Source organism: Streptomyces sp. NPDC008086 (genome assembly GCF_042957325.1).
Classification (GTDB): Bacteria; Actinomycetota; Actinomycetes; order Streptomycetales; family Streptomycetaceae; genus Streptomyces.
Genome location: NZ_JBIBIA010000009.1, coordinates 1 through 57,671, shown reverse-complemented (window position 1 = coordinate 57,671; position 57,671 = coordinate 1). Strand labels below are relative to the sequence as shown.

Genomic DNA, 57,671 nt, shown 5'->3' with positions numbered 1-57,671 from the left:
GGCCGGCGACGAGAACTACATCCTCAAGGTCCGGGTGGCCACGCCGCACGAGCTGGAGGAGCTGCTGGCCCGGCTCCGGTCGCTGGCGGGGGTGTCCACGCGGACGACGGTGGTGTTGTCGACGCCGTACGAGGCGCGGCCGCCGCGGGTTTGATCTACGGGGATTAATCGCCGTTGGGCTGTCGGTCGTTCGTCGGCCGCGGGTCGTTCGTGGTCGATCGCGCGGTTCCCCGCGCCCCTGGGGTGTCGCGGTCGCCGTCCGTGCAGTGAGTGCGGGACCTGCGTACCGAGGGGTCGGCGCGAGGCGCGAGACTGTTCCTCATGAGTGATAGCGCCGCCCAGCCGAAGACCGTCCTGCTCCGCCGAGGAGAGGTCCACGGCCCCGCCGATCCCTTCGCCACCGCCATGGTCGTGGAGCGGGGGCAGGTCGCCTGGGTCGGGTCCGAGGGGGCCGCCGACGCCTTCGCCGACGGGGTGGACGAGGTCGTCGACCTGGACGGTGCGCTGGTCACGCCCGCGTTCACCGACGCTCATGTGCACACCACCGCCACGGGCCTCGCCCTCACCGGTCTCGATCTGTCCGGTGCGCCCTCCCTGGAGGCGGCTCTCGGCCTCGTACGGGAGTTCGCCGCCGCTCGGCCCGACGACCGCGTGCTCCTCGGACACGGCTGGGACGCCGCCCGCTGGCCCGGCGGGCGCCCCCCGACGCGCGCCGAGCTCGACGAGGCCGCCGGCGGCCGTCCCCTCTACCTCTCCCGGATCGATGTCCACTCCGCGGTCGTCACCACGGCCCTGCTGGACATGACCCCGGGCGGCCCCGGCCCGGTCGACGGTCCGCTCGTCGATGACGCCCATCACGCCGTACGCGCCACCGCGCTGGCCTCCATCACGCCCGCCCAGCGCGTCGAGGCCCAGCGGGCCGCGCTCGCGCACGCCGCGTCCCTCGGCATCGGCACCGTCCATGAGTGCGGGGGGCCGGACATCTCCTCCGAGGGCGACTTCAGCGGCCTGCTCCGGCTGGCCGGCGACGAGGCCGGGCCGCGCGTCGTCGGCTACTGGGCCGAGCAGGACGTGCGCAAGGCGCGGGACCTGGGCGCGGTCGGCGCCGCCGGTGACCTCTTCGTCGACGGCGCCCTCGGCTCGCACACCGCATGCCTGGAGCAGCCGTACACCGACGCGGACCACACCGGCACCGCCTACCTGGACGCGGCCGCCGTCACCGCCCATGTCGTCGCCTGCACCGAGGCCGGCCTCCAGGCGGGCTTCCACGCGATCGGCGACGCCGCCGTGACCGCTGTCGTGGAGGGCGTGCGAGCCGCCGCCGAGAAGGTCGGCCTCGCCCGAGTCCGCGCCGCCCGGCACCGCGTCGAACACGCCGAGATGCTCACCCCCGAGACCGTCGCGGCCTTCGCCGAGCTGGGCCTGACCGCCTCCGTCCAGCCCGCCTTCGACGCGCTGTGGGGCGGCGAGGACGGCATGTACGCCCAGCGCCTGGGCGCCGAACGCGCCCGCACCCTCAACCCCTTCGCGGCCCTGCTGCGCGCCGGAGTACCCCTCGCGTTCGGCTCCGACAGCCCCGTCACACCGCTCGACCCCTGGGGCACGGTCCGCGCGGCGGCCTTCCACCACGCGCCCGAGCACCGGGTCTCCGTGCGCGCCGCGTTCACGGCGCACACGCGCGGCGGCTGGCGGGCGGTCGGGCGCGACGACGCGGGTGTCCTGGTGCCGGGCGCGCCCGCCGACTACGCCGTGTGGCGCACCGACGAACTGGTGGTCCAGGCCCCCGACGACCGGGTCGCGCGCTGGTCGACCGACCCCCGCTCCGGCACGCCCGGACTGCCCGACCTGAGCCCCGGCCGGGACCTCCCCACCTGCCTGCGCACGGTGGTGGGCGGACGAACGGTCTTCGTACGGCCGGGCGAGTGATCTACCGGGGTGGCGCGAACCGGATCATCGCGCGCCGCCCCTCGGCGCGACCTGCGCATCCTCTGCGCTGACCAGCGGATTGGGTGAATACCCGCAGGTCAAAGGGCTGTTGACAGGCGGATGCCCGGGGCCGGTAGGTTCGGCCGGGTCCACCACCGGACGCCCGACCGGGCAACCGCGGAACTTCCGGGAACCCGTCGCAACGCCGCTGGGTCAGGGACGGTGTGCCGCACCGGGGCACCGTCACTGGGAGCCAGGCTCAGTGCCCGCGCGGCGACGACGGAACGTTCCGGCCGGTCGGGGAGGTGTGACCCGGGTGGGGCCCGGGAGCTCAGTAGACAACGGCTTTCGGTCGATCCGCAGCCAGCGGGTCCCAGGTCGGCCCGAAGGGCGCCGGGCCCCCATCCGCAGCAGCCGCGCGGCGGCGTCCGCATCCAGAAAACGCATGCTTACCCCGCTCTTGTGGAATCGACACCACCATACGAACGTGCTGTCGCGTCAGCGCAGGCCGCGCCCACTATGGTGGACGTCTGCGGACGGACATGAAGGGGCAGCAGTGAACGACGGCGACGGGACTCTCGGGGCACAGCACCGGGGGAGGCAGTTCGGGCCGCTCGGCACGGCGTTGGTGATCATCCCGACCTACAACGAGGCGGAGAACATCAAGAGCATCGTCGGCCGGGTCCGCAAGGCGGTGCCCGACGCGTACGTGCTCGTCGCCGACGACAACAGCCCCGACGGCACCGGCAAGCTCGCGGACGAACTGGCCGTCGAGGACGACCACGTCCAGGTCCTGCACCGCAAGGGCAAGGAGGGCCTCGGCGCCGCCTACCTCGCCGGCTTCCGCTGGGGCATCGAACACGACTACGGCGTCCTGATCGAGATGGACGCCGACGGCTCCCACCAGCCCGAGGAACTGCCCCGGTTGCTGACCGCCCTCAAGGGCGCCGACCTCGTGCTCGGCTCGCGCTGGGTGCCTGGCGGCCGGGTCGTGAACTGGCCCAAGTCCCGCGAGTTCATCTCCCGCGGCGGCAGCCTCTACTCCCGGCTCGCCCTGGACCTGCCGCTGCGCGACATCACCGGCGGCTACCGCGCCTTCCGCCGCGAGACCTTGGAGGGCCTCGGCCTCGACGACGTCGCCTCCCAGGGCTACTGCTTCCAGGTCGACCTCGCCCGGCGCGCGGTGAAGGCCGGCTTCCATGTCGTCGAGGTGCCGATCACCTTCGTCGAGCGGGAGCTCGGTGACTCGAAGATGAGCCGCGACATCCTGGTCGAGGCGCTGTGGCGGGTCACTTCGTGGGGTGCGCGGGAGCGGGTCGGCAAGCTGGTGAGCCGTACGAAACCGTCGTCGCCGACCAAGCAGCCGTAGCTCCCGCCCGCCGGTCCCGCCCGTCCGGTCCCCTTATCCCGCTCTGAGCCGGGCCCAGGCACACTGGACGCATGACGACTGGCGCACCGACCCCCACCTACCCCGCCCGGCCCCGGCGCTCCCGGCTGCGTACCTTTCTGCCGCTGGGTGTCGCCGCCTGGCTGGTGCTGGAGATCTGGCTGCTCACCGTGGTCGCCGACGCGACGAGCGGGTTCGTGGTGTTCCTGCTGCTGCTCGCCGGTCTCGTGCTCGGCTCGGTGGTGATCAAGCGGGCGGGCCGACGCGCCTTCCAGGCCCTGAACGAGGCGCTTCAGCGCGGCGGCACCCCGGCGAGCGGCGGTGGCAACGGCCTGATGATGCTGGGCGGCCTGCTGATCATGCTGCCGGGTCTGGTCTCGGACGCGCTGGGGCTGTTCCTGCTGATCCCGCCGGTCCAGAAGGCGGTGAGCCGTCTCACGGAGCGCACGTTCGAGCGCAAGCTGCGCGAGGCGACCCCGGGTTCGTTCGGCGATGCCTTCCAGCAGGCCCGTATGCACCGCCCCGACGGCAAGGTCGTCCAGGGCGAGGTCATCAGGGAGGAGCCCGGGGACGCCCCGCAGGAGCCGAGGCCGCCGCTGACGCGCTGACCCGCTGACCGCGTGAAGAGAGCCCGGCGCCACTGAGCGCCGGGCTTTCTTTCGTTGGGCGGCGCCCATCAGGACACGCGCGTCGGGGCGCACCCATCAGGGCACGCCAAACCGCGGGCGTCGTACGTCACCTTCACGTACGACGCCCGCGGTTACACGTTGCCTGGTCGGTCCGTCCGAGCCCCGTGGGGACTAGGCGGACTTACGGCTGTCCCGGGGGTGAACCGCGATGTTCATCGCCCCGGAGCGGAGAACGGCGAGCCGTTCCTCGAGGACCTCTTCGAGTTCCTCGCGGGTACGCCGCTCCATCAGCATGTCCCAATGTGTACGCGCGGGCTTGGCCTTCTTCTCCTCAGGGCCGTCGCCGTCCACGAGGAGTGCCTGGGCCCCGCAGACCTTGCACTCCCACTCCGGCGGGATCTCCGCCTCGACCGAGAAGGGCATCTCGAACCGGTGCCCCTTCTCGCATGCGTACTCCACGGCCTGGCGCGGGGCCAGGTCGATGCCGCGGTCCGTCTCGTAGCTGGTCACCACGAGGCGCGTGCCGCGAAGAGCTCGCTCACTCATGAATCGTGCCTCCCGGGCTTGTCGCCCACAGGACAGGTGTCGCTGTCGTCGTCATCCGGTCAACGTCCGGTCGGCGGTAAAGATTCCCGATCGGTGTCCCGTTCCGGGTGATGCGTCGCCGTCGTAGCCGCAGCCTTGCTGACCAATGTCGTACCCACCGGCGCCCGGTTTGTCACATCTGCTAGCAGATGTAACCCAGCGTTTCGGCATCTTTGACGCGCAGTAACGGTACGCCTGGCAGGCCAAACGCGTACACTACCGCCCTTTCACTCGGAACGCTAAATCGTGTCCGGCACCGGATTGCCCGCGTCGCTGATCGCCCGGCGCACCGGAACCCTTGCGAGCAGGGCGAATCCGAGGACGAAGAAGGCCACGAGCGAGATGATCGCGTCTCGAAAACTTCCGGTCAGCTGGTAGGTGAGCCCGAACAGCAGCGGCCCCAGCCAGCTCATGCCGCGGTCGCTCATCTCGTACGCCGAGAAGTATTCGGCCTCCTTCCCGGGCGGCACGAGATGGGAGAACAGGGACCGGGACAGGGCCTGGCTGCCGCCGAGGACCAGCCCGATGCCCGCGGCCAGCACGAAGAACCACACCGGCGCCCCGGCCGGCAGGAAGTACCCGGCTCCCAGCGTCACCGTCCACGCGATCAGCGAGCCGAGAATCGTCCGCTTCGCGCCGTACGTCCGGGCCAGCCGCCCCATGGTCAGCGCCCCCACCACGGCCAGCACCTGGACCAGCAGGACGGCGCCGATCAGCGTCGACTGGCCGAGGCCGAGTTCCTCGGAGCCGTAGATCGACGCCTGGGAGATGACGGTCTGGATGCCGTCGTTGTAGATCAGGTAGGCGAGGAGGAAGGCGAGTGTCAGCGGGTGGCGGCGCATGTCGCGGACGGTTGCCGCGAGCTGCCGGAAGCCCATGGCGGTCTGCCTCTTCCCGGCGGGTGCCTCTTGGCCCGCCTCGCTCGGGGCGCGGCGGTCGCGCAGCCGTCGTAGCGGTATGAGCGCGAAGGCGCCCCACCACAGGCCCGCCGAGGCGAGGCAGATGCGGACCGCCGTGCTCTCGGACACGCCGAAGGAGTCGTGCGCCAGGTACAGGACCAGGTTCACGATCAGCATCAGCGAGCCCGAGGCATAGCCGAAGGCCCAGCCCCGGGAGGAGACCGCGTCGCGTTCCTCGGGCGGGGCGATCTGCGGGAGGTAGGAGTTGTAGAGCATCATCGCGACCGACTGGGCCGCGTTGGCGACGATCAGCAGGACGCCGCCGAGCAGATAGCGGTCGCCGTCCAGGAAGAACATGGCCGTGGTGGCCGTGGCTCCGGTGTAGGCGGCCACCCCGAGGAGCGGCTTCTTGCGGCCGGTGCGGTCGGCGGCCGCCCCCACCAGCGGCATCACCAGGACGGCCACGATCACCGACAGGGACACCGAGTACGCGAAGAACGACCCCGCGCGCACCGGGATGCCCAGGGGGTGGACGAACCCGTCCGCGTCCGCAGCCTCCTCGGCGACCGACGTCAGATACGGGCCCAGGAACACGGTGAGCACGCTCGTCGAGTAGACCGAGCACGCCCAGTCGTAGAAGTACCAGCCGCGCTGCTCGCGCCGGCGTCCGGCCGCCTCGTCGGCCGGCTCTGTACGCACGGTTCCGGTGCCCACCGCGCCCTCGCTTCCCCGTGATGATCCCGCGCGCGGGTGAGGACGGGGGCGGGGGTCAGACCCAGACGCCGCGGTCCTCCATGACCTTGCGCAATGTGTCGATGTGATCGGTCATGATGCCATCGACTCCCAGGTCCAGGAGCCGGTGCATCACGTCGGGATCGTTGATGGTCCACACATGCACCTGAAGCCCGCACGCGTGGGCGGCCCGTACGAAGCGGTGGTCCACCACCTGGATCCCGGACTGCGCCTCGGGCACCTGGGCGGCGACCGCCGAGCGGCGCAGCGCGGCCGGGACGCCCCAGGAGCGCAGCCGCAGATTGAGCACGCCCCGGGTGCCGTACGACGTCGCCAGGCGCGGCCCGGCCAGGCCCTGGGCGCGGATGACGCGGGCCTCGGAGAAGGAGCCGACGCAGACGCGGTCCCAGGCGTTCGTGCGCTCGATCAGGTCGAGGAAGGGATGGAGCGCGGGCTCCGCCTTGAGATCGACGTTCCAGCGGACCTCGGGGAAGGTCTCCAGGAGTTCCTCGAAGAGGGGCACCGGCTCCTTGCCGCCCACGCGCGCGTGCCGTACGTCGTCCCAGGGCAGGTCCGCGATCCGGCCCGCCCCGTCCGTCACCCGGTCCAGCGTGGAGTCGTGGAACGCGACGAGCTTGCCGTCGCGCGTGGTGTGGACGTCCGTCTCGATGTACCGGTAGCCCATCTCCACCGCGCGCCGGAACTGGAGCACGGTGTTCTCCAGGCCGTCGGCCGCGCCGCCCCGGTGGGCGAAGGGGATCGGGCCGGCGTGGTCGAGATAGGGGTGGCGTATCCGCGTGGTGCTCACGGACGCAGTATCGCTCCCCGGGGTTGCCCGGTGGCAACGACCGTGCTGCCGTCCGATGCCGTGGGGACGGCGAACACGCGCAGGAAGAGCTGGGCGAGCGGGCCGATGGACACCGCGTAGAGGACCGTGCCGACGCCGACCGTGCCGCCCAGGGCGAAGCCGGTCACGACGACCGCGACCTCGACGGCCGTGCGCATCAGGCGGATCGAGCGGCCGGTGCGCCGGTGCAGGCCGGTCATCAGGCCGTCCCTGGGGCCGGGGCCGAAGCGTGCCGCGATGTAGAGGCCGGTGGCCACGCCGTTGAGCACGATGCCGGCCACGAGCAGCGGGATCCGTACGGCCAGGGTGTGGGCCTCGGGCAGCAGGGCGAGCGTGCCGTCCATGGCGAGGCCGACCACGAAGACGTTGGAGACGGTGCCGAGGCCGGGGCGCTGGCGCAGCGGGATCCACAGGAGCAGCACGGCCGCGCCGACGATGATCGACACGACGCCGATCGTCAGGCCGGTTCGTTCGGCGAGGCCCTGGTGCAGCACGTTCCAGGGCTCCAGGCCCAGGCCCGCCTCGACGAGCAGCGCCGAACTCGCGCCGTACAGCGCGAGCCCGGCGTAGAGCTGTGAAAGCCGCCGTACGAGATGCGCTCGCGTGAGCCGCTTCGTGGGATGCCCGGGCGTGGACAAGGCGTGCCCCCCCTGTGGTCGTGGTGGACTGATGCATGACACCCTGTGGCTTGGGAGGCAGCACCCTCCATGGCCAATTCGGGGAAGGTGGACTGGAATCATGGCGCAGTGGACTTCCGCGGTGGGGGCCGCGCAGCTCGCCCGGCTGCTCACCTCTCAGCAGGACCGCCCCGCTGGCCCCGGCACCAAGCGCCCGCCCGCGTACCGGTCCCTGGCCGACGGCATCCGGCTGCTCGTCCTGGAGGGCCGCGTCCCGGTCGCCGCGCGGCTGCCCGCCGAGCGGGAACTGGCCCTCGCCCTGTCGGTGAGCCGTACGACCGTGGCCGCCGCGTACGAGGCGCTGCGCACCGAGGGGTTCCTGGAGTCGCGGCGCGGGGCCGGGAGCTGGACGGCCGTACCGGCCGGGAACCCGCTGCCCGCCCGCGGTCTGGAGCCGCTGCCGCCCGAGGCGCTGGGCTCGATGATCGACCTGGGCACCGCGGCGCTGCCCGCGCCCGAGCCCTGGCTGACCCGTGCCGTCCAGGGCGCCCTGGAGGAACTGCCCCCGTACGCCCACACCCACGGCGACTATCCGGCCGGGCTGCCCGCGCTGCGCGCGATGATCGCCGACCGGTACTCGGCGCGCGGGATCCCGACCATGCCCGAGCAGATCATGGTGACGACCGGCGCGATGGGCGCCATGGACGCCATCTGTCATCTGTTCGCGGGGCGCGGTGAGCGGATCGCGGTCGAGTCGCCGTCGTACGCCAACATCCTCCAGCTGATGCGGGAGGCGGGCGCCCGGCTCGTGCCCGTCGCCATGGCCGAGGGACTGGCCGGCTGGGACGTGGACCGCTGGCGGCAGGTGCTGCGGGAGGCCGCGCCCCGGCTCGCCTATGTCGTCGCCGACTTCCACAACCCGACCGGGGCGCTGGCCGACGAGGACCAACGGCGTCGGCTGGTGGACGCCGCGCGCTCGGCGGGGACGGTGCTCGTCGCCGACGAGACGATGAGCGAGCTGTGGCTCGACCCGGACGTGGAGATGCCGCGCGCGGTGTGCGCCTTCGACCCCGCCGGGTCGACCGTCATCACCGTCGGCTCGGCCAGCAAGGCCTTCTGGGCGGGGATGCGGATCGGCTGGGTGCGGGCGGCTCCGGACGTGATCCGCAGCCTCGTGGCCGCGCGCGCCTACGCCGACCTCGGCACGCCGGTGCTGGAGCAGCTGGCCGTGAACTGGCTGTTCGGTACGGGGGGTTGGGAGCAGGCGGTGGAGCTGCGGCGCGGGCAGGCCCGGGAGAACCGGGACGCGCTCGTCACGGCGGTGCGGCGGGAGCTGCCGGGGTGGGAGTTCGAGGTGCCGCGGGGCGGGCTCACCCTGTGGGTCCGGACGGGCGGCCTGTCGGGCTCGCGGCTCGCCGAGGTCGGGGAGCGGGTGGGGGTCCGGGTGCCGTCCGGGCCCCGGTTCGGGGTGGACGGGGCCTTCGAGGGGTATGTGCGGCTGCCGTTCACCGTGGGCGGCGCGGTCGCGGAGGAGGCCGCGGTGCGACTGGCGGCCGCCGCGCGGCTGGTGGAGAGCGGGGCGACCGGGGCGGGGGAGTCGGTCCGGCCGTTCGTCGCGTGACGCGCCCGGTGTGAGGGCCGGGTGCCGGGGTGGGCGCCCGGGGCGGGCCGGTGGCTCACGCCGTCCGGCGTCCGCCCGCGTCAGGCGGTCTCCGCCGCCACTGCCTCGGCCACCACGGCCTCCGCGGGCACCGGCTCCGGCTCCTGGTCCGCCTTCTCCCGCCGGCCCAGCGTCTCCGCCTCCACCGGAGTCGTCCGCTCCGGCAGCAGCTCCAGTACGGCCTGCCGGTGGGCGTCGCTGGTCGCGTCGTCGTACGGGTCCGGGGTCGCCGGGACCTGGAGGCGATGGACCGGGCCGGTGCCCAGACGGGCGTAGCCACGACCGGGCGGGACGTCGGCGACCGGAGTGGTGTGCGGGGGAGCGCCCAGGGCCGTCCGCAGCTGCTCGGCCGTGGCGGGGCCGAGCACGACACGCGCGCGTGTGTGCTGTCGCACGGCGTCGCTCAGCGCGTCCAGGGCGTCCCACTGCTCGGCCACGACCACCGTGACGTTGGCCGAACGGCCGTGCCGGAGCGGGACCTGGAGCAGGGCCTGGGGGTCCTTGCGGTTGTCCGCCGCGGCGAGGTGGGAGAACGCGGTCGGGCGGTCCAGGAGGATCCACAGCGGGCGCTTGGTGTCCTCCGGCGGCGGATTGCCCGCCTGGCGAGCCCGGTTCACGGCGATCAGGCGCCGCTCCGTCTCCGTCGCCGCCCACTCCACGCTCGCCAGCGCCCCCGCCAGCCCGCACTCGACCGCGAGGACGCCGTCCCGGCCGGTCAGACACGCGTACTCGCCGGTGCCGCCGCCCTCGACGATGACGACGTCGCCGTACTGAAGGGCCTGCAGGGCGATGGAGCGCAGCAGGGTCGAGGTGCCGCTGCCGGGCTGGCCCAGGGCCAGCAGATGGGGCTCGGTGGAGCGGATGCCGGTGCGCCAGACCACCGGCGGTACGTCGCGTCGCTGGGCGCCGTGGGTGAGCGGCAGCGTGCGCTGGACCAGGGTGGGGTCGGTGAAGCCGAGGACGGTCTCGCCGGGTGTCGTGACGAAGCGCTGGGCGGCGATGTCGGTCGGCAGCGGGGCGAGGACGCTGACGGCGAGCTCGTTGCCCTCCTCGTCCCAGGCGAAGTGGTACTCCCGGCCGCGGCCGGACTTCGCGGTCAGCAGGTGCTCGATCCGCGCGCGGGCCGGCGCCTCGCCGTCGGTGAAGTAGGCCGGGTAGCGGACCAGCAGGCTGCTGATCCGGCTCGTGCCGTCGAACTCGTACTCCGGGAAGGCCTTCTCCCACTCGCCGCCGTGGGTGTACAGCGGCGCGGGGTCGTCTGCGGCGGAGAAGTACGGGACCAGCGCCTCGTACAGCGAGCGCAGCCGCTCCGTCTGGGACTCGTCGGGTCCCTCGGGCGTGGCCGGTGCGCGGTCCCTGCCCTGCCAGGCTGCCGCCGCCATCAGGGTGATGACGGCGAGCAGCGGCCCGTACGGGACCAGCGCCACGACCAGGATCACCGAGGCCACCAGGAACAGCAGCGGTCCGCGCTTGTCCTTGGGGGTCTCGGCCCACCTGCGCCGCCCGGCCGAGGCCAGCCGGCGCAGACCGCGGGTGATCGTGATCAGCGGATGGAGGACGTCAGAGGCGCTGTCGCTCGCCGTCCGGGCCAGTTCCCGGCTTCGGGTGAGCTGCGCCCGGGCCAGCTCCCGGCTTCGGGCGATCTGCGCGCTGCCTGTGCTCAGGATGCGGGGGAGGGGGCGGCGGGCCACTGCTGTCTCCTGGAGGTGCGTACGGGCTGGACGGGCGGCGTCAGAACTGGATGCCGCCCAGGAGGCTCGCCAGGCTCTCGCCGCCGGCCTTGATGCTCGGGGCGATGGCCGTGCTGGCCAGATAGAAGCCGAACAGCGCCGAGATCAGGGCGTGGGACGCCTTCAGCCCGTCCTTGCGGAAGAAGATGAAGACGACGATGCCGAGCAGTACGACGCCTGAGATGGAGAGGATCATGTGAGTGCTCCTGGTTTTGGTGGGGACAGTCACCATGAGTACTTCCAGGCTCACAGGATGTATCCATACGATAAAAGGTGCAACTGGGTGAAATTCAGCAGATTTCCTACTGTTGGCGGAGTGTCCTTGACCGGATGAGCTTGGGTATTGCGTCCTGCGGTGTCTGCGATGATCTTTGCCGCGGACGCATCGGGTCATGTGCCGCGCGAGCCAGTACCCTGGCGAATCACTCGTACGGCCGACACCGCTCGCCGGTCGCACCCGTGCTCCCCAGTAGTCCCCGCAGTCCCCGTGTTCGTAGTGAGAGGCGGTCCGGCCGATGACTGATGCCCCCGACCCGGAGGTCGTGGAGCTGGCGACCAAGATCTTCGATCTGGCCCGGCAGGGGCAGACCGAGGCACTCGTGGCGTACGTCGACGCGGGCGTCCCGGCCAACCTCACCAACGACCGCGGCGACTCCCTCGTGATGCTCGCCGCCTATCACGGCCACGCCGACGCGGTCCGCGCCCTGCTCGCCCGGGGTGCCGAGGGCGACCGGGTCAACGACCGGGGGCAGACGCCACTCGCCGGTGCCGTCTTCAAGGGGGAGACGGAAGTGATCAAGGTCCTTCTGGAGGCCGGCGCCGACCCGGCCGCGGGCACCCCCTCGGCCGTCGACACGGCCCGCATGTTCGGCAAGACCGAACTGCTCGAACTGTTCGGCGCACACCGATCCGAATGATCTGACCAGCTAAAACACGGAAAACGGGGGAGGCGGTACAGGGCCGCCGAAATTTCGGTCGCGGCAGACGGAAGTGCCGAGTCATCATGACGTCGTGATTCACGGACGCGATGGCTGGGCAGGTGTTGCCGCACCGCGCGGGCCGTGATGCGGTCCGCATGGGCCACCGACGAGAGGCAGAGGAAGATGGTCTACAGCAAGCAGGAAACGGCGGGCGCCCCGACGTGTTGTCACGCGGCCAGGTGAAGCAGGATCCCCGGTTGCGTCGACGCTTGATGTGAGGCTGTTTCCCATGTTCGAACCGGTCATAGCGCCCAGCGGTACGCTGCTCGGCCTGCTCCAGCGGGGCCGCGGCGACGGCACACTGCACGCGCTCACCGCCCCGCGCGCCGAGGCGCTCGCGGCCCTGAACCACTGTGTGCTGCGGGACCCCCGCCACGACTGGCAGGTGGAGAACCGCTCCCTGTACTACGCCCGTCTCTACCTCGACCTGAACGGCGAGCTGGACGAGATCGAGGCGCACCTCTTCGACGTCGAGGACGCCCTCGACACCGAGGAGTCACGCACGGGCCTGGCCCTGGCCGTCCTCGGCCACCTCGCCTCCTACGGCAGGCGGGACGCGCTCCAACTGCTGCGCAGGTATGCCGCCACGGGCTCCAACTGGGCCTGGGCGCTGGACGAGCTGGCGCTCAGGGACGACGACGCGGGGCTGCGTGCCCTCGCCGCGCCCGTCCTCGCGCGTTTCCCGGCCGATCCCGAGGGCGAGGCCGAGCTGGCCACCGCCGTACGCGATGCTTTTGAGCCACGGCCGTGGCGGCTGTGGGCGGAGGATCCGCGCGAATCGATCGCCACGCGTGTGCGTGCCGCGCACGAGGCGGGCTGCTTCGACCGATGGCAGCGGCAGATGCGACCTACCGGGCCCCGTCCGGGGTGGAGCGTGCAGGCGGTCTTCGAGTGGGCCCAGCAGGGCATCGAGCGCGGAGCGGCCCTCCATGTGCCCGCCGCGCGGTGCCTCATGGCCGTCGCGGGCCCCGAGGACCGGCCGGAGATCGTCGCGGCCGCCGAGGACGGCTCCGACGGAGCCCGCTGCACAGCCTTGCGCTACCTCGCCGACAGCAACGATCCCGCGGCCCTGGACCTGATCGAGGTGGCCGTGGTCACCGGCTCGTCGGCGGTCGCGGAGGCCGCCGTCGACGCCTTCGAACGGATGCGCAGCGTCGCCGCCGTCGACCGCGCGCGTGGCTGGGCCCGACGGCCCGACGAGTTGGGCGCCGCCGCCGGACGCGTGCTCGCCTGCCGGGGCGGAGTCGAGGACAAGGACCTGGTCCTCGCGGCGCTACGGGAGGCCGTACGCGGCGAGGGCCCCGACGCCCCGACCCTGTGGACCCTAGTCGACGGCACCGGACGGCTCGGCATCGTCTGCGCCGCCCCGGTCCTGCGCCATATCTACCGCGAGACCGCGTCCTCCCATCTGCGCGGCCGCACCGCCCGTGCCCTGGCCGCCACCGACCCCTCCTTCCCGTCCGGCTTCGCCGTCGAGTGCCTCTGGGACTGCGAGGAGACCACCCGCGAGATCGCCGCCCGGCACGCCGAGACCGGTGACACGCGCGTCGTCGAGCGCTTGCGCCGACTGGCCGCCGACCCGGCCGAGGAGGCCGAGGTGCAGACGGCCGTACGCAGCCGCATCGGGCCGGACACGACCGCCGGCTGACACTCGGGCGGGCATGTGTCCGCGCTGTGAACTTCGCGGAGATCCGCCCGCCGGGTGAACTCCGGATGACCTGCGGGTCAGGTGTGCATGGACATGACCTGACCCGCTCGGGGGCGCAGCGCAACGCTCAAGGGACGTTTGTCGTCCGGAAAGATCCACTTTGACGCGGCCACGTCCAGCACGGCGACAACACCGGTATGCGTGTAGTCATCGTGACCGAATCCTTTCCCCCCGATGTGAACGGCGTGGCCCACTGCGCGCTCCAGACCGCCCGACACCTCGTCGATCGCGGTCACGCCCCCATCGTCGTCGCCCCGGCCCCCGCTCCCGGGAACAAGGCGGCCGCCGCCCTGGCGCCCTGCCCCGTCGTCCATGTCCCCTCCCTCCCGCTCCCCGGCTATCCCCAGGTCAGGGTCGCGCTCCCCAGCCGGCGCCTCGCCGCCGCGCTGATCCAGCACCAGCCCGACGTCGTGCACCTGGCCAGCCCCTTCGTGCTCGGCGTGCGCGGCATGGCCGCCGCCGCCCGGCTCGGCATCCCCGCTGTCGCCGTCTACCAGACCGACCTGGCCGGATACGCCCGCACCTACATGGGCGCCGGCGAGGCCGCGGCCTGGCGGCGCATACGGTCCGTCCACTCCGCCGCCGACCTCACCCTCGTCCCGTCCAGCGCGTCCATGCGCGACCTGGAGACCCACGGGGTGCCCCGGCTCCGGCTGTGGGCACGCGGCGTGGACACCGCCCGCTTCCGCCCCGAACTCCGCGACGAGAAGCTGCGCCGCGAACTCGCCCCGAACGGCGAGACCATCGTCGGCTACGTCGGCCGTCTCGCCCCCGAGAAGCACATCGACCTGCTCTCCGGCGTCTGCGGACTGCCGGGCGTGAAGGTCGTGATCGTCGGGGACGGGCCGAGCCAGCCGGCCCTCGCCGAGGCGCTGCCCGGCGCGGTCTTCCTCGGTCGCCGCGGCGGCGACGACCTCGCCCGGATCTTCGCCTCCTTCGACGTCTTCGCCCACACGGGCCCCTTCGAGACCTTCTGCCAGACCGTGCAGGAGGCCATGGCGAGCGGCGTGCCCGTCGTCGCGCCCGCCGCCGGCGGCCCGCTGGACCTCGTCGACCACGGCCGCACCGGGCTCCTGGTGCCGCCGCGCGACGCCGACGCCGTACGGGACGCCGTACGGTCCCTGGTCGCCGACCCCGCGCTGCGAGCCGCGTACGGGGCCGCCGCACGGGCCACGGTCGAGGGACGCACCTGGGCGGCCGTCGGCGATCAGCTGATCGCCCACTACGAGGCCGTGCTGAAGGCACGCAGGCCGGCGGTGGCGGTATGAACAGCTCGATGAACACTTCCACGAACACGCCGGTCAACGCCTCACTGCGCATCGTCCGGCTGGCGAACTTCGTCGCCCCCGCCTCCGGGGGACTGCGGACCGCGCTGCGCGAGCTCGGCAAGGGCTTCAAGCTGGCGGGCCACCACCCGGTCCTCGTCGTGCCGGGCGAGAAGTACAGCGACTGCGAGACCGAGCAGGGCCGCGTGATCACCCTGCCCGGCCCGATGCTGCCCGGCACCGGCGGCTACCGCGTGCTCCTCGACAAGCGGCGGGTCGCGGCCCTCCTGGAGGAACTCGCCCCCGACCGCCTGGAGGTCTCCGACCGCACCACGCTGCGCTGGACCGGCAGGTGGGCCCGCCGGGCCCGGGTGCCCGCCGTGATGGTCTCCCACGAGACCGCCGACGGCGTGCTGCGCACCTGGGGCCTGTCGGAGAACCTGTCCCGGCGGGCCGCCGACGCCCTCAACGTCCGTACGGCCCACACCTACTCCAAGGTCGTGTGCACCACCGAGTTCGCCGAGCGGGAGTTCGTGCGGATCGGCGCCCGCAACGTCGTACGGGCCCCGCTGGGCGTCGATCTGATGAACCGGCGCCCCACCCTGCGCGATGCCGCGCTGCGCGAGACACACGCGCGTGCCGACGAGAAGCTGCTCGTGATGTGCTCCCGGCTCTCCGTGGAGAAGCGGCCCGGCACCGCGCTGGACGCCCTGGAGTCGCTGCGCGGACGCGGGGTGCGCGCGGTGCTCGTGGTGGCCGGAAACGGTCCTTTGCGCGCCCGGCTCGAACAGCGGGCGCGGGAGCGGGACCTGCCGGTGACCTTCCTCGGGCATGTCGCCGACCGCAGCCTGCTCGGCGCGCTCCAGGCCTCCGCCGACATCTGCCTGGCCCCCGGGCCCGCCGAGACCTTCGGGCTCGCCGCGCTGGAGGCCATGGCCTGCGGCACGCCCGTCGTGGCGAGTTCGTCGTCCGCGCTGCCGGAGGTGATCGGCTCCGCCGGGGCCACCGCGGCCAACGACGGGGACGCCTTCGCGGACGCCGTGGAGACGCTGCTCGGCCGTCCCGAGCGCGAGCACCGGGAGGCGGCACGCGCGCGTGCCGAGTGCTTCGGGTGGGGCACGGCGGTGGACGCCTTCCTCACCGCGCACGACGCGGCGGTGCCGGTGCGTCCCTTCTCGCGTGCGGAGGGCGCCGCATGAGACCGCTCCGGTTCGTCGCCCTCGGGGACTCGCTGACCGAGGGGGTGGGCGATCCCGTGGGGGACGGGTGGCGCGGCTGGGCCGCGCTGCTCGCCGCCGGGCTGTCCGAACCCTCCGCCGAGTTCACCAACCTGGCCGTCAGCGGGGCCCAGACGCGGGACGTGCTGGAGACCCAGCTGCCCGCCGCGATGGCCCTGCGCCCGCAGGTCGCGTCCGTCGTCGTGGGCGTCAACGACACGTTGCGTGGCACCTACGACATCGAGAAGATCGCCGAACGCCTCGACAAGGTCTACGCGTCCCTCGCCCGGCAGGGCGCCGCCGTGCTCACGGCCTGTCTGCCCGACCCGGGCACGATGCTGGGGCTGCCGGGAGTGCTGGGCAACCCGCTGGCCCGACGGCAGCGGGCGGTCAACACGGTGGTCCACACGCTGTCCGAGCGGTACGGGGCCGTGCATCTGCACGCCGTCGACGACGACTGGATCGGCGACCGCGCGATGTGGAGCTCGGACCGGCTGCATCCCGGGGAGCGCGGGCACCGGCAACTGGCGCTGCGCTTCCACGCGATGCTGGCGAAACGCGGCATCGCGACCGGGGCGGCGCCGTCGGCCGAGCCCGAGTTCCCGCCGCCCACCAGGTCGGCGAGCCTGCTGTGGCTGGCCACCGCCGGTACCGCCTGGGTGATCCGGCGCTGCAACGACCTGCTGCCCCAGCTGCTGCGCCTCGCCGCCACGGAGATGCGGCACCGTGCGCGGGGCACCTGCGGCCGGCTCGACCTGCGCGCGGCGCAGTCGGTGTCCGCGGCGCTGGCCTCGGTGGCGGTGTCGGTGTCGGTGTCGGAGCAGCGGATGTCGTCGCCGGAGCAGAGGGCTGTGCCGGAGCAGCGAATGCCGTTGCCGGAGCAGAGGGCGGTGCCGGTGCAGCGTCCCGTACCGGAGCCCCGGCCGGTGTCGGGGCAGTGGCCCCTGCCGGAGGGGTTGGCGGTGCCCGGGCCGCGTTCGGCCGCGGGGCAGCAACCCGCGCCGGAGGCGGCGTAGCGCACGCGTGCGTGGCGGATCGCGGGGTCAGCGACGCCGTACGGCCACGAAGCGCACCGGGGTGCCCGGTACCGCCTGTGCGGCGGCCGGGAGGTCGGCGGCGCGGACGACGGCGATGACCGGGTAGCCGCCCGTCGTCGGATGGTCGGCCAGGAACACGACCGGACGGCCGTCGGGCGGGACCTGGACCGCGCCCAGGACAACGCCCTCGCTGGGCAGTTCGCGGCTGACCGCCCGCTCCAGCGCCGGGCCCTCGGTGCGCAGCCCGATGCGGTTGCTCGCGGGGGACACTCGGTACGCGCGCGAGGTGAACGTACGCAGTGCCGCCGGTGTGAACCAGTCGTCGCGCGGGCCCGGTGTCACGCGCAGGACGAGTTCGGCGGGCGGCGCCGGCTGCGGGGCGACGTCCACGCGCGCGTGCAGGCGCGTCGGCCGGCCCAGGGCGAGCACGGTGCCGTCCGTGAGGGGCGGCGGGCCGAGGCCGGACAGAAGGTCCGTGGAGCGGCTGCCGAGAACCGGCTCGACGGCGATGCCACCGGAGACGGCCACGTAGCTGCGTACGCCCGACACGGCCGCGCCGACGTCCAGGAGCGCGCCGGCCGGCACCCGCACCGGAGCGCCCCAGGCGACCGGACATCCGTCGACCGTGACGCGGCAGGGCGCACCGCCGACCGCGACGGTCACCGCCGAACGGGGCCGCAGCGCACAGCCGTTGAGCGTGGTCTCCAGGACGGCGGCCTCGGGGGCATTGCCGACCAGCCGGTTGACCAGCGCCGCCGCCGGGCCGTCCAACGCGCCCGAGCGGGGCACGCCGAGGTGGGCGTGTCCGGGGCGGCCGAGGTCCTGCACGGTGGTGAGCGCCCCGGCGCGTACGACGCCGAGCGCACGGTCGGTCATGGGTGCCCCACCGGAACGAAGCGCACGCGCGTGCCCGGCGACAGCAGCGCGGCCGGCACCCGCGTGTGGTCCCACAGCACGCTGTCCGTGGTGCCGATCAGCTGCCAGCCGCCCGGCGACGAGCGCGGGTACACACCCGTGTACGGGCCCGCGAGAGCCACCGCACCGGCGGGGACGGCCGTGCGCGGGGTGGCCCGGCGCGGGACGTCGTAGCGCGGCGGCAGACCGGTCAGATATCCGAACCCGGGCGCGAAGCCGCAGAAGGCGACGCTGAACTCGGTGTCCGCGTGGATCCGGGCCACCTCGCGCGGGGCGACGCCCCAGTGCGCGGCCACGTCGGCCAGGTCGGGGCCGTCGTAGCGCACCGGGAGTTCGACCACGTCCCGCGCGCGTGGGGGAGCGGGCGGTACGGCGGCCGTGGTCAGTTCGCGGGCCAGGCGGGCCGGGTCGGGGAGGCCGTCGAGCAGGACGGTCCGGGCGGCGGGGACGATCTCGCGGACCGACAGCGAGCCCTCGGCACGGCGCCGCAGCAACTCCGTGTGCAGCGCCCGGGCCTCCTCGCCCGAGGCCACCTCGACGAGCAGGGCGTCGTCGCCGACCGGCAGCGCCCTCATACGAAGGCCTCCACCCGGACACCCGACTCCTCCAGCCGGGCCCGCACCCGACGGGCCAGCTCGACGGCGCCGGGCGTGTCCCCGTGCAGGCACAGGGAACGCGCGCGTACCTCGACCCGAGCCCCCGAGTGGGAGGTGACCACGCCCGCGCGGGCCAGCCCCACCGAGCGCTCCACGACCGCCTCCGGGTCGGTGACCACGGCGCCGTCCTGGCCGCGCGGCACGAGCGTGCCCCGCTCGGTGTACGCGCGGTCGGCGAACGCCTCCGTGACGGCGGGGAGTCCGGCCTTGGCGGCCAGGTCCAGCAGCCGCGAGCCGGGCAGGCCGAGCACGGGCAGCGTGGCGTCCGCCAGGAGCACGCCGTCCACGACCGCGCCGGCCTGCTCCTCGTCGTGCACGACCCGGTTGTAGAGCGCGCCGTGCGGCTTGACGTACGACACGCGCGTGCCCGCCGCTCGCGCGAACACCTCAAGGGCGCCGATCTGGTAGGCCACCTCGGCCGCCAGCTCGGCGGGCGGCACGTCCATCGCGCGCCGCCCGAACCCGGCCAGGTCCCGGTAGGAGACCTGGGCGCCGATCCGTACGCCGCGCTCGGCCGCCTGCTCGCACACCCGCCGCATGGTGGCCGCGTCCCCGGCGTGGAAGCCGCAGGCCACGTTGGCGCTCGTGACGACGGACAACAGGCGTTCGTCGTCGGTGAGCTGCCAGCGGCCGAAGCCCTCGCCGAGGTCGGCGTTGAGATCGATCGAGGTCATGGTCGTGTCGTTTCCTCAGTCCGGCGGTCAGGCGACGATGCGGTACTGCTCGTCGCGGGCATCGGTCAGGAACATCTGGCCGGGTGCGTGGGTGATGGCGAACGGCGGGCGCGAGGCCGTGACGGCGGCCTGCGGGGTCACTCCGCAGGCCCAGAACATCGGGATGTCGTCCGTCTCCAGGTCGACCGGGTCGCCGTAGTCGGGGCGGGCGAGGTCGGTGATGCCGAGTGCCGAGGGGTCGCCGCAGTGCACGGGGCCGCCGTGCACCGCGGGCAGGAGGCCCGTCTCGCGCAGGGCCGCGGCCACATGCCGCGGCGGCACTGGGCGCATGGACACCACCATCGGGCCGTGCAGCCGTCCCGCCGGGCGGCACTGCCGAGTCGTGACGTACATCGGGACGTTACGGCCCTGCTCGACATGGCGGATCGGGACGCCCGCCCCGGCCAGCGCCGACTCGAAGGTGAAACTGCACCCGATCAGGAACGACACCAGATCGCCCCGCCAGTGCGCGCGCACGTCCGTCGGCTCCTCCACCAACTCGCCGTCCCGCCATACCCGGTAGCGCGGCAGATCGGTGCGCAGGTCGGCACCCTCCGCGAGGACGGTCGTCCAGGAACCGGCGTCCGTGACGTCGAGGACCGGGCAGGGCTTGGGGTTGCGCTGGCAGAACAGCAGCATGTCGTACGCCCAGTCGGAGGGCACCGCGATCAGGTTGACCTGCGTGTGGCCCGCGGCGACCCCGGCCGTGGGGCCCGTGAGGCCCTCCCGGAAGCGGTCGCGGGCGGTCGCGGGGCTCCACGCGTGCGCGTGCTCGTCGACGGCCGTGACGGGCCGGTCCTGCGTCGCGAGGGTGACCGGACGGTCGTCCGTGCGGTTCACGCCAGCTCCTTCCCGCGCGTCTCCGGCAGCCCGAGCAGGGCCAGCGCCGCGATGCCGTAGCCGATCGCGCCGAAGACCAGCGCGCCGCCCACACCCCAGCTGTCGGCCAGGAAGCCGACCGTGGTGGGGAAGACGGCGCCGACCGCGCGGCCGGTGTTGTACGTGAATCCCTGCCCCGTGCCGCGCACCGCCGTCGGGTACAGCTCGCTCAGGTACGACCCGAAGCCGCTGAAGATCGCCGACATGCAGAACCCGAGCGGGAAACCGAGCACCAGGAGCAGGGTGTTGGCGCCGTCCGGGATGTTCGCGTACGCCAGGATGCAGACGGCCGACAGCAGCGCGAACAGCCAGATGTTGCGCCGGCGGCCCAGCCGGTCGGTGAGGTAACCACCGGTCAGATAGCCGATGAAGGCACCCGAGATCAGGAACGTCAGATAGCCGCCGGTGCCGACGACCGACAGGTCGCGCTCGGTCTTGAGATACGTCGGCACCCAGGTGGCCAGGGTGTAGTAGCCGCCCTGGACGCCGGTGGAGAGCAGCCCCGCGAAGACCGTCGTGCGCAGCAGGCCGGGCTTGAAGATGGCCGTGAACGAGCCCTTCCGCGGGCTCTGTTCGCGTACCGCCACCGCCTCCGGCGCGTCGTGCACCCGGCGCCGCATCCAGATGACTAGCAGGGCGGGCAGCGCGCCGGTCCAGAACATCACGCGCCAGGCCAGGTCGTCGTCGGCGAGCGAGAAGACCAGCGTGTACATGATCGCGGCCAGCGCCCAGCCGACCGCCCAGGAACTCTGGATCGCGCCGAGGGTGCGGCCCCGGTGCTTGGCGCTCGCGTACTCGGCGACCAGGATCGCGCCGACCGCCCACTCGCCGCCGAAGCCGAGGCCCTGGAGGGCACGGAAGACCAGCAGTGTCTCGTAGTTGGGCGCGAAGCCGCAGGCGACGGTGAAGACCGCGTAGGTGACGACCGTTATCATCAGCGCCCTGACCCGGCCGATCCGGTCGGCCAGCACGCCCGCGAGGGCGCCGCCGACCGCCGAGACGACCAGCGTGACGGTGGTGAACAGGCCGGTCTGGCCGCTGTCCAGGCCGAAGTACGCCGCGAGCGCGACCATGCTGAGCGGCAGGGTGAAGTAGTCGTACGAATCCAGGGCATAACCGCCGAAAGCGCCCGCGAAGGCGCGTCGGCCGCGCGGACCCAGGGCGCGCAGCCAGGCGAACGCGCCGTCGTCGGCGGCGCGTTCGTCAGCGGTGCGTTCATCGGCGGTGGAGTGGGCGTCGGTCAGGGCCTTCGGCGGAGGAGTCGTGCTCATGGGCACCTCGCAGAGAGGGACGGAGGGTGCGGAACTGAGCTGAACGGTGAGCAGCAAGGTAGAGGATCGTTGAACGATCCTTCAATACCCCTGTTGTTTCGTTCTCGTGTCTGCGGTTGAATTCCGGGCATGGCAGAGCAGCTGGGCGGACTGGCCGACGACCGTGCCCTCCTGGGCCGCACGAGCACCGCGGAACGGGTCTCGGACATCCTCAGGAGCCGTATCGCCGAAGGGTTCTTCCCACCCGGCACCCGACTGTCGGAGGACAGCATCGGAGGGGCGCTCGGTGTGTCCCGCAACACACTGCGCGAGGCGTTCCGGCTGCTCACCCATGAACGGCTGCTGGTGCACGAGCTGAACCGGGGCGTGTTCGTCCGGGTCCTTGCCGTCGAGGACGTCGAGGACATCTACCGCACCCGACGCCTCGTCGAATGCGCCGTCGTACGAGGTCTCGGCGAGCCGCCATACGCTCTGGACGGCCTCGCGGCGGCCGTCGGGGAGGGCCGCCGGGCATCCGCCGAGGATGACTGGAAAGGTGTGGGTACGGCCAATATCCACTTCCACCGGGAGCTGGTCGCCCTCGCGGCGAGCGCCCGCACGGACGAGCTGATGCGCAGCGTCTTCGCGGAGCTGCGCCTGGCCTTCCACGTGGTGGACGATCCGCGTCGGCTGCACGAGCCGTACCTCGCGCGCAACCGGGAGATCCTCAGGGCCCTGGAGGCCGGGGACAGGAGCGAGGCCGAGAAGCTGCTCGCGGTCTATCTCGACGATTCCCTGGAGCGGGTGGTGGAGGTGTACCGGCGACGGGTCAGCGCCCCGTAGCCGCCGGACCTGCGACAGCGGCTCCCCCGGTCGAGGCCGTCGTTTGGGTCGATGTCAGACCCAGGACCTAGTCTGTGCACCGTGACTTCGCCTGCATCGACGGACCGTGTTCCGCCCCAGCTCAGCGCGGGGCCGCGCCCGGCTCCGGGCCCGGCCGCCGACGAGGGCCTGGCGCGGCGGCTGCGCGCGCTCGCCTGCACCGCGCCGCTGCACGACCTCGACGCCCGCAAGGCCAACCTCGCCGGTGAGTACTCCGTGTACGGCATGGCCGAGGTGGCCCTCGCCGCCATCGACCTGGTCACCCTGAACATGGACTTCGACACGGGCGCCGACCACGACCAGATCGTCGCCCGGCTCATCCCGCGCATCGCCGCCCAGGCCCCGCACCGCCCGGGCGCCGAGCACGAGCGGGTGGCCCGCTGGGTCCTGGAGAACCTGATCAACGTCGGCAGCGTGGACCGCGGCTTCCGCGCCGTGTACGGCACCTTCGCGCCCGACGGCAGCTATGTCCGCCGGGACTACGACTTCAAGCTGATCGAGGAGGTCCCGGGACCGGGCGGCACCGTGTACCTCCGCACGACGGACGAGGCGGTCAACGTCCTGGTCGGCGCCCTCGACACCGATGTCACCAGCGCCCAGATCGCCGCCGAGGTCAAGCTGGAGGTGCTGATCAACCGCGGCCGCCTCGCCGACGCCCAACTGGCCGCCGAGCAGGCCCGCTACCGGACCGTGCAGTACTCCGAGACCCTCCGCCGGGCCCTTGACGCGACCCGCCGCAACGTCCGCGCGGTCGACTGGCTGAACGCGGTACCGGACATGATCGCCGAGGCACTCGACCACGTCGCCGACCGGTACCGCCACGAGAACGCGATCCTCACCAACATCCGCAAGGCCCGCGACGAGACCGAGGACCCGGAGCACAAGCGGCGCGCCGCCGAGCTGGTCGACATCGTGAAGGACTGCATCCGACGGCACACGCAGTTGCAGTCGCGGTTGCTGGAAGCCGGCCCGCTCTTCCGCGCGGAACAGGACCGGCAGGCCTTCGCGACACCCATGACGACGTCGGGGATCGATCTGTACGGCCATCTCGTCGCCCCCGTCCTGCCGTTGCCCCTGGAGCAGTCCGTCCGGGTCACGGACGCCTTCTTCGCGCGCGGGACCGGATTGCGCACGCCGGTGTCGGTGCGGGTGGGTGATCTCGTCGACATACTGCTGACCCCGCCCGTGGAGCGGGAGCACCTGGGCGCCGAGATGCCCGAGCCCGACCTCATCGCGACGCCGGACGACAGCCGGTTCAGCGAGGAGCAGCTGGCCGCGGCGATGGAACTGCTCGACCTGCCGGCCGACGCGCCGCGCAGACTCTCCGGGCTGCTGGCCCAGGCACGTCGACAGGACCCCGATCTGCCGTACCTCGTCGCACTGCTGGCCGTTCACGCGGCCAGCCCGCCGGTGGGCACGGCCTACCGGCAGGGCGAGGAGAAGCTGCTGTTCGCCGTGGACGACGGGACCGAACTGGACGATCCCGAGTTCGGCGGAGCCGACCTCATCGTCGGTACGGCCCTGCTGGACGCGGCCGGGATGGCGGCGGACAGGACGGAAGCAGCATGAGTGAGCGACAGCGCAGCAAGGAGCACCGACCGTGAGCGAGCACGTCGAATGGAGTGACACGGAGGCCCCCGCCCCGTCGGCGACCGCCGCCGTCACCCCCGCCGACGCCGCCGACGCGGCCCGGCTGGTCGCCTTCGGCCTCCAGCCGAAGCTGCAGCCCGCGCGGGACCAGGAGTACGCGGAACTGCTGCGACGGTACCGGGAGGACCCGCCGTTCGCCCGGCTCGCGGACGCCGTCGCCGCCGGACTCGGACTGGTCGTGCTGGAGGTGTCCCCGCGCGCGGGGATGGCCGTGACGGCCGCCGAGGACTCCGTGTTCGCCGTCCGCATGGGCGACTACGCGCGTCGTACCTCCGCCGACGGCGGCGACCGCTTCCTGCACGGCCTGGCCCATCTCGCCATCGCCGCGATGGCGTTCCCGCGGCCCGAGGACCTCGCCGACGACGGCTACATCGGGCGCGTCACGGTCAACGGCGTCGACGCCTTCGTACGGCAGGCGTGCCGACGGCTGGAGGAGCGCGCCGACGAACAGGGCGAGAACACCGACCCGGCGACGGACGCGCCCGGCCTGGAGGCCGCCTGGCGGATCTGGGTGAGACGCAGCGCCACCGGCGCCACCAAGGACGCGCGCAGACTCGCCGGTTCGACCACCGGCATCGTCGGCAAGGCGGCCGCCTTCCTCACCGACTCCGGCTTCCTGCAGCGCACCGGCGACGACAACGGCGGCACGTACCGCACCACGGCCCGCTACCAGCTCCAGGTGCGTGACATGGCCGGCGGCGCCGCCATGGCCGAACTGCTGGAGCTGGGCGTGGTCCCGGTCACCGACGGCACACCGACGCTGCTGGCCGCCGAGGACACGGACGACCTGGACCTGGTGGCCGACGCCGGGCTGCCGTTCCACTCCGCCTGACTCCCGCCTGAAACTCCGAACGCCCCCGATCCGCCCAAGACCAAGACCTAGCCGAAGACTTACGAGAGTCCGCCATGTACGAGCTGTCCCGGGTCCGCCTCTACTCCATCGGGCCGGCCGGTGCGCGCTACGCCGACACCGTGCTGGACCTGCGCGGCGTGGGCGAGCCCGTGCCCGATCCCGCGCCCACGCAGGCGGAGTTCTTCGAGGAGGAGCCCGTCGGGCCGCCGCGCCGGCCCGCTCCCGCCGGTGTGCTCTTCCTGGAGAACGGCGGCGGCAAGTCGGTCCTGCTCAAGCTGATCTTCTCCGTGATGCTGCCGGGCCACCGCAACACCCTCGGCGGCGCCAGCTCCGGAGTGTTGCGCAAGTTCCTGCTCGCCGACGACTGCGGGCATGTCGCGCTGGAGTGGCAGCACACGCTCACCGGCGAGTGCGTCGTCGTCGGCAAGGTCAGCGAGTGGCGCGGACGCCAGGTCTCCAACGACCCGCGCAAGTTCGCCGAGGCCTGGTACTCCTTCCGGCCCGGACCCGGGCTGAGCCTGGACAACCTGCCCGTCGCCGAGTCCACCGCCGTACGGCCGCCAGTCGAGGGCCAGTCGGGCGCCCAGGGACGGCGCCGCACCATGAAGGGCTTCCGGGACGCCATCACCGAGGCCGGCAAGGCCTACCCGCATCTGGAGGTGCACTGGGAGGAGATCCACGACCGCTGGATCGAGCACCTCGGCGACCTCGGCCTCGACCCCGAACTCTTCCGCTACCAGCGGGAGATGAACGCCGACGAAGGTGAGGCCGCCGGCCTCTTCGCGGTCAAGAAGGACTCCGACTTCACCGACCTGCTGCTGCGGGCGGTGACCGACACCCGCGACACCGACGGCCTCGCCGACCTGGTCAGCGGCTTCGGCAACAAGCTGGGCCGACGCGCCGAGCTGATCGCCGAACGGGACTTCACCGCGGGGTCGGTCGATCTGCTCGGGCGGATCGTCGAGGCCGCCGAGGCCCGTGCACGCGCGCGTGACATCCACGCCGGAGCCGAGCGGCGGACCCGGACCCTGGCCCGGCGGCTGTCGGCACGCGGTGTCCAGGAGCGCGTCCGGGCGGGCGACCTCGCCCAGCGGGTCACCGCCACCGCGTACGCCGTCACCCACTCGGAGGCGGCGCGGGAGCGCAGCGCGCTGATCGCCGCCGAACTCGCCTACCGGCACGCCTCGTTGGCGCTCGCGGCGGCCGAGAAGACCGCGGCCGCGCAGAAGCGCGAGCTCGCCGACGCGCGCACGCTGCACTCCGCCTGGCAGGCCGCCGAGACCGCCCTGCGCCACCGCGCCGCCGCCGACCGCGTCGCCCGCGTGGCCGCCGCGATCCAGGAGGCCGAGCGGGACGCGGCGCCCGCGCTGGCCGCCCGCGCCAAGGCCGCCGTCGATCTCGTACGGGCCCTGCAGGCGGCCGCGCAGAACGCCGAGGCACTCGCCAACGAGGAGGAGGAGCGGTCCGCTGCCCTTCAGGAGGTCAGCGACCGCGCGTACCGGGACTCCACCGCCGCCGCCACCGAGGCGCAGCGGGCCCGCAGCGAGGTCGGGCATCTGAAGCAGCGGCTGTCCGAGGTCGAGCAGGAGACCGCCGAGGCCGTGCGCGCGGGCTGGCTCGACGACAGCGCGCCTGACGCCGACCCGGCCCGCGCGGCCCTCGCGGCCAGCGACGCCGAGAAGTCGGCCGTAGCCGCCTGGGACACGGCGCGTGAGGCCTCCCGGCGAGCCTCGGAACACGCGCGTGAGGCGGCCTCCACCGAGTCCCGCGCGGAGCTCACGGCGGCCCGCGCGGCCGACGCGGCGACCGCCGCGGAGCGTGCCCACGACGCCGAGCGCCGTCTCGCCGAAGGGCTGGCGGCGGAGGAGCGGCTGGCCGAACTGATCGGTCTGACCGGTGAGTTCGGGGAGACCGGCGACTCCGGTGCGCGGCGCGGTGCCGTGCCCGCTCCGCGCAGTGGCGACGACGGCAAGGGGGCCACACCCGCGCGCGACGGCGCGCAGGAGGCCGCCGCGGGTGCCGCCGCCGAAGGCGGCCTGACGCCGGAGGACCTGGACCGGTTCGCCGACGAACTGCGCGAACTGCTCGACGACGCCGTCTCCGCCGCCGAGCGGCAGCTCTTCGAACTGCGCACGGCGGCCGCCGACGACTCCCGCATCCTGGGCGCCCTCGGTGACGGCGGGCTGCTGCCGCCCGGCCCGGACGTGCTGGCCACCGTGGAGTTCCTCGGCGAGCAGGGCATCCCGGCGCTGCCCGGCTGGCGCTACCTCGCGCAGGCAGTCGACCCCGCCGACCACGCGCGCGTACTGGCCGCCCGGCCCGAACTGGTCGACGGCGTGATCATCACCGACCCCGACACGCACGCGCGTGCCCGCGAGGCGCTCGGCGACGCGGCCCTGCTGCCCCGCTCGGCCGTCGCGGTCGGCACGGCGGCGGCCCTGCTCGCCCCTACCCCGGCACCCGACTCCCAGAGCGGGGACGTCTTCCTCGTACCGCCGAACCCGGCCATGCACGACGAGCACGCCGCCGACGCGGAGCGGCAGACGCTGCGCGCGCGGGCCACCGAGCGGGACGAGGAGATCCGTACGCTCGCCGCCCGGCTCGGCAAGGACCGGGAACTGGCCGCGCGGCTCGCCTCCTGGCGGACCGGTTGCCCGGCCGGCCACCTGGTCGAGCTGGCGCGGACCGCCCGGGACACCCGCGCGTTCGCCGAGGAGTCCGAGGCCGAACTGGCCGAGGCGCGGACCGTGCGGGCCGAGGCCGACGAAGCCGCCGCCGAGGCCGCCCAGGTCCGTGACGAGCGGCAGGAGGCCGCACAAAAGGCCCGGCGCGCCGCCGACGCCCTCGCCGGACTCGCCTTCCGGCTGCGCGAGCGGGCCGGCTGGCAGGTCAAGCTGCGGGAACTCGCCGACGAGGCCACCGAGTCCGAGGCCCGCGCCCAGGTCTGCCTGGAGCGCGCCCGCGCCGCCGACGAGGACCGCCGTGCCGCCCAGCGCGCCGCCGACGACGCGCGCCGCACCGCGCGAGCCCTGCGCGCCGAGCGCTCGGAGATCGCGGGCGCCCCCGACGACGTACCCGAGACGGACGCGGACGCCGACGCCCCGAGGTCGTCCCTGCCCGCGCTGCGCGAGGCGTACCGGGCCGCCTCCCAGGTGTACGAGAAGGTCGGCGTCGGCGCCGACCTGCGCGCCGAGCAGGCCCGGGCGGAGAGCGACGAGAGCGCGGCCCGTGCCGAGCTGGACCGGCTCAGCAACAAGGTCCGCACCCGCGCCGAGCAGCTCCTCCAGTCGCCCGACGGCTCCGACGGCCCCTCCCGGCAGGCGGCCGCCACGCGCGCGGAGGAGCTGGTCCAGCTCCTGGAGACCCGTATGTCCAGCGCGAGCGAGCAACTCGGGCGGCTGCGCGGCGAGGCCGAGCGGCACGCGCCCGAGGACGGCGAGGCGCACACCGAGCTGTCCGAGGAACTCCAGCCGCGCGACGCCGAGCACGCGCAGGCCCTGCTGCGCACCGCGACCGCCGAACTCGCCTCCCGCACCGAGGCGTTGACGCAGGCCCGCGAGGCCCACGCCGAACTCCTCGAAGCACACCGCGCCGCCGAGGACGCGGCCGGCGGCTTCGACGAGATCGCCGCGATGCTGCGCGACCTGCTGCGCGAGCACACCTCGGACGAGGAGCAGGAGACGCCGGAGCCGTACCCGGGCAGTCCGGAGGAGGCCCGGCAGTCCGCAGCCGAGGCCCGCCGCTCGCTGCGCGGCTGCGCCGCCGACCTCTCCGCCGCCGAGGCCGCCGTACGCGAGGCGAGCGACGTGCTCGTACGGCACGCCAACTCCACCCGCTACGAGCAGGTCCGCACGCCCGCCCGCCAGCAGATCCGCGAACTGCCCGCGTCCGCGCTGCCGGAGCACGCGCAGAAGTGGGCGGACGCCTTCGCGCCCCGACTCCGCGTGCTCACGGACGAGTTGGCGCAGCTGGAGCGCAACCGCGACTCGATCGTGGACCGGCTCCGGGGGCTGGTCGAGTCGGCGCTGACGACCCTGCGGTCCGCCCAGCGGCTGTCCCGGCTGCCCGAGGGGCTCGGCGAGTGGTCCGGGCAGGAGTTCCTGCGCATCCGCTTCGAGGAGCCCGACCAGGCCACCCTCACCGAACGGCTGGGTGAGGTCATCGACGAGGCCACCCGCGCCGCGGTGAAGAAGAACTCCGACCTGCGGCGCGACGGCATGTCCCTGCTGCTGCGCGGCGTCGCCGCGGCACTGCAGCCGAAGGGCGTCGCCGTCGAGATCCTCAAGCCGGACGCCGTACTGCGGGCCGAGCGTGTGCCCGTCGGGCAGATGGGCGACGTGTTCTCCGGCGGCCAGCTGCTCACGGCGGCCATCGCCCTGTACTGCACGATGGCCGCGCTGCGTTCGAACGACCGGGGGCGGGACAAGCACCGGCACGCCGGGACGCTGTTCCTCGACAACCCGATCGGCCGCGCCAACGCCACCTACCTGCTGGAACTCCAGCGTGCGGTGTCGGACGCGCTCGGCGTCCAGCTCCTGTACACCACCGGCCTGTTCGACACGACCGCGCTGGCCGAGTTCCCGCTGGTCATCCGACTGCGCAACGACGCCGACCTCAGGGCGGGCCTGAAGTACATCAGCGTGGAGGAACACCTGCGCCCGGGACTGCCCCAGCAGCCCCGGGCGGGGGAGGCGGTGCACAGCGAGATCACGGCGACGCGCATGTACAAACGGCCTGCGGCGACAGCCGGCTGACCAGACCGCCCGCGTCGATCAGACGTCCTCCTTCAACACGTCCGCGTACTTCTCGCCGATCATCATCGTCGTGATGCACGGATTGACGGTCACCAGATCCGGCATCACCGACCCGTCCGCGAACCTGAGCCCCTCGCCCCCTGGACGTTGTCGTCGCCGACGTCACTCGGTCCCGTTTCCAGGACGCACACCGTGACGGACGGATCCTCGGACAGGCGTGCCGCCACGACGTTGCCCGCGGTGCCGCCGCCGACCACCACGTAGTCGAACTCGTCGACAGTAACTCGTCGACAGTCACCCGGAGTTGACCTCCTCGGTCGGCGTGACCGCGGTCTCCAGGCTGTGTTCGGCGAGGACGCCCGTGCGGTGCCGCTGGACGAACCAGTAGTAGGCGAATCCGCCGCCCGCGATGACCGCGACGAACAGCACTGCGCCCCATTGCAGATACCAGTGGTACGGAGCCGTTGCGTTGTAGACCGAGGCGCGCGGCCAGATCAGGTTGAGGGTCATGCCCGCGCCCCACACCACGGCGACGATGTTGACCAACAGCCCCCAGCGGCCCAGGGAGAACCTGCCGTCGCCCGCCGGCTGCCACTTGCCACGCAGCCGCGCCACCAGCATCGGCGCGGTGACCCCGAGGTAGGCGAGGTAGATCATGATGATGCCGATGCTGGTGACGACGGTGAAGATCTGCGGCTGGCGGATGTTGACCACCAGGATGGCGAGCGCCAGGACGCCGATGATCACGGTCGGCAGAATCGGTGTCTGGAAGCGGGGGCTGACCTTCGCCAGCTTCGAGGAGGCCGGGAGGTTGTTGTCCCGGGCCATCGCGAACGCCAGCCGGATCGCCGCGGTGTGGACCGCCAGGGCGCACACCGTGACGGCGATCAGCACGCACCACAGCATGGCCTTGCCGGCCGTGGGGCCGAGGACGTTGAGCACCACGTACTGCAGGCCGTCCGTGGACAGCTTCTCGCCGTTCAGGCTGGAGACGCTCATCAGCGCGAGCAGCAGGATCAGGCCGCCGAGGACGAAGGAGGCCACGATGGCACGGATGATGGCGCGAGGGGCGTTGCGCGACGGGTCCAGGCACTCCTCGCCGAGGGAGGACGCCGTGTCGAAGCCGTACATGACGTACGCGGAGGCCAGTGACGCCACGAGGAAGGCGCCCAGGTAGCCGGCGCCGTAGCCCGCGCCGGTGCCGTTCGTCTCCATGACCACCTGCGGTCCGCGGGTGATGTGGACGGCGAACAGGACGATCAGTACGACGGTGGCGATCAACTCGATGAACACGCCCGCCGTGTTGATCCTCGCCATCAACTTGACTCCGAAGGCGTTCACCAAGGTGGTGAAGAGGATCAACACCGCGGCCAGGACGACCGCGTTGGTCGCCACGTCGTATGTGCCGGTGCCGTCGCCCACGAGCTGGAAGGCCGACGAGATCTGAGGGAGCGTCAACTGGTAGGCCAGCGCCACGGCCGATATGGACACTATGGACGCGGTCAACATCATCCAGCCGGCGAGCCAGCCGAGATGCGGATTGCCGATCTTCTTCGACCAGTTGTAGACGGACCCCGCCACGGGATAGCGGGCGGCGAGCTCCGCGAAGCAGAGGGCGACCATGAACTGGCCGACGAAGACCATCGGCCACGACCACCAGTAGGCGGGGCCGCCGCTGCCGTAGCCGAAGTAGAACAGCTGGAAGGTGCCGGTCAGGATGGAGATGTAGCTGATCCCGGCGGCGAAGGTGTGGAAGTTGCCGAGCGTGCGCTTGAGTTCGGGTTTGTAGCCGAACTCGGCGAGTTCGGCGTCATCTTGACTGTGTGGACTGGTGGGTTGCTCCGTTGTTGACATGAGCGGACTCCTCGTGGGCCGGGGGAAGGGGGGAGGGAGTGGCTCGTGGGGATGCCGTGATCTGGGACAGGTGATGAGCGTGCTGTTACCCGGCAGCCAGGCGAACCACCCCTGCGCTGTGGGATTGGTGCAGGAGCCTTCGTCGTGACCGGGTCCGGCCGGGCGCGCGCCGCCGCGGCGCAGCACCGCGCCCTCCTCCAGCCCCTTGGCCACATACGCCTCGACCTTCGCCCGGTGCGCTGCCGAGACCAGTGGCCCGTCTGCGCCCGCTCGTCGAGCGGCCCGCCCAGATGGATGTCCGAGGCCCGGCGTACGACCTCGTCGACGAAACGTTCGTGCAGGGAGTCCTCGACCAGGAGCCGCGCCCCTGCCGAGCAGACCTGCCCGGAGTGCAGGAACACGGCGGTCAGCGCCATGTCGACGGCCGACTCGAAGTCGGCGTCCGCGAAGACGATGTCGGGGTTCTTCCCGCGAGTTCGAGCGCGACCTGCTTCACGGTCCCGGCCGCCGCCATGAGACAGCGGCCGGTCTGGAGACCACCGGTGAAGGAGACGAGGTCGACGTCCGGTTGGTCGCCGAGCGGGGCGCCCGCCTCCGGGCCGGCGCCGAGGATCAGGTTGCCGTGTGTGACCCCGTAGCCCTGCTCGACCACGGCCTCCAACTGGCCGTGGAGCCTCGCCGCGCCCGTCATCGTGCGCTCGGTGAAGCGGGGCAGCGGACGGGCGAGGATGCCCTCGCGCAGGGTGGCGGCATGTGCGCGAGCAGGGCCTTGCCGCTGGAGGTGGCGTGCAGCGGGGTGCGCCGGCCGAGCCAGTTCCGCGCCGTCACGGACGCGGTGCCGCGGGCCTGCGTGATGGCCCGAGCGGTTCGGGGCATCGAGGATCGAAGCCGACTCGTCACACGCTGAGTGCGCGGCTGCGCGGTGGTCTCCGGCTCCGCGCCGTTCGCCCCGTGCTCAGGAGTGCGACAACTGCCCGGCCCCGCCCTGCCGCCGTATTCGTTCCTGTGCGCGCTCGGACTGCCGCGCCTGGCGCCGAGCCCGCCGCCGCTCACGGCGCAGGGCGCGCGCCGTGCTGCTCGGCGTCGAGACCACGCCGTTGCGCTGCTTCCACACCTGGCGCGTCACCCAGACGTCCAGGGCACCCCAGGTGGCCACCACGGTGCTGACCACACTGCTGATCACCATCGGGAAGGCCAGCCATGATTCCGCCATGGTGCACAGGAAGGCCACCATCGCCTGGATGAGTGTGACCGCGATGATCAGTACCGCTCGCACGGCCGACGTCCGCACCGGATCGGGCATCCGGGGCCGCCGGGCGTCCTCCTCCACCCACAGCGGCCGGTGGGTCGACCAACCCCGGCTCGCCCCGCTGCCGCTTGTCACGGCCGTACTCTCGTCTCTCGTGACCTCGACGCCGGAGCCGACCGAGGTGTCGCGCTCGGCCCCGGTCACCGCATCCGTGCCCACCGGGACATCCCGTCCGCCGCCCGTCGCCTCGCGTCCGTCCACCGGAATGTCGCGATCCAGCGCTTCGGGGCCGCGTCGCACCGTCACCCGCGCCGCGGCGCCGTCCTCGGCCGCCTCGTGCCGCTCCGCCGTGCCCATCACCGTGTCACTCCCCACCGCCAGCAGACCGCTATCCCGTGCCTGAAGACTCGGCTCTCCAGTGGCTGCCCGGCTTGCGCTGTTTTACGCCGCCCGGGGACGGGATGCGGCTCCTGTGGCCCATTCCGCCCCCTTTCCCGTACAGAAGGACGATCGACGCGTCCCGAAGATTCCCGAGAAGGATAAATTTCCGGCCAACTGGCCCCGCAGACCGGCTGGATTCCTTCATGCGGGTGCCGGGGGATCACGGGAGGCAATCTCCCGCAATGCCCGGACAACTCCGCATGTCTCGTCGGCAGTGCGGAAGTTCAGCTTCCGGATGTCTCTTCGAGTTGCTTGTGCGTCGGTAGTAGGCTCGCGCCAATTGTTGACGCACAGGTGTGCCCCCTGCCCGGTTGGGGGGTTTGAGCTGGGGGAGGCCATGCGCTTTCGCGGGAAGTCGATCCGCCGGAAGATGGTGGCGCTGCTTCTCGTGCCGCTGGTGTCCCTGACCGCCATCTGGGGTTTCGCCACGGTACTCACAGGGCGAGGTGTGGCCCAGCTGTTCACGGTGTCGTCCCTCGTCGAGAAGATCGGCTACTCCACCGAGGACGCCGTCCGCGTCCTGCAACAGGAACGCCGTCAGGCACTGGTCTACCTCGCCGACCCCCGGGCCTCGGACGCCCTGACCGCACTGCGGGCCACCCGGAACGCCACCGATGCCGCCGTCGCCGAGATGCGCAGGAACGCCAAGGACCCCGACGTCCGCGACGGGTTGGACCAGGGCGACAGCGAACGGCTCACCGCAGTCCTCGACGCCTTCGAGGGCATCAGCCCCCTGCGCCGCAGCGTCGAGGACGGCACGGTCACCCGCACCAAGGCCCTCGACCTCTACAACCGGCTCGTCGACCCCTGTTACACCCTGCTGGGCTCCCTCGACGGGATCGACAGCGTGGCGATGGACAAGCAGGCCCGCGCCCTTCTCAACGTCACCCGAGCCCGCGAACTGCTCTCCCGCGAGGACGCGTTGCTCAGCTCCGCCCTCGTGGTCGGAAAGCTCAGCCGCCAGGAGATACACGACGTCTCCGATCTCGTCGCCCAGCGCACGCTCATGTACGAGATCAGCCTGATGGACCTCCCCTCGTCGGAACGCGAACGCTACGAGCGCTTCTGGCGGAACGCCTCCACCGCGCCACTGCACGACGCCGAACAGGCCGTCATCGCCACCCAGCCCGGCAGGCCCAGCACCGTCGACGCCAAGACCTGGGACACTGCCGCCGCAGGCGTGCTCGACGAACTCAGCCAGATGAACGACGAGGCGGGCACCCGCTATCAGGACCGCGTCAGCCCCGTCGCGATGGGTGTCATCATCAAGGCGGCCATCGCCGGCGTACTCGGTCTGCTCGCCCTGCTGTTCTCGCTCGTCCTGTCCGTGCGCATCGGCCGCGCTCTCATCCGCGATCTGCGACAGCTGCGCCTGGAGGCCCACGAGGCGTCCGGCGTCCGGCTGCCCAGCGTGATGCGCCGCCTCTCCGCCGGCGAACAGGTCGACGTGGAGACCGAGGTCCCGCGCCTGGAGTACGACAAGAACGAGATCGGCGAGGTCGGCCAGGCCCTCAACACCCTCCAGCGCGCCGCCGTCGAGGCAGCCGTCAAACAGGCCGAACTGCGCGCCGGCGTCTCCGAGGTCTTCGTCAACCTCGCCCGTCGCAGCCAGGTCCTCCTCCACAAGCAGCTCACACTCCTCGACACCATGGAACGCCGGACCGAGGACACCGACGAACTCGCCGACCTGTTCCGCCTGGACCACCTGACGACCCGTATGCGCCGGCACGCCGAGGGCCTGGTGATCCTCTCCGGTGCCGCCCCCTCCCGGCAGTGGCGCAAACCCGTGCAGCTCATGGACGTCGTCCGTGCCGCCGTCGCCGAGGTCGAGGACTACGAGCGCATCGAGGTCCGCCGGCTGCCCCGCGTCGCCGTCACCGGTCCCGCCGTCGCGGACATCACCCACCTCGTGGCCGAACTCCTGGAGAACGCCACGGTGTTCTCCCCGCCGCACACCGCCGTCCAGGTGCTCGGCGAGCGGGTCGCGAACGGCTTCACCCTGGAGATCCACGACCGAGGTCTGGGCATGGCGGCCGACGTCCTGCTGGACGCCAACCTCCGGCTCGCGGAGACACCCGAGTTCGAACTGTCCGACACCGATCGGCTCGGCCTGTTCGTGGTCAGCCGCCTCGCCCAGCGGCAGAACGTCCGGGTCTCGCTGCAGCCGTCGCCGTACGGCGGGACCACCGCCGTCGTCTTCATCCCCGACGCGCTCCTCACCGACGACGTCCCGGACACCAACGGCATCGGATTCCGCCTCGACCGCCCCACGCCCTCCAAGGAGGCCGAACTGGAGGAGGCGCGCCGAGCCGCCCTGTCCCATGTGCCGGCCCGCGTGCCCGGCCTGCCCGGGGCGCTCCTCGACGGCCCGGTCGAGCTGGAGGCGCCCGTCGACCTCGACGCCCTCAGCGACTTCCCGGAGGGGCTCGACGACGAGGAAGCCGAGCGCGGCGGCCTCTTCCGCCCGCGGCGCACCCTCGCCGCCACGGAGGACGAGACGACGGGCCCCCTCGGCGAACAGCGCCCGGTCTCCGGGATCCACGGCGGACCGGCCCAGGCCGACCCGGACGACGAGGTGAGCGCCCCGGTGCCGCTGCCCCGCCGCAGCAGGACCCCCAAGCTGGTCAGCTCGCACGGACGTCCGGTCAACGAGCAGCGCTCCCGCCGGGAGAAACCGGACCCGGAGCCTTCTCCGAGCCAGGGCCCGAGCCCGAGCCGGCCGGAGCCGAACGGCCTCGCTCCCTTGCCGACCCGCCGTCGCGCTACCGGACACCACGGCGAGGGCGCCGACGCGCCCGACCGGACCGGCGACTGCGGCGACGCTCCGCCTTCCAGCGGGCACGGCTCGACTGAGCCGCCGGAACCCTCAGCTCTCCCGAGGCGCGCACGGCGTCCCGCCATCGCGTCGAGCGGCCCCGAGGACCCCGCCTCGAACGGGGCCGCGGCGCCACCGCAGACCGGCTCCGGGGTGGGACCGCTGCCCCGGCGCGTGCGACAGGCGAACCTCGCGCCGCAGCTCAAGCAGGGCCCCGCACAGCGGGGCGAGGACCGTGCGGAACTCGCGGAGCGGGACGCGGACGAGGTCCGCAGCCGTATGGCCTCCCTCCAACGCGGCTGGCAGCGCGGCCGCCAGGAGAACGCCGAGGGCGAGGACGCCCACACCGGCACAGCACCACAACGAACGACTAAGGGGGACGGTCGATGACCGCACCGAAGGCGACCGGCCACACCGGGACCAACCAGTCCGGCGAGCTCAACTGGCTCCTCGACGATCTGGTGGACCGCGTCGCCAGCATTCGCAAGGCCCTCGTGCTCTCCGGCGACGGCCTGCCGACGGGCGTGTCCAAGGACCTGACCCGAGAGGACAGCGAGCACCTGGCCGCCGTCGCGTCCGGCTTCCACAGCCTCGCCAAGGGCGTCGGCCGCCACTTCGAGGCGGGCAACGTCCGGCAGACCGTCGTCGAGCTCGACGACGCCTTCCTGTTCGTCACGGCGGCAGGCGACGGCAGCTGCCTCGCGGTCCTCTCGGACGCCGACTCCGACGTCGGCCTCGTCGCCTACGAGATGACGCTGCTCGTCAAGCGTGTCGGGGTACACCTCGGCACCGCTCCGCGCACCGATCTGCCCGCGGGCGGGTAGTGGGATGGCATGAGCGCTGACGGTCAGGGAAGAAGCCACTGGTTCGACGACGAGGCCGGACCAGTCGTTCGTCCTTACGCCATGACGCGGGGCCGCACCACCAGTGCGGCCCAGCACCGCCTCGACCTGATCGCCGTGGTCGTCGCGGAACCGCACGCGGACGACCCGGAAGCGGACTCGACGCTGTCCCCGGAACACGTGGACATCGTCGGGCTGTGCCGTCACGCCCCGCAGTCCGTCGCCGAACTCTCCGCCGAGCTCGATCTGCCCATCGGAGTCGTACGGGTCCTCGTCGGGGACCTCGTGGACGCGGAATTCGTCCATGTGAACCGGCCAGTACCGCCTGCGGAGCTGGTGGACGAGAGTATTCTGCGCGACGTGATCAACGGCCTGCGGGCGCTCTGAGCGGCGCGGAAGCGGGGTAGTGACGTGACAGGCTGGCAGTTCTGGGTCGACCGAGGCGGCACCTTCACGGACATCGTCGCGCGCCGCCCGGACGGCCGGCTGCTGACGCACAAGCTCCTCTCGGAGAATCCGGCCCACTACTCCGACGCGGCCGTCGCGGGCGTACGCGAGCTGCTCGACGGTTCCCAGGACCCCGTCGAGGCGGTCCGCATGGGCACGACGGTCGCCACGAACGCCCTCCTGGAACGCAAGGGCGAGCGGACCACGCTCGTCATCACCCGGGGCTTCCGCGACGCCCTGCGCATCGCCTACCAGAACCGCCCGCACATCTTCGCCCGCCGCATCGAACTGCCCGAGCTGCTGTACGAACGGGTCGTCGAGATCGACGAGCGCATCGCCGCCGACGGCACCGTCCTGCGCGCGCCCGACCTGGACGCCCTCGAAGGCCGCCTCCAGCAGGCGTACGACGACGGCATCCGCGCCGTCGCCGTGGTCTGCGTGCACAGCCACCTCCACCCCGCCCACGAACAGGCCGTCGGGCAGCTCGCCGCCCGCGTCGGCTTCCCGCAGATCTCGCTGTCCAGCGAGGTCAGCCCCCTGATGAAGATCGTCCCGCGCGGGGACACCGCCGTCGTCGACGCCTACCTCTCGCCCGTGCTGCGCCGCTACGTCCAGCACGTCGCCGACGAGCTCGAAGGCGTACGGCTGATGTTCATGCAGTCCAACGGCGGTCTCGCCGAAGCCGGACAGTTCCGCGGCAAGGACGCGATCCTCTCCGGCCCCGCCGGAGGCATCGTCGGCATGGCACGCATGTCGCAGCTCGCCGGCTTCGACCGCGTCATCGGGTTCGACATGGGCGGCACCTCCACCGACGTGTCGCACTTCGCCGGCGAGTACGAACGCGTCTTCACCACCCAGATCGCCGGGGTCAGACTGCGCGCCCCCATGCTGGACATCCACACCGTCGCAGCGGGCGGCGGCTCGGTCCTCCACTTCGACGGGTCCCGCTACCGCGTAGGGCCGGACTCGGCGGGCGCGGACCCGGGGCCCGCCTGCTACCGGGGAGGCGGCCCGCTCGCGGTCACCGACGCCAACGTCATGCTCGGCCGCATCCAACCCGCCCACTTTCCCAAGGTGTTCGGCCCCGCGGGCGACCAGCCGCTCGACGCCGCCCTCGTTCGCGAGCGCTTCACCGCCCTCGCCCGCGACATCCGGGAGCAGACCGGCGACGACCGTACGCCCGAGCAGGTCGCCGAGGGCTACCTTCAGATCGCGGTCGCCAACATCGCCAACGCCGTGAAGCGGATCTCCGTGCAGAAGGGCCACGACGTCACCCGCTACGCCCTCACCACCTTCGGCGGAGCGGGAGGCCAGCACGCGTGCATGGTCGCCGACTCCCTCGGCATCCGCACCGTCCTCGTGCCGCCCATGGCCGGTGTCCTCTCCGCCCTCGGCATCGGCCTCGCCGACACCACGGCCATGCGTGAACAGTCCGTCGAGGCACCCCTGGAGGCCGCCTCGATGCCCGGCGTCCTCAAGACGGCGGACGACCTGGAATCCGCCGCCCGCGCCGAACTCCTCGACGAGGACGTCCCCGAGGACCGCATCAAGACCACCCGTCGCGCCCAACTCCGCTACGACGGCACCGACACCACCCTCACCGTCGAGCTCACCGAACCCGACACGATGAGGCGCGCCTTCGAAGATCGTCATCGCGCCACGTACTCCTTCACGCTCGACCGGCCGATCGTCGTCGAAGCCCTCTCCGTCGAAGCCACCGGCATCACCGAACCCCCCGATCTCTCCGTCCTCGCCCCTTACGAGGCCGCCCCCGAAGGCGGCCCGGCCGCACCGGGGACCGTCCGCCTCCACACGGGCGGCACCTGGCGCGACGTACCCCTCCACCGCCGTGAGGACCTGCCCCCCGGCGAGACGGTCACCGGCCCGGCGATCATCACCGAGGCCGGCGCGACGACCGTCGTCGACGACGGCTGGCAAGCCGCGACGACCGACGACGGGCATCTGGTCATGGAACGCGCGGCGATTACGGAGAGTTCCGATCTCGACACGAAAGCCGACCCGGTTCTTCTCGAGGTCTTCAACAACCTCTTCATGTCCATCGCCGAACAGATGGGCGCCCGCCTCGAATCAACGGCCCAGTCCGTCAACATCAAGGAACGCCTGGACTTCTCCTGCGCGCTCTTCGACCCCGACGGAAACCTGGTGGCCAACGCCCCGCACATCCCCGTCCACCTGGGCTCGATGGGCACCAGCGTCAAGGAGGTCATCCGCCGCCGCGGCTCGCGTATGCGCCCCGGCGACACCTACGCCGTCAATGACCCGTACCACGGCGGCACCCACCTCCCCGACGTCACCGTGATCACCCCCGTCTTCGACACGAACAGCGCGACGAACACGGAGCGTGAGCCGGAGATCCTCTTCTATGTCGCCTCACGCGGCCACCACGCGGAGATCGGCGGTATCGCCCCCGGGTCCATGCCGGCGAACAGCCGCACCATCGACGAGGAGGGCATCCTCTTCGACAACTGGCTGCTCGCCGAGAACGGTCGCTTCCGCGAGCCGGAGACCCTCCGTCTGCTCACGGACGCGCCCTACCCGTCCCGCAACCCCAAGACCAACCTCGCGGACCTGCGCGCCCAGATCGCGGCCAACCAGAAGGGCGTCGACGAAGTCGCCCGCATGATCGAAAACTTCGGCCTCGCCGTCGTTCAGGCATACATGAAGCACGTCCAGGACAACGCGGAGGAAGCAGTACGCCGTGTCATCGACGCCCTGGACGACGGTGAGTACGCCTATGAGACCGACTCCGGCGCGTTCATCCGGGTACGCGTGCGCGTGGACCGCGAGAACCGCTCCGCCACCGTCGACTTCACCGGCACGTCCCCACAACTGGCCACGAACTTCAACGCCCCCTTCTCGGTCGTCAACGCCGCGGTCCTGTATGTCTTCCGCACCCTTGTCGCCGACGACATCCCGCTCAACGACGGCTGCCTGCGCCCCCTCGACATCGTCGTGCCGCCCGGTTCCATGCTCGCCCCCGAACCCCCGGCAGCGGTCGTCGCGGGCAACGTGGAGACCTCCCAGGCCATCACCGGAGCCCTCTACGCCGCCCTGGGCATCCAGGCCGAGGGCTCCGGCACCATGAACAACGTCACCTTCGGCAACGAACGCCACCAGTACTACGAGACCGTGGCCTCTGGATCCGGAGCGGGCGACGGGTTCCCCGGCGCGCCCGTCGTCCAGACCCACATGACCAACTCGCGGCTCACCGATCCCGAAGTGCTGGAGTGGCGACTGCCCGTGCGGCTCGACGAGTTCGCCGTACGGCGTGGCAGCGGCGGGGCCGGGCAGTGGCGCGGCGGGGACGGTGCCGTGCGCCGCATCCGGTTCCAGGAGCCCATGACCGTCTCCACGCTGTCCCAGCACCGCCGGGTCCCGCCGTACGGCATGGCGGGCGGCGAACCCGGCGCGCTGGGCGCCAACCGCGTGGAACACGCCGACGGAACGGTCACCGCGCTCGGCGGAAGCGACTCCGCGGACGTCCGACCCGGCGACGTACTCGTCATCGAAACCCCTGGCGGCGGAGGCTACGGCCGGCCGTCGCGCGACCCCCATCAAGCAGGAGAAGAGATCGATGATCTTCGGGCGTTCTGAGCGCGGGAAGCCTCCGGTCGAGCCCGTCACGCTCAAGATCCTGGTGGCCGGCGGCTTCGGCGTGGGCAAGACGACCCTCGTCGGCGCGGTCAGCGAGATCAGGCCGCTGCGCACCGAGGAACTGCTCACCGAGGCCGGACGCCCGGTCGACGACACGAGCGGTGTCGAGGCCAAGCGGACCACCACCGTGGCCATGGACTTCGGACGCATCACCCTGCGCGAGGACCTGGTGCTGTACCTGTTCGGCACACCCGGACAGGAGCGGTTCTGGTTCATGTGGGACGAGCTGTCCGAAGGCGCGCTCGGCGCCGTCGTGCTCGCCGACACCAGGCGCCTCGAGGACTGCTTCGCCGCCGTCGACTACTTCGAGCGGCGCTCCATACCCTTCCTCGTCGGGGTCAACTGCTTCGAGGGGGCGGACCGTTACCCAGTGGAGGCCATACGGCAGGCCCTCGACCTCGACAGCGACGTACCGCTGCTGTTGTGCGACGCCCGCGACCGGGAGTCCGTGAAGGAGATCCTCATCGGTGTCGTCCAGCACGCGATGGCCTTCCAGGCGGACCGCCGCGAGACCGTGACCACCTGAGGCCGCGAGACGGGCACGGCCCGTACCCCCGCCGACCGGGGTACGAGCCGTGGTTCATGGGCACGCGCGCGTGGCTCTCACAAGGGGACGCACACGCGCGTGGACCGTTCTTCGGCTTCTACCGTCCCGTCAGCTCTCGCCGTCCTCCAGCCAGCCGAAGCTCTTCTCCACCGCCTTGCGCCAGTTGTGGTACTCGCGATCACGCACGTCGGCGGTCATGCCGGGCGTCCACTCGGCGTCCTTCGCCCAGTGCGCCTTGAGCTCGTCCAGGTCGTTCCACACGCCGGTGGCCAGCCCGGCAGCGTACGCGGCCCCCAGACAGGTCGTCTCGGAGATTTTGGGCCGGATCACCGGCACGTCGAGCACATCCGCCTGGTGCTGCATGAGCAGGTTGTTCTTCGTCATGCCGCCGTCGACCTTCAGGGTCGTGATCTCCACGCCGGAGTCCTGGTACATGGCGTCCACGACCTCGCGCGTCTGCCAGCTCGTCGCTTCCAGGACCGCGCGGGCGAGGTGCGCCTTGGTGACGTAACGCGTCAGGCCGGTGATCACCCCGCGCGCGTCGGAACGCCAGTACGGCGCGAACAGACCGGAGAACGCGGGCACGATGTACGCGCCGCCGTTGTCCTCGACGCTGGCCGCCAAGGGCTCGATCTCGTCGGCGGTGCGGATGATGCCGAGCTGGTCGCGGAACCATTGGACCAGCGCGCCCGTTATCGCTATCGCCCCCTCCAGGCAGTACACCGGCGCCTCACTGCCGATCTTGTAGCCCATCGTCGTCAGCAGGCCGCTCTTCGACGGCACCGGCCGGTTGCCGGTGTTGAGCAGCAGGAAGCTGCCCGTGCCGTACGTGTTCTTCGCCGTGCCCACGTCATAGCAGGCCTGCCCGAACACGGCTGCCTGCTGGTCGCCCAGGGCCGAGGCGACCGGCACCCCGGCCAGCTGGCCGACGGCGGTCCCGTAGACCTCGGCGGAGGACCTGATCTCCGGCAGCATGGCCTCCGGCACGTTCATGGCGGACAGGATCGAGGCGTCCCACTGGAGGGTCTCCAGGTTCATCAGCATCGTGCGTCCGGCGTTCGTCACGTCGGTGACGTGGTGCCCGCCGTCCGTGCCACCGGTGAGGTTCCAGATCAGCCAGGAGTCGATCGTGCCGAAGGCGATCTCACCGCGCTCGGCACGCGCCCTGAGACCGGGCACGTTGTCCAGCAGCCAGGCCGCCTTGGGGCCGGAGAAGTAGCTGGCCAGTGGCAGGCCGGTCTGTTCGCGGAAACGGTCCTGCCCGTCCGAGCCGCCGAGCTGGTTGCACAACGCCGCGGTACGCGTGTCCTGCCACACGATCGCGTTGTGCACCGGTTTGCCTGTGGCCCGGTCCCAGAGAACCGTCGTCTCACGCTGGTTGGTGATGCCGAGCGCGCTGAGCTGGTCCGCGCGCAGCCCGGCCTTGGCGATGGCACCGGCGACCACCGCCTGCACCTTGGACCAGATCTCGGTGGCGTCGTGCTCCACCCAGCCCGGTTTGGGGAAGATCTGGCGGTGCTCACGCTGGTCGACGGCCACGATGGCGCCGTCCTGGTTGAAGATGATGCAGCGGCTCGACGTCGTGCCCTGGTCGATGGCGGCGACGAACTTGTCCGTCATGGCGTCCCCTTCGTCGGTTCCTTCAGAAGGCTGCGTTGAAGATGAGCCCGGACAGCGCCCCGCCGATCAGCGGTCCGACCACCGGAATCCACGAGTAACCCCAGTCCGAGGTGCCCTTGTTGGGAATCGGGAGCAGGGCGTGGACGATGCGGGGGCCCAGGTCACGGGCCGGATTGATGGCGTATCCCGTGGGACCGCCGAGCGACAGACCGATGCCGACCACCAGGAACGAGACGATCAGAATCGCGGTGCCGGAGACACCGAGTCCCTTGGTCAGGCCGAAGGCGAGGATCGGCAGCACCAGCGCGATCGTCGCGATGATCTCGGTGACGAGGTTCGCCACGGTGTTGCGGATCGCGGGGGCGGTGGAGAAGATCCCGAGGGTCGGCTGCGCGATCTCTTCATCGGCGTTGGCCTGGAACTGCGCGTAGTAGACCAGCCAGCACAGCACCGCACCGAGGATCGCGCCGACCATCTGGCCTGCGATGTAGACGGGAACCTTGTCCCACTCCCCGGTGTCGATGGCGATCCCGAGCGTCACGGCCGGGTTCAGCTGTCCACCGGACAGCGGAGCCGCGGTGTACGCGCCGGCCATCACGCCGAAACCCCAGCCGAAGGCGATGACGACCCAGCCCGCGTCCTTGGCCTTGGAGTAGTTGAGTACGACGGCGGCGACCACGCCGGCCCCGAAGAGGATCAGGATCGCGGTCCCGATGACCTCACCGAGGAATATGTCTCCATTGCTCATGGCGGCTCCTAGGCCCTGACCGGGACCATCGGCCCGGTCTCCTGCGGGGTGCGTTTCCCATGGCGACTTCAGCCGAAGGCAGGGATGGTCCCGCGCCCCGCCCGGCGTCCGTGACGAGCGTGCCGTAACAGCCGAATCACCCGTGGGGGAGTGGGCCTTGGTACAGGCGGAATCGCACGGCGCAGTGCGTGGATACGCCGAGAATGTACGGCGATGTCGGCTGACACCGGGAAGTGTTCACCGGCGTCCAGGGGGCGTCAAGGTCGCCGACGCCAACGGTTGTGGGCGTGCCGACGGGTCACGGACCCACGCCGACCGTGCTCCTGGCGCGCCCGCTGGTGGGTGGGATGGGCACCGAGGCCCTGCTGAGGCCGGCAGGCAGGCCAGTTCCTGCTGGACCCGGCAGTGGCCGATGGTCATGGCTGTGCTGAGGCCTGCGGTCACTTTTCAGCCACCGTCGGCCACGTGGAGAAAGCGTCTCACCCCCTGCCGGGCTCCGCCACCGCGCACTGCGCCTGGGGCGGGGCGGCCTCCACCCCGCGCAGGATCTCCAGCCCGGGCAGCCCCGCTCGGCCCAGCACCCAGCTCGCCCCGCTCAGCGACTTCGCTGCCTTCTTCAGCGGCGCCAGACAGGAGGCCGCCTGCCGGTGATCCGTCACGCTCCCGGGTTCGCACAACACGGTGGCCAGGGACAATGTGACGGGACGTCCAGCCGCCGACCAGGGCGCGTCGAGGACCGATGCCGCCAGCGGGTTCAACCCCTCGGGGTCCGCCAGCACCAGGAAGTCGTCCCCTCCGATGTGACCGACGCGCGTACTGTCCGACGCCACGTGCTGCAGTGCCCGTCCCACCGACCGGATGAGCTCGTCGCCCGCCGCGAAGCCGGCTCCGTCGTTGACCTGTTTGAAGTGGTCGACATCCAGCCAACTCAGCGCGAACGCCCGGCCGTCCGCGATCCGCCGGTCCACCTCCCCGGTGATCGCGTCCGAGCCCGGCAGCCGGGTCAGCGGGTTGAGGCCGGCCGCCTCCTCGACGCGGGTCTCGGCGAGGGCCCGCACGAGGTCCGCGAGACGTACGACGCCCACACAGCGGCCGTACCGGTCGACCACGGCCACATCGTCCGACGTACGGGCCCTGCCGCCGTCCGCGACGACGTCCAGCACCTCCCACGCGGTGGCGTCGACGCCCACCGTGCGCGGCTGATCCCCGAGCTTGGCCGCGGGGCGGTCCGCGTACAGGGCATGGCCGTAGCGCCCCGACATCGACAGCAGGAAGCGGGAACGATGCACCGACCGCACCGGAACACCGCTCCGGTCCACCAACAGGACCCCGGACACGTCCGGCGACCCGGTCAGCAGCGCCCGGACCTGGCCCGCGGACGCGGTGGCGGGCAGCAGTGCGGCCGGCCGCACGAACTCCCGTACCGACGGCCCCGATCGCGACGTTGCCGCCGGCCCGGGGGAGCGCGGCGGAACGTATACCTCCGCCGCGGGCAACCGAGCCGGCGGGGCGAACAACTCACCCTGGGCCAGTTGCGCACCGGCCGACACCGCGGAGGCGCACTGCATTTCCGTCTCCACGCCCTCGACGCACAGGAGCGCGCCCAACTGCTCGCACAGCGTCCGCATGGCCCGTACCCCTGCCGGCCGCGCCAGCAGGGACGCGTCCAGCTTCACCAGATCCGGCGCCATGTCCGTGAGCAACCGCAACGGCACGTCTCCGTCGCCGACGCCATCCGCACAGATCGGGAAGCCCTGGCCGCGGAGCGCGCCGATCGCCTCCAACAGCGCCTGCTGAGGCACGTGCGTGTAAGGAGGCCCGATGTCGATCGTCACCTCCCACGGCAGCCGACCCGCCGCGCGTACGGCGTCGTGCAGCGGTGTGAGCCCGCCCAGGTCGGCGAGAGTCCCGGCGAACACGTTGACGTACAGGGGCAGCAACGTCTCCTTGCGAGCCGCCGCACGGAACGCCGACACGGCCAGCCGGCCGTCGAGTTCAGGATCACGGCGGGCCTCGGCCAGGACGTCGCCGGCCTCCGGGCGGGCGAGTATCTCCAGCCCCGCGACTCCCCCGGTCGTCAGATTGACCACCGGTTGGAAAGCGAAGCGCAGAGTATCCGTCCAGGAGTCCACGGAAGCATGATTGCGCCGACCACGTAAGCCCGAGCCCAGTTCATGAGACGTTCACACAGGATTTCGGGTTGCTTACGCAGCGTAGACATATGCCTGGTCGGCACGCCTCAGCGCACCGCGACCACCGCGGACCCGTGCCCGAACAGCCCCTGGTTCGCGGCGATGCCCACCCGCGCCCCGGCGACCTGCCGGTCACCCGCACCTCCTCTCAGCTGCCAAGTGAGTTCACAGACCTGGGCGATGGCCTGGGCCGGAACCGCCTCCCCGAACGACGCCAGGCCGCCGCTCGTGTTCACGGGTATGCGTCCGCCCAGCGCTGTCGAGCCGTCCCGCAGCAGCTTCGCGGCCTCGCCCTGGCCGCACAGCCCCAGATCCTCGTACCACTGCAACTCCAGCGCGGTGGACAGGTCGTAGACCTCCGCGAAGCTCAGATCCTCGGGACCGATGCCCGCCTCCTCGTAGGCCGCGCGCGCGATCGATTCCCGGAACGTCCCGTCCGCCGGGCGCACCGCCGCAGCCGAGTCCGTCGCTATGTCGGGCAGATCCAGAACCGTGTTCGGGTAGCGCGGCGTCACCGTGGACACCGCCCGGATCCGTACCGGATCGATGGCGTCGTGCCGACGCGCGAACTCCATGCCGGCCAGTACGAGCGCCGCCCCTCCGTCCGAGGTCGCGCAGATGTCGAGCAGCCGCAGCGGGTCGGCGACCACCGCGGAGGCGGCGACCTCCTCGGCGGTGACCCGCTTGCGATAGCGGGCGTACGGATTCATCGCGCCCATGGCGGCGTTCTTCACCTTGACCTGCGCGAAGTCCTGAGGCGTATCCCCGTGCACAGCCATCCGCCGACGCGCGTACAGCCCGAAGTACGCGGGATTGGTCGCGCCGAGAACCCTGAAGCGAAGCCAGTCCGGATCGTCGGGTCGGTCACCGCCCGCCGGCCGGAAGAACCCCTTGGGAGCCGCATCGGCGCCCACCACGAGCACCACGTCGGCGAGTCCCGAAAGTATCTGCGCCCGCGCGGTGTTGACGGCCTGCGCCCCCGACGCGCACGCCGCGTACACACTCGTGACACGGGCGCCCTGCCAGCCGAGCGCCTTCGCGAACGTCGCCCCGGCCACATAGCCCGGATAGCCACCCCGCACGGTGTCCGCACCGACGATCGACCCGACGTCCCGCCACTCCAGTCCCGCGTCGGCGAGTGCCGCGCGGGCCGCCGCCACCCCGTACTCGACGAAGCCGCGTCCCCACTTGCCCCAGGGATGCATGCCCACACCGAGCACCGCCACCTCGTCCGTCACGCCGCCACCCCCGTCGGCCGCCAATGCCAGGTCGTCCAGATGGTCTCGGCGTCCTCGTGCAGCACGCCCGGAACGACCTCGACCTCCATGCCCACCGTCAGATCGGCGACGGTGACCCCGGGAACCGCCTGTCCCAGCACCACCAGGCGCTCGGATTCCAGCTCCACAGCGATCAACGCGTACGGCACCCACGGAAGTTCCGGATCGGTCACATAGGGTGACGGAGGTCGATACTGGCTGTCGGTGTACGACCAGACGCGCCCGCGCCGCGAGAGCGGGAACTCCTCCAGGTCGCCGCCGGAGCAGCCCGGGTTGCGGCAGTGGGCGTCCTCGCGCGGAAAGAAGACCGAGGCGCAGGTCGAGCAGCGGGTGCCCAGCAGCCGGAAGTCGTCCCCGTCACCGGCGAACCACCCGGCGACCACCGGCGTGCGCGTGCGTGGCATGGTCCCTCCTCAGGACTTGATCTGACGGGACGTCAGAAGTGTGCCACGGGCAACCGCGAAGCGGCAGGGTGACCTTGCGAGTGGACTGCGTCCGACCACTTCCCTCGCGGAATGGACTCCTGATAGACGCAGGAGACATGACACGACTCTCGACCGCCGTGCGGGGACTGGTCACCACCCTCGCCACCCTGCTCGCCGTGACCGCCGCTCCCGCCACCGCCCAGGCGAAACCCGAGCCCCGGGCGCCGGAGAACTTCGTGGCGCTGAGAACCGTGGATCCCACCATCATCCAGGAGATGCGCTACTTCACCCCGCACAACTTCGTGGGCGAGCGCATCGACGGCTACCGGCAACCCCTCTGCATCCTCACCCGACCCGCCGCCGAAGCACTCCACCAGGCCCAGAAGCGGCTGTTGCGCCAGGGCTACACACTCAAGGTGTACGACTGCTACCGGCCCCAGCGCGCCGTCGACCACTTCGTCCGCTGGGCGAAAGACCTCGACGACCAGGCCCTGAAGGGCGAGTTCTACCCCGACGTCGACAAGACCCGTCTCTTCGAGGACGGATACATCGCGGAGAGATCCGGCCACAGCCGCGGCTCGACCATGGACCTGACGATCGTCAGGCTACCGGCCAAGCCCACCAGGCCCTACGTACCTGGAGAGCCTCTTGTGCCCTGCTACGCGCCGCAAGGCCAGCGCTTCCCCGACAACTCCGTCGACATGGGCACCGGATTCGACTGCTTCGACACGCTTTCGCACACCCTTGACCCGCGCATCCAGGGCGAACAGCGCGCCAACCGACTGCTGCTCAAGAGCACCCTCGAAGCCCTCGGATTCGTGAACCTCGCCGAGGAGTGGTGGCACTTCACATTCAAGCCGGAGCCCTATCCGGACACCTACTTCGACTTCCCCGTGTCCTGGAACTCCCTTCCGAAGCTCTGATGACAGGCCCCCGGAAGACGCCCTTCCGCTGATCGGATACAGTCCGCCGCGTGTCCGAAACTCAGTTCTCCGTCCCCAACTCCGCAGCAGGCTCCCACTGTTCGCGCTGCGGCGCGCCCTACGGAGAGGGCGTCTCCGGCTGGCCCCGCACCTGCCCAGCGTGCGGCACCGTGGCCTACCGCAACCCCCTGCCGGTAGCCGTCGCCCTCCAGCCCGTGTACGACACCAAAGGCACAGCCCTGGTCGTCGTCACCCGAACCGTCGCCCCCGCGCGCGGAGGCATCGCCCTGCCCGGCGGCTACATCGACGATCGCGAGGACTGGCGGCAGGCCGTCGTCCGCGAACTCAAGGAAGAGACCGGTATCGACGCGGCCGGCCGCGACGTACGACTCGCCGACGCGATGAGCTCCCCCGACGGCCACCTGCTGCTCTTCGGCCTCCTGCCGGAACGGCCCGCCGACCGTCTCCCGACCTCGGCCGCCACGGACGAGACCGAGGGCTGGCACCTCCTGCACAGGCCGGAGGAGCTGGCCTTTCCGCTGCATACGCTGGCCGTCAAGGCGTTCTTCGAAGGCCGCTACGTCTGACGCTCGTCGAGCCCTCGTATGCGCACCGGACGGGGTGACGTGATCAAGCCGTCCTCGTGCTCCAGCTCGACCAGCAGCTTCCGGCCTTCCCAGCGGGTGACGTAACGCTCGATCTCCGGTTCGTCCCAGCCGTCCCCCGCATCAGGCACGACCAGCCCGCCCCCGGTACGCCCCAGGGCCGGCGCCCACACCTCCAGTTCCAGCCCGCCGTCGTCCCCACGCACGGGGACGACGGCGCCCGAGCGCGCCAGCACCGGGACCCGGGACAAGGGCGCCTCGACGAGCACCTGCCCCGGTCCTTCGTACGCCCGCCCCGTCGCCGTGTCGTACCAGCGCCCTCGCGGCAGCTGCACCGCACGCCGGTCCGTGCCCGGATCAAGCACCGGTGCCACCAGCAGGCAGTCGCCCAGCAGAAACGCATCCTCACAGTCACGCAGCGCGCGGTCCTCGGGCGCCGACCACCACAGCGGACGCACATAAGGCGCCCCGGTACGCCGGGCCAGATGCGCCAACGTCACGAAGTACGGCAGCAGCCTGCGACGCTCGACGAGCGCCACGCGCGCGTGCTCCAGCACCTCGGGACCGAACTCCCAAGGCTCCCGGCGCCCCGCCCGCAGACTCGCGTGGGTACGGAACAGCGGCAAATACGCGGCCAACTGGAACCACCGCAGATACAGCTCCGGCGAGGGACTCCCGTCGAAGCCGCCCACGTCCGGCCCCGAGTACGGCACGCCGCACAGCCCGAGGCCCATGACCAGCGACAGCGAGGCCCGCAGCCCCGGCCAGCCGGTCGCCACGTCCCCGGACCAGGTCCCGCCGTACCGCTGCATGCCGGCCCACCCGGAACGCGAGAAGACGAAGGGGCGCTCCTCAGGCGCCAGTTCGAGCAGCCCCTCGAAACCGGCCCGGGCCATGCACAGGGCGTAGACGTTGTGCGCCTCCCGATGGTCCCCGCCCCGCCCCTCCAGCGAGTGCCGGGCCGAACGCGGCAACGTCGACTCTCCGAACGCCGCGAACGAAGTCGGCTCGTTCATGTCATGCCAGAAACCCGAGAAGCCCTGCCCCAGCCGCTCCTCATACAGACCACCCCACCACCGACGCACGCGCGCGTGCGTGAAGTCCGGGAAAACCGACTCCCCGGGCCAGGCGACCCCCCGCACCAGCCGCCCGGAGGCGTCCCTGACGAACGCGTCCTCGGCCGACCCGCCGTCATACACGGCATTGCCCGGCACGGCCCTGACCGCCGGGTCGACGATCGACACCAGGCGGATGCCGTCCCCGCGCAAGTCCTCCGCGAGCTGCGGCAGTTTGGGAAAACGCTCCTGGTCGACCGTGAACACCTGATGCTCGTCGTAGTGATCGATGTCCAGATGTACGGCATCCAGCGGCAGATCTCGCTCCTGATACCCCGAGACGATCCGCCGCACCTCCTGCTCGCTGCCGAAGCCCCACCGCGCGTGCTGGTGGCCCAGCGCCCACGCCGGCGGCAGCGCGGCCGCCCCGGTGAGAGCGGCCCAGACGAGCAGCACGCGCGCGGGAGTACCCACCATCACCCAGCAGCGCAGCGGACCGCCGTCCATCCGCAGTTCGCTCGTCCCCGCCCGGTCATGCCCCGAACCGGCCCCCTCCGCGCCCTCCCGCAGCGTCACCGTGCCGTCCCACGAGGTGTCGTGGAACACCAGGTGCGTGGCCGCGTCGGCCACCACCAACTGCACGGGCATGGTGATGTACAGCGGATCGGCGCCCGGGCCGAAGGCATGGCCGGGGTCGGTGTTCCACAGCCGATACGTTCCGTCCCTCAACCGAGGGCCGGAAGACCGCGCCCCGAGCCCGAAGAACCGCGCGTCCGCGGCCACCTCCGAGCGCTGCATCCACCGTGCGGATCCACTACCCACCGGCTCCCACCAGCGCGGCGGCAGCTCACGCCGCAGCGTCACACCCCCGGGCGTCTGCACCTCCACGGCGCCGTGCCGCGAGATGACCACCGTCACCCGTTCGGCCACGACCCGCCAGCCGCCGTCCTTGTCGGGCTCCAGCACCGCGCGTGGATCCGGCTCCGGAACGCGGTCCACGAGCGCGTACGACGGCTCGGGACCGGCCCCGTCCCAGCCCCAGAAGACGGCCCCGTTCACAGCGACGGTGATACGCAGCTCGGACCGGCTGAACCGGATCACACCGCCGCCCGGCCCCGGCCGCGCCTCCTGGACAGGTCCGGGCACCCGAGCGCGCTCGGCACCCCGCGGCGGCAGCCCCGCGGCGTCGACACGCCTCCTACGCCACGCCGCCCGCACGGTACGCAACCCCTGGGCCGCCCCCACAGAACCGACCACCTTCATCGAACGCACCAGGTCACGACCGTCCATGCTGCTCAGCCTGCCATTGACCGCCCCACGCGCGCGTGTCGTTCAACTGCCGTTCACCCGTGCTGGGACCACATCTTCACGACACGGACTATGTGGGGCGGACCCTGGTGCAGAAGTCGATCACATGGCATCGTCCGTGTCAGCCGCGTCACGCGCACAACCCAGCCGTGCGCGGAAGACGCACACGACGCGCACAGTCCGGGAGCCGCTCCATGTCGATCATGAACCCTCAGCCGCTCTGGCAGCCAGATCCGGAACGCATCGCCCAGGCCCAGGTCACCAGATTCCAGGCCTGGGCAGCCGGGAACCACGGCGCCCCCTCCGAGGGTGGCTACGCGGCCCTGCACCGCTGGTCGGTCGACGAACTGGACACCTTCTGGAAAGCCGTCACGGAGTGGTTCGACGTACGCTTCTCCACCCCCTACGCGCGCGTGCTCGGCGACCGCTCGATGCCCGGCGCCCAATGGTTCCCCGGCGCGACCCTGAACTACGCCGAGCACGCCCTGCGCGCCTCCGCGACCCGAGCCGACGAACCCGCGCTCCTGTACGTCGACGAGTCCCACGACCCCCGCCCCGTGACCTGGTCCGAACTACGCCGCCAGGTCGGCTCCCTCGCCGCCGAGCTGCGAGCCCTCGGCGTACGCCCCGGAGACCGCGTCAGCGGCTACCTCCCGAACATCCCCCAGGCCGTGGTCGCCCTCCTGGCCACGGCCGCCGTCGGCGGCGTCTGGACCTCCTGCGCCCCCGACTTCGGCGCCCGCAGCGTCCTCGACCGCTTCCAGCAGATCGAACCGATCGTCCTGTTCACCGTCGACGGCTACCGCTACGGCGGCAAGGAGCACGACCGCCGCGACATCGTCGCCGAACTGCGCCGCGAACTGCCCACGCTGCGCGCCGTGGTGCACATCCCCCTCCTCGGCACCGAGGCCCCCGAAGGCGCCCTGGAGTGGTCGGACCTCACCGCCGCCGACGAGGAACCCGTCTTCGAACAGCTCCCCTTCGACCACCCCCTCTGGGTGCTCTACTCCTCCGGCACGACCGGCCTGCCCAAAGCCATCGTCCAGTCCCAGGGCGGCATCCTCGTCGAGCACCTCAAACAACTAGGCCTGCACTGCGACCTGGGCCCCGAGGACCGCTTCTTCTGGTACACCTCGACGGGCTGGATGATGTGGAACTTCCTCGTCTCCGGCCTCCTCACCGGCACCACGATCGTCCTCTACGACGGCAGCCCCGGCTTCCCCGACACAGGCGCCCAATGGCGCATCGCCGAACGCACGGGAGCCACTCTCTACGGCACCTCCGCCGCCTACGTCATGGCCTGCCGCAAGGCCGACGTCCACCCCGGACGCGACTTCGACCTCACCAAGGTGCAGTGCGTGGCCACCACCGGATCACCACTGCCGCCCGACGGGTTCCGCTGGCTGCACGACGAGGTCCGTGACGACCTCTGGATCGCCTCCGTCAGCGGCGGCACGGACGTGTGCTCCTGCTTCGCGGGAGCCGTGCCCACCCTGCCCGTGCACATCGGCGAGCTCCAGGCCCCCAGCCTCGGCACCGACCTGCAGTCCTGGGATCCCAGCGGCAACCCCGTCACCGACGAGGTCGGCGAACTCGTCGTCACCAACCCGATGCCGTCCATGCCGATCTACTTCTGGAACGACCCCGACGGCAGTCGGTACCACGACAGCTACTTCGACACCTACCCCGGCGTATGGCGCCACGGCGACTGGATCACCGTCACCTCCCGCGGCTCCGTCGTCATCCACGGCCGCTCCGACTCCACGCTCAACCGCCAGGGCGTTCGCATGGGCTCCGCCGACATCTACGAAGCGGTCGAACGCCTCCCCGAGATCAAGGAATCCCTCGTCATCGGCATCGAACAGCCTGACGGCGGTTACTGGATGCCCCTGTTCGTGCACCTTGCTCCGGGCGCCGTGCTCGACGAGAACCTCCTGAACCGCATCAAGCAGACCATCCGCGAACAGCTCTCACCACGTCACGTCCCCGACGAGGTCATCGAGGTCCCCGGCGTCCCCCACACCCTCACCGGAAAGCGCATCGAGGTCCCGGTCAAGCGCCTCCTGCAGGGCACCCCACTGGAGAAGGCGGTCAACCCGGGCTCGATCGACAACCTCGACCTCCTCCACTTCTACGAGGAACTCGCCCGCAAGCGCGCCTGACTCACACCCGGCCTCGGGCCCCGCAGATTGAGGAGAAGCCCGAGGCCGGACGCCTGCGACGCCCTCTCCCCGAAGCCGTTGTCAGTGCCGCCGGTTACTGTGAGTGAGCATTGATCGACTGCGCACAGGGGGAAACATGGCACACACCGACGACCAGACGATGCGGCGCGTCCTGCGCCGCGAAATCGCCGGCACCATCGGCCTGCTGACCGACGAGCACGACTTCCGTGCCATGCGGCACTACCGCAGCTTCACCTTTGACGATCACAAGATCTACCTCGAGCAGGTGGAGGCCCTCCTCAGGACCCGAGCCTCCCAAGGCACCCATACGACGATCGCCCTCTTCGACCCACAGGAATACGCCGAGTTCTGCGCGGAAACGGGCCTGGATCCCGACAACCCGTCAAGCCGCACGCGCTTCACCGCCGAACTTGCGACGACCGGACCCACCGTCCCCTACCAGGGCCAGCCCCTGGCAGACCTGGTCCCGGCCCTCGTCGACGAAGCCGTCCGACAAGCCACCTGGGAGTACGCGTCCACCCTCCTGGCACGCCTCGGCGCCTGCGCCACCTGCGGCGAGGACATCGGCCGCGCGGCCTTCGCCCGCGCCTCGAACCTCGTCGTCCGCATCCTCGACACGGCCCACCCGGGAAGCCGGCACCTCGTCTGCAGTGTCACGCGAACCCCCGAGACACTCGTCTCCGTCCTGCACGCCGACGAAGACGCCGAGGGCGCCACCCACCTCGACGAGGCCGAAGCCTTGGAATTCACCACCGTCCTGGCCCTCGGCCTCGCCACCCAGAGCCCCGGCGGACTCGTCATGCGGACCAGCGCCCCCGGCACCTCCGACCGCATCTACGGCTGGCGCCTGCGTGGAGAGGGCCTGGAACCCCTCACCGCGGGCGAAGTCTTCGACGCCTACTGCACCGACATCGATTCCGGAGACCTCATCTCCCCGGAATCGGGCGTCGACTACTGCGTACCGCCGGATCTCGGCGACGAGGAGACTCCAACGGCACACAGCCACTGAACACGGACGGGGCGCTCCACCCGAAGAGTGGAGCGCCCCACGACCAGCACGATCCGGCCGACCGGCCCGACTACTCGCCGGACAGCACCGCCTGAGCGGCACTGCGCGCCTCCTCGGCGCTGTCCGCCGCCCGCGCGGCCGCAGCAGCACGCTCACACTGCGCCAGCGTGTACTTCGCCAGCGTCGCCCGGACATAGGGAATCGACGCCGAACCCATGGACAGAGAGGTGACACCCAGACCGGTCAGCACACACGCCAGCAGCGGATCCGACGCCGCCTCACCACAGACACCACAGCTCTTGCCCTCGGCCTTCGCCGCCTCCGCGGACAACGCGACCAGGTCGAGCAGCGCCGGCTGCCACGGATCCTGAAGCCGGGACACAGCACCCACCTGACGGTCCGCGGCAAAGGTGTACTGCGCGAGGTCGTTCGTCCCCAGCGACAGGAACTCGACCTCCTGCAGGATCGAACGCGCCCGCAGAGCGGCCGACGGAATCTCCACCATGGCACCGAACTTCGCCTGAAGCCCGGCCGCACGGCACGCGTCCGCGAACGCCTTCGCATCGGTACGGTCCGCCACCATCGGGGCCATGACCTCGAGGTAGACAGGAAGCCCTTCGGCCGCCTTCGCGAGTGCCGTCAGCTGCGTACGCAGCACCTCAGGGTGATCCAACAGCGTCCGCAGACCCCGCACACCCAGCGCCGGGTTCGGCTCGTCGGCCGGAGTCAGGAAGTCCAGCGGCTTGTCCGCGCCCGCGTCCAGGACACGCACGACGACACGGCCCTCGGGGAAGGCCTCGAGCACCTGCCGATAGGCCTCTACCTGCTTCTCCTCCGACGGCGCCTGCTTGCTGTCGTCAAGGAAGAGGAACTCGGTCCGGAACAGACCGACACCCTCGGCGCCCGCCTCGACAGCGGCCGGCACATCCGACGGCCCGCCGACGTTGGCGAGCAGCGGCACCTTGTGGCCGTCCGCCGTGGCACCCGGTCCGGTCGATGCCGCGAGCGCCGCCTTACGTGCCGCGGCAGAGGCCTCCAGCTCCGCCTTCTTGGCATCGGTCGGGTTCACGAAGATGTCACCCGTGCTGCCGTCGACAGCGACGACCGTGCCTTCGGCGAGCTCACCGGCACCCGGCAGCGCGACGACCGCCGGCACACCGAGGGCCCTCGCCAGAATCGCGCTGTGACTGGTCGGTCCCCCCTCCTCGGTGACAAAGCCGAGAACGAGAGCCGGGTCCAGCAGCGCCGTGTCGGCCGGAGCGAGATCGCGAGCGACCAGGACGTAGGGCTCGTCGCTGTCCGGGACACCCGGCATCGGAACCCCGAGCAAACGAGCGACGATACGATTCCGCACGTCATCGAGGTCGGCCACACGACCGGCGAGATACTCACCGGCACCCGCCAGCAGCTCGCGGTACGCGGCAAAGGCGTCGTACACAGCACGCTCGGCAGTGCTGCCCACGGCGATCCGCCGATCCACGTCCGCCATCAGTTCCGGGTCCTGGGCCATCATGGCCTGCGCCTCGAGGACCGCCTGGGCCTCGCCGCCCGCCAGATTGCCGCGCGCCATCAAGTCGGCTGCCACGGCTTCCACGGCCTTACGAGCGCGCCCCTGTTCACGCTCCGCGTCCTCGGCCGGAATCTGCTTGGCAGGCGGCTCGAGCACCGCCGTTCCCATGTGCCGAACCTCGCCGATCGCCACCCCGTGGCTCACGCCGACGCCTCGCAGCGTTGTCTCCATCTCACCCGTCTCCGATAGTGCGGCGGGTCCCGCCGCCGCGGTGGTTGTCGTCCTTCTTACTTGCCGCCTCAGGACGGCACCGAAGTCACTTCCAGACGAAGAGACTGTCGCCGGCCTTCACATCGCCGTTGTCGCGCAGTTCGGAGAGGGCCTCCGCAGTGGCTTCGAGGGCCACGATCGGGCATACCGGGGACTTGCCCGCCGCCTCGACGGCCGAGGGGTCCCAGCGGACGACGCCCTGGCCGCGCGTCACGGTGTCCCCTTTGTTCACGAGCGGCTCGAAGCCTTCGCCGTTGAGCTGCACGGTGTCGATGCCCAGGTGGGTGAGTACACCGTGCCCCTGCTCATCGACGACGACAAAGGCGTGGGGGTGGAGGGAGACGATGACTCCGTCAACCGGCGACACCGCCTCGGACGGCTCACGCACCGGGTCGATCGCCGTGCCGGGGCCGACCATGGCCCCGGAGAAGACCGGATCCGGCACTGACGCCAGTCCGATGGCGCGTCCTGCAAGTGGGGACGTGACGGTGGTCATGGGAAGCCTCCCAGGGGTGGAGATCGATATGGGCCGTCGCTGCCTGTGCGGACGGCACACTGTTCAGCAGGGTATGTCACACGAAGTGCCGGTTCCGCGCGGGCACTCCAGAGTGGTCTAGACCATACCTCATATCGATTTGCACCCGCTCTGTCGGCGCGTGTACAGTCGTACTCCTGCTTGGGGCTGAGTGACGCAACTACGCATCCTCGTCCGGCAGCATCAAACTTGTCAGATCCTATCCCGGGGTCACTTTCTGCATGCCTGCAGGGCGGTGGTCAGGGGGCCGGAAAAACCCTGATAGAGTTTGGAACACCGAAGGGAAGCGCCCGGAGGAAAGCCCGAGAGGGTGAGTACAAAGGAAGCGTCCGTTCCTTGAGAACTCAACAGCGTGCCAAAAATCAACGCC

The 57,671-nt window shown here is 71.6% G+C and carries 43 protein-coding genes and 5 pseudogenes (1 of these 48 running past the window's edge); 23 read left to right on the top strand and 25 right to left on the bottom strand.

Annotation, left to right across the window (positions count from 1 at the left end; genetic code table 11):
* The 4 genes from ACFZBP_RS30215 to fxsA form a co-directional block, all read left to right on the top strand.
* Positions 1 to 154: the final stretch of an Lrp/AsnC family transcriptional regulator gene (locus ACFZBP_RS30215; protein ID WP_016434164.1), read on the top strand. Its footprint begins 287 nt before the window's first position; the window shows 154 of its 441 coding nt (coding positions 288–441); its start codon lies off the left edge, out of view; the stop codon is at positions 152 to 154.
* A 167-nt stretch (positions 155 to 321) separates the two neighbouring features.
* Complete coding sequence (locus ACFZBP_RS30210) at positions 322 to 1,926, top strand: amidohydrolase family protein (protein WP_391417686.1); 1,605 nt, start codon at positions 322 to 324, stop codon at positions 1,924 to 1,926.
* 556 nt (positions 1,927 to 2,482) lie between these two features.
* Positions 2,483 to 3,295: a glycosyltransferase gene (locus tag ACFZBP_RS30205; RefSeq protein ID WP_391417684.1), complete on the top strand. Its 813-nt coding sequence runs from the start codon at positions 2,483 to 2,485 to the stop codon at positions 3,293 to 3,295.
* A 71-nt stretch (positions 3,296 to 3,366) separates the two neighbouring features.
* Positions 3,367 to 3,921 carry an FxsA family membrane protein gene (gene fxsA, locus ACFZBP_RS30200; protein WP_391417682.1) on the top strand — a complete coding sequence of 185 codons (555 nt, stop codon included), beginning with the start codon at positions 3,367 to 3,369 and terminating at the stop codon, positions 3,919 to 3,921.
* Between the two features lie 192 nt (positions 3,922 to 4,113).
* Here the strand turns inward: fxsA and ACFZBP_RS30195 are convergent, their stop codons facing one another.
* The 4 genes from ACFZBP_RS30195 to ACFZBP_RS30180 all read right to left on the bottom strand — a co-directional run bounded on the left by ACFZBP_RS30195 (position 4,114) and on the right by ACFZBP_RS30180 (position 7,643).
* Positions 4,114 to 4,488: an RNA polymerase-binding protein RbpA gene (locus ACFZBP_RS30195; RefSeq protein WP_003977404.1), complete on the bottom strand. Its 375-nt coding sequence runs from the start codon at positions 4,486 to 4,488 to the stop codon at positions 4,114 to 4,116.
* A 278-nt stretch (positions 4,489 to 4,766) separates the two neighbouring features.
* Positions 4,767 to 6,140 (bottom strand): MFS transporter, encoded by a 1,374-nt coding sequence (locus ACFZBP_RS30190; RefSeq protein ID WP_391417680.1) that lies wholly within the window; start codon positions 6,138 to 6,140, stop codon positions 4,767 to 4,769.
* A gap of 55 nt (positions 6,141 to 6,195) precedes the next feature.
* Positions 6,196 to 6,966, bottom strand: coding sequence for a glycerophosphodiester phosphodiesterase family protein (locus ACFZBP_RS30185; protein ID WP_391417678.1), 771 nt, complete (start codon positions 6,964 to 6,966; stop codon positions 6,196 to 6,198).
* On the bottom strand, positions 6,963 to 7,643 hold the full coding sequence (locus ACFZBP_RS30180) for a YitT family protein (protein ID WP_391417676.1): 681 nt from the start codon (positions 7,641 to 7,643) through the stop codon (positions 6,963 to 6,965). Before ACFZBP_RS30180 ends, ACFZBP_RS30185 begins: the two co-directional genes overlap by 4 nt.
* 100 nt (positions 7,644 to 7,743) lie before the next feature.
* Here ACFZBP_RS30180 and ACFZBP_RS30175 point away from each other — a divergent pair, with 100 nt between their 5' ends.
* The gene (locus tag ACFZBP_RS30175) at positions 7,744 to 9,243 is read left to right on the top strand and encodes a PLP-dependent aminotransferase family protein (RefSeq protein WP_383458561.1); all 1,500 of its coding nucleotides are present in this window, start codon (positions 7,744 to 7,746) and stop codon (positions 9,241 to 9,243) included.
* Between the two features lie 80 nt (positions 9,244 to 9,323).
* Here ACFZBP_RS30175 and ACFZBP_RS30170 read toward each other — a convergent pair whose 3' ends face one another.
* Together ACFZBP_RS30170 and ACFZBP_RS30165 are read right to left on the bottom strand one after the other, a co-directional pair.
* Positions 9,324 to 10,973 carry a hypothetical protein gene (locus tag ACFZBP_RS30170; RefSeq protein WP_391417674.1) on the bottom strand — a complete coding sequence of 550 codons (1,650 nt, stop codon included), beginning with the start codon at positions 10,971 to 10,973 and terminating at the stop codon, positions 9,324 to 9,326.
* Between the two features lie 40 nt (positions 10,974 to 11,013).
* Entirely contained in the window at positions 11,014 to 11,208 is a 195-nt protein-coding gene (locus ACFZBP_RS30165; RefSeq protein ID WP_004002760.1) for a hypothetical protein, read from the bottom strand.
* A gap of 319 nt (positions 11,209 to 11,527) precedes the next feature.
* On the opposite strand from ACFZBP_RS30165, the gene ACFZBP_RS30160 reads away from it, so the two are divergent.
* The 5 genes and pseudogenes from ACFZBP_RS30160 to ACFZBP_RS30140 all read left to right on the top strand — a co-directional run.
* Positions 11,528 to 11,929 carry an ankyrin repeat domain-containing protein gene (locus ACFZBP_RS30160; protein WP_391417672.1) on the top strand — a complete coding sequence of 134 codons (402 nt, stop codon included), beginning with the start codon at positions 11,528 to 11,530 and terminating at the stop codon, positions 11,927 to 11,929.
* 292 nt (positions 11,930 to 12,221) lie between these two features.
* Positions 12,222 to 13,640 (top strand): HEAT repeat domain-containing protein, encoded by a 1,419-nt coding sequence (locus ACFZBP_RS30155; protein WP_391417670.1) that lies wholly within the window; start codon positions 12,222 to 12,224, stop codon positions 13,638 to 13,640.
* A gap of 197 nt (positions 13,641 to 13,837) precedes the next feature.
* Positions 13,838 to 14,968 carry a glycosyltransferase family 4 protein gene (locus ACFZBP_RS30150; protein WP_383458549.1) on the top strand — a complete coding sequence of 377 codons (1,131 nt, stop codon included), beginning with the start codon at positions 13,838 to 13,840 and terminating at the stop codon, positions 14,966 to 14,968.
* An 8-nt stretch (positions 14,969 to 14,976) separates the two neighbouring features.
* Entirely contained in the window at positions 14,977 to 16,164 is a 1,188-nt protein-coding gene (locus ACFZBP_RS30145; RefSeq protein ID WP_391417668.1) for a glycosyltransferase, read from the top strand.
* Positions 16,161 to 16,985, top strand: a pseudogene (locus tag ACFZBP_RS30140) (SGNH/GDSL hydrolase family protein); the annotation flags it as partial. The gene ACFZBP_RS30145 and the pseudogene ACFZBP_RS30140, both read left to right, overlap by 4 nt.
* Before the next feature lie 240 nt (positions 16,986 to 17,225).
* Here the strand turns inward: ACFZBP_RS30140 and ACFZBP_RS30135 are convergent.
* From ACFZBP_RS30135 to ACFZBP_RS30115, 5 genes are read right to left on the bottom strand one after another with little or no spacing between them, the layout of a single operon-like run.
* On the bottom strand, positions 17,226 to 18,095 hold the full coding sequence (locus tag ACFZBP_RS30135) for a biotin-dependent carboxyltransferase family protein (RefSeq protein ID WP_383458543.1): 870 nt from the start codon (positions 18,093 to 18,095) through the stop codon (positions 17,226 to 17,228).
* Positions 18,092 to 18,709, bottom strand: a complete 618-nt coding sequence (locus ACFZBP_RS30130) for a carboxyltransferase domain-containing protein (protein ID WP_391417665.1) — start codon at positions 18,707 to 18,709, stop codon at positions 18,092 to 18,094. The genes ACFZBP_RS30135 and ACFZBP_RS30130 overlap by 4 nt, the downstream gene beginning before the upstream one ends.
* Positions 18,706 to 19,464, bottom strand: coding sequence for a 5-oxoprolinase subunit PxpA (locus ACFZBP_RS30125; RefSeq protein ID WP_391417663.1), 759 nt, complete (start codon positions 19,462 to 19,464; stop codon positions 18,706 to 18,708). The genes ACFZBP_RS30130 and ACFZBP_RS30125 overlap by 4 nt, the downstream gene beginning before the upstream one ends.
* A 27-nt stretch (positions 19,465 to 19,491) precedes the next feature.
* Positions 19,492 to 20,343: a putative hydro-lyase gene (locus ACFZBP_RS30120; RefSeq protein ID WP_391417661.1), complete on the bottom strand. Its 852-nt coding sequence runs from the start codon at positions 20,341 to 20,343 to the stop codon at positions 19,492 to 19,494.
* On the bottom strand, positions 20,340 to 21,653 hold the full coding sequence (locus ACFZBP_RS30115; RefSeq protein WP_391417659.1) for an MFS transporter: 1,314 nt from the start codon (positions 21,651 to 21,653) through the stop codon (positions 20,340 to 20,342). Before ACFZBP_RS30115 ends, ACFZBP_RS30120 begins: the two co-directional genes overlap by 4 nt.
* A 129-nt stretch (positions 21,654 to 21,782) precedes the next feature.
* Here ACFZBP_RS30115 and ACFZBP_RS30110 point away from each other — a divergent pair, with 129 nt between their 5' ends.
* The 4 genes from ACFZBP_RS30110 (at position 21,783) to ACFZBP_RS30095 (ending at position 29,771) form a co-directional block, all read left to right on the top strand.
* A complete protein-coding gene (locus tag ACFZBP_RS30110) occupies positions 21,783 to 22,475 on the top strand; it encodes a GntR family transcriptional regulator (RefSeq protein ID WP_383458528.1) in 693 nt (230 codons plus the stop codon).
* Between the two features lie 81 nt (positions 22,476 to 22,556).
* On the top strand, positions 22,557 to 24,083 hold the full coding sequence (locus ACFZBP_RS30105) for a hypothetical protein (protein ID WP_391417657.1): 1,527 nt from the start codon (positions 22,557 to 22,559) through the stop codon (positions 24,081 to 24,083).
* A gap of 31 nt (positions 24,084 to 24,114) precedes the next feature.
* Entirely contained in the window at positions 24,115 to 24,996 is an 882-nt protein-coding gene (locus ACFZBP_RS30100; protein WP_383458522.1) for a hypothetical protein, read from the top strand.
* A gap of 74 nt (positions 24,997 to 25,070) precedes the next feature.
* On the top strand, positions 25,071 to 29,771 hold the full coding sequence (locus tag ACFZBP_RS30095; protein ID WP_391417655.1) for a hypothetical protein: 4,701 nt from the start codon (positions 25,071 to 25,073) through the stop codon (positions 29,769 to 29,771).
* An 18-nt stretch (positions 29,772 to 29,789) separates the two neighbouring features.
* Here ACFZBP_RS30095 and ACFZBP_RS30090 read toward each other — a convergent pair.
* From ACFZBP_RS30090 to ACFZBP_RS30065, 6 genes and pseudogenes are all read right to left on the bottom strand, one after another.
* Positions 29,790 to 29,894 (bottom strand): annotated as a pseudogene (locus ACFZBP_RS30090) (hypothetical protein); the annotation flags it as partial.
* A 20-nt stretch (positions 29,895 to 29,914) separates the two neighbouring features.
* Positions 29,915 to 30,031, bottom strand: a pseudogene (locus ACFZBP_RS30085) (NAD(P)-binding protein); the annotation flags it as partial.
* 34 nt (positions 30,032 to 30,065) lie between these two features.
* Positions 30,066 to 31,625 (bottom strand): amino acid permease, encoded by a 1,560-nt coding sequence (locus ACFZBP_RS30080; RefSeq protein WP_391418257.1) that lies wholly within the window; start codon positions 31,623 to 31,625, stop codon positions 30,066 to 30,068.
* A 117-nt stretch (positions 31,626 to 31,742) separates the two neighbouring features.
* Positions 31,743 to 32,244 (bottom strand): annotated as a pseudogene (locus ACFZBP_RS30075) (aldehyde dehydrogenase family protein); the annotation flags it as partial.
* Positions 32,230 to 32,480, bottom strand: a pseudogene (locus tag ACFZBP_RS30070) (IclR family transcriptional regulator C-terminal domain-containing protein); the annotation flags it as partial. The pseudogenes ACFZBP_RS30070 and ACFZBP_RS30075, both read right to left, overlap by 15 nt.
* 100 nt (positions 32,481 to 32,580) lie before the next feature.
* A complete protein-coding gene (locus ACFZBP_RS30065) occupies positions 32,581 to 33,231 on the bottom strand; it encodes a hypothetical protein (RefSeq protein WP_391417653.1) in 651 nt (216 codons plus the stop codon).
* Between the two features lie 421 nt (positions 33,232 to 33,652).
* On the opposite strand from ACFZBP_RS30065, the gene ACFZBP_RS30060 reads away from it, so the two are divergent.
* The 5 genes from ACFZBP_RS30060 to ACFZBP_RS30040 are packed head-to-tail and all read left to right on the top strand — an operon-like array spanning position 33,653 to position 41,620.
* The gene (locus ACFZBP_RS30060; RefSeq protein WP_391417651.1) at positions 33,653 to 36,520 is read left to right on the top strand and encodes a nitrate- and nitrite sensing domain-containing protein; all 2,868 of its coding nucleotides are present in this window, start codon (positions 33,653 to 33,655) and stop codon (positions 36,518 to 36,520) included.
* Positions 36,517 to 36,954, top strand: coding sequence for a roadblock/LC7 domain-containing protein (locus ACFZBP_RS30055; protein ID WP_383458509.1), 438 nt, complete (start codon positions 36,517 to 36,519; stop codon positions 36,952 to 36,954). Before ACFZBP_RS30060 ends, ACFZBP_RS30055 begins: the two co-directional genes overlap by 4 nt.
* A gap of 9 nt (positions 36,955 to 36,963) precedes the next feature.
* A complete protein-coding gene (locus ACFZBP_RS30050) occupies positions 36,964 to 37,359 on the top strand; it encodes a DUF742 domain-containing protein (RefSeq protein ID WP_383458506.1) in 396 nt (131 codons plus the stop codon).
* Positions 37,360 to 37,383: 24 nt separating this feature from the next.
* Positions 37,384 to 41,034: a hydantoinase B/oxoprolinase family protein gene (locus ACFZBP_RS30045; protein WP_391417648.1), complete on the top strand. Its 3,651-nt coding sequence runs from the start codon at positions 37,384 to 37,386 to the stop codon at positions 41,032 to 41,034.
* The gene (locus ACFZBP_RS30040; protein ID WP_383458501.1) at positions 41,015 to 41,620 is read left to right on the top strand and encodes an ATP/GTP-binding protein; all 606 of its coding nucleotides are present in this window, start codon (positions 41,015 to 41,017) and stop codon (positions 41,618 to 41,620) included. Before ACFZBP_RS30045 ends, ACFZBP_RS30040 begins: the two co-directional genes overlap by 20 nt.
* Before the next feature lie 129 nt (positions 41,621 to 41,749).
* Here ACFZBP_RS30040 and glpK read toward each other — a convergent pair whose 3' ends face one another.
* The 5 genes from glpK to ACFZBP_RS30015 all read right to left on the bottom strand — a co-directional run bounded on the left by glpK (position 41,750) and on the right by ACFZBP_RS30015 (position 47,861).
* The gene (gene glpK / locus ACFZBP_RS30035) at positions 41,750 to 43,261 is read right to left on the bottom strand and encodes a glycerol kinase GlpK (protein ID WP_391417645.1); all 1,512 of its coding nucleotides are present in this window, start codon (positions 43,259 to 43,261) and stop codon (positions 41,750 to 41,752) included.
* A 22-nt stretch (positions 43,262 to 43,283) separates the two neighbouring features.
* The gene (locus ACFZBP_RS30030) at positions 43,284 to 44,009 is read right to left on the bottom strand and encodes an MIP/aquaporin family protein (RefSeq protein ID WP_383458495.1); all 726 of its coding nucleotides are present in this window, start codon (positions 44,007 to 44,009) and stop codon (positions 43,284 to 43,286) included.
* A 479-nt stretch (positions 44,010 to 44,488) separates the two neighbouring features.
* Positions 44,489 to 46,141: an EAL domain-containing protein gene (locus ACFZBP_RS30025; protein WP_391417643.1), complete on the bottom strand. Its 1,653-nt coding sequence runs from the start codon at positions 46,139 to 46,141 to the stop codon at positions 44,489 to 44,491.
* Between the two features lie 107 nt (positions 46,142 to 46,248).
* Complete coding sequence (locus ACFZBP_RS30020) at positions 46,249 to 47,439, bottom strand: lipid-transfer protein (protein ID WP_391417641.1); 1,191 nt, start codon at positions 47,437 to 47,439, stop codon at positions 46,249 to 46,251.
* On the bottom strand, positions 47,436 to 47,861 hold the full coding sequence (locus tag ACFZBP_RS30015; RefSeq protein WP_383458730.1) for a Zn-ribbon domain-containing OB-fold protein: 426 nt from the start codon (positions 47,859 to 47,861) through the stop codon (positions 47,436 to 47,438). Before ACFZBP_RS30015 ends, ACFZBP_RS30020 begins: the two co-directional genes overlap by 4 nt.
* A gap of 158 nt (positions 47,862 to 48,019) precedes the next feature.
* Here ACFZBP_RS30015 and ACFZBP_RS30010 point away from each other — a divergent pair, with 158 nt between their 5' ends.
* Positions 48,020 to 48,826: a M15 family metallopeptidase gene (locus tag ACFZBP_RS30010; protein WP_391417640.1), complete on the top strand. Its 807-nt coding sequence runs from the start codon at positions 48,020 to 48,022 to the stop codon at positions 48,824 to 48,826.
* A gap of 50 nt (positions 48,827 to 48,876) precedes the next feature.
* The gene (locus tag ACFZBP_RS30005; protein ID WP_383458483.1) at positions 48,877 to 49,413 is read left to right on the top strand and encodes an NUDIX domain-containing protein; all 537 of its coding nucleotides are present in this window, start codon (positions 48,877 to 48,879) and stop codon (positions 49,411 to 49,413) included.
* Here ACFZBP_RS30005 and ACFZBP_RS30000 read toward each other — a convergent pair.
* The gene (locus ACFZBP_RS30000) at positions 49,404 to 51,776 is read right to left on the bottom strand and encodes a TIM-barrel domain-containing protein (protein WP_391417638.1); all 2,373 of its coding nucleotides are present in this window, start codon (positions 51,774 to 51,776) and stop codon (positions 49,404 to 49,406) included. The two genes, ACFZBP_RS30005 and ACFZBP_RS30000, sit on opposite strands and share 10 nt — an antisense overlap.
* A 212-nt stretch (positions 51,777 to 51,988) precedes the next feature.
* Between ACFZBP_RS30000 and ACFZBP_RS29995 the strand changes: the two genes are divergently transcribed.
* Positions 51,989 to 53,956 carry an acetoacetate--CoA ligase gene (locus ACFZBP_RS29995; protein ID WP_391417636.1) on the top strand — a complete coding sequence of 656 codons (1,968 nt, stop codon included), beginning with the start codon at positions 51,989 to 51,991 and terminating at the stop codon, positions 53,954 to 53,956.
* A gap of 136 nt (positions 53,957 to 54,092) precedes the next feature.
* Positions 54,093 to 54,986 (top strand): hypothetical protein, encoded by an 894-nt coding sequence (locus tag ACFZBP_RS29990; protein WP_383458474.1) that lies wholly within the window; start codon positions 54,093 to 54,095, stop codon positions 54,984 to 54,986.
* Positions 54,987 to 55,056: 70 nt separating this feature from the next.
* On the opposite strand, the gene ptsP is transcribed toward ACFZBP_RS29990, so the two are convergent.
* Together ptsP and ACFZBP_RS29980 are read right to left on the bottom strand one after the other, a co-directional pair.
* Complete coding sequence (ptsP, locus tag ACFZBP_RS29985) at positions 55,057 to 56,727, bottom strand: phosphoenolpyruvate--protein phosphotransferase (RefSeq protein WP_383458471.1); 1,671 nt, start codon at positions 56,725 to 56,727, stop codon at positions 55,057 to 55,059.
* 85 nt (positions 56,728 to 56,812) lie between these two features.
* On the bottom strand, positions 56,813 to 57,262 hold the full coding sequence (locus tag ACFZBP_RS29980) for a glucose PTS transporter subunit IIA (protein ID WP_391417634.1): 450 nt from the start codon (positions 57,260 to 57,262) through the stop codon (positions 56,813 to 56,815).
* Positions 57,263 to 57,671: the final 409 nt, after the last annotated feature.

Coding starts and splice junctions, on each gene's coding strand:
- ACFZBP_RS30065 (WP_391417653.1), bottom strand. CDS start 33,231: ATGGGCACGGCGGAGCGGCACGAGGCGGCCGAGGACGGCGCCGCGGCG.
- ACFZBP_RS30130 (WP_391417665.1), bottom strand. CDS start 18,709: ATGAGGGCGCTGCCGGTCGGCGACGACGCCCTGCTCGTCGAGGTGGCC.
- ACFZBP_RS30210 (WP_391417686.1), top strand. CDS start 322: ATGAGTGATAGCGCCGCCCAGCCGAAGACCGTCCTGCTCCGCCGAGGA.
- ACFZBP_RS30135 (WP_383458543.1), bottom strand. CDS start 18,095: ATGACCGACCGTGCGCTCGGCGTCGTACGCGCCGGGGCGCTCACCACC.
- ACFZBP_RS30040 (WP_383458501.1), top strand. CDS start 41,015: ATGATCTTCGGGCGTTCTGAGCGCGGGAAGCCTCCGGTCGAGCCCGTC.
- ptsP (WP_383458471.1), bottom strand. CDS start 56,727: ATGGAGACAACGCTGCGAGGCGTCGGCGTGAGCCACGGGGTGGCGATC.
- ACFZBP_RS30125 (WP_391417663.1), bottom strand. CDS start 19,464: ATGACCTCGATCGATCTCAACGCCGACCTCGGCGAGGGCTTCGGCCGC.
- ACFZBP_RS30160 (WP_391417672.1), top strand. CDS start 11,528: ATGACTGATGCCCCCGACCCGGAGGTCGTGGAGCTGGCGACCAAGATC.
- ACFZBP_RS30050 (WP_383458506.1), top strand. CDS start 36,964: ATGAGCGCTGACGGTCAGGGAAGAAGCCACTGGTTCGACGACGAGGCC.
- ACFZBP_RS30010 (WP_391417640.1), top strand. CDS start 48,020: ATGACACGACTCTCGACCGCCGTGCGGGGACTGGTCACCACCCTCGCC.
- ACFZBP_RS30080 (WP_391418257.1), bottom strand. CDS start 31,625: ATGTCAACAACGGAGCAACCCACCAGTCCACACAGTCAAGATGACGCC.
- ACFZBP_RS30165 (WP_004002760.1), bottom strand. CDS start 11,208: ATGATCCTCTCCATCTCAGGCGTCGTACTGCTCGGCATCGTCGTCTTC.
- ACFZBP_RS29980 (WP_391417634.1), bottom strand. CDS start 57,262: ATGACCACCGTCACGTCCCCACTTGCAGGACGCGCCATCGGACTGGCG.
- ACFZBP_RS30155 (WP_391417670.1), top strand. CDS start 12,222: ATGTTCGAACCGGTCATAGCGCCCAGCGGTACGCTGCTCGGCCTGCTC.
- ACFZBP_RS30060 (WP_391417651.1), top strand. CDS start 33,653: ATGCGCTTTCGCGGGAAGTCGATCCGCCGGAAGATGGTGGCGCTGCTT.
- ACFZBP_RS29990 (WP_383458474.1), top strand. CDS start 54,093: ATGGCACACACCGACGACCAGACGATGCGGCGCGTCCTGCGCCGCGAA.
- ACFZBP_RS30145 (WP_391417668.1), top strand. CDS start 14,977: ATGAACACTTCCACGAACACGCCGGTCAACGCCTCACTGCGCATCGTC.
- fxsA (WP_391417682.1), top strand. CDS start 3,367: ATGACGACTGGCGCACCGACCCCCACCTACCCCGCCCGGCCCCGGCGC.
- ACFZBP_RS29995 (WP_391417636.1), top strand. CDS start 51,989: ATGTCGATCATGAACCCTCAGCCGCTCTGGCAGCCAGATCCGGAACGC.
- ACFZBP_RS30095 (WP_391417655.1), top strand. CDS start 25,071: ATGTACGAGCTGTCCCGGGTCCGCCTCTACTCCATCGGGCCGGCCGGT.
- ACFZBP_RS30055 (WP_383458509.1), top strand. CDS start 36,517: ATGACCGCACCGAAGGCGACCGGCCACACCGGGACCAACCAGTCCGGC.
- ACFZBP_RS30110 (WP_383458528.1), top strand. CDS start 21,783: ATGGCAGAGCAGCTGGGCGGACTGGCCGACGACCGTGCCCTCCTGGGC.
- ACFZBP_RS30175 (WP_383458561.1), top strand. CDS start 7,744: ATGGCGCAGTGGACTTCCGCGGTGGGGGCCGCGCAGCTCGCCCGGCTG.
- ACFZBP_RS30115 (WP_391417659.1), bottom strand. CDS start 21,653: ATGAGCACGACTCCTCCGCCGAAGGCCCTGACCGACGCCCACTCCACC.
- ACFZBP_RS30150 (WP_383458549.1), top strand. CDS start 13,838: ATGCGTGTAGTCATCGTGACCGAATCCTTTCCCCCCGATGTGAACGGC.
- glpK (WP_391417645.1), bottom strand. CDS start 43,261: ATGACGGACAAGTTCGTCGCCGCCATCGACCAGGGCACGACGTCGAGC.
- ACFZBP_RS30000 (WP_391417638.1), bottom strand. CDS start 51,776: ATGGACGGTCGTGACCTGGTGCGTTCGATGAAGGTGGTCGGTTCTGTG.
- ACFZBP_RS30195 (WP_003977404.1), bottom strand. CDS start 4,488: ATGAGTGAGCGAGCTCTTCGCGGCACGCGCCTCGTGGTGACCAGCTAC.
- ACFZBP_RS30030 (WP_383458495.1), bottom strand. CDS start 44,009: ATGAGCAATGGAGACATATTCCTCGGTGAGGTCATCGGGACCGCGATC.